The organism is Thermoanaerobaculum aquaticum, from assembly GCF_000687145.1.
GTDB lineage: Bacteria > Acidobacteriota > Thermoanaerobaculia > Thermoanaerobaculales > Thermoanaerobaculaceae > Thermoanaerobaculum > Thermoanaerobaculum aquaticum.
This window is the reverse complement of record NZ_JMFG01000005.1, coordinates 52864-110534: the sequence shown is the minus strand read 5'-3', so window position 1 is coordinate 110534 and position 57671 is coordinate 52864. Positions and strand designations below refer to the sequence as shown.

At 65.5% G+C, this 57671-nt stretch carries 44 protein-coding genes (2 of these 44 only partly in view); 15 read left to right on the top strand and 29 right to left on the bottom strand.

What is annotated here, in order from left to right:
- The 3 genes from EG19_RS12210 to EG19_RS12205 all read right to left on the bottom strand — a co-directional run.
- A protein-coding gene (locus EG19_RS12210; RefSeq protein ID WP_053334776.1) for a GreA/GreB family elongation factor crosses the window boundary here: on the bottom strand, positions 1–1023 show its start. The gene continues 1071 nt to the left of window position 1, outside the view; the window shows 1023 of its 2094 coding nt (coding positions 1–1023); its start codon is at positions 1021–1023; the stop codon falls past the left edge of the window.
- 14 nt (positions 1024–1037) lie between these two features.
- On the bottom strand, positions 1038–2543 hold the full coding sequence (gene hutH / locus EG19_RS02295; protein ID WP_038046982.1) for a histidine ammonia-lyase: 1506 nt from the start codon (positions 2541–2543) through the stop codon (positions 1038–1040).
- 65 nt (positions 2544–2608) lie between these two features.
- Positions 2609–5668 (bottom strand): hybrid sensor histidine kinase/response regulator, encoded by a 3060-nt coding sequence (locus EG19_RS12205; protein ID WP_053334775.1) that lies wholly within the window; start codon positions 5666–5668, stop codon positions 2609–2611.
- A 213-nt stretch (positions 5669–5881) separates the two neighbouring features.
- Between EG19_RS12205 and EG19_RS02285 the strand changes: the two genes are divergently transcribed.
- A complete protein-coding gene (locus EG19_RS02285) occupies positions 5882–7540 on the top strand; it encodes a carbon starvation CstA family protein (RefSeq protein WP_038046980.1) in 1659 nt (552 codons plus the stop codon).
- 8 nt (positions 7541–7548) lie between these two features.
- On the opposite strand, the gene nadA is transcribed toward EG19_RS02285, so the two are convergent.
- The 15 genes from nadA to aroB are packed head-to-tail and all read right to left on the bottom strand — an operon-like array spanning position 7549 to position 24217.
- Positions 7549–8526 carry a quinolinate synthase NadA gene (gene nadA, locus EG19_RS02280; protein WP_053334774.1) on the bottom strand — a complete coding sequence of 326 codons (978 nt, stop codon included), beginning with the start codon at positions 8524–8526 and terminating at the stop codon, positions 7549–7551.
- A 19-nt stretch (positions 8527–8545) separates the two neighbouring features.
- Positions 8546–9865 (bottom strand): M24 family metallopeptidase, encoded by a 1320-nt coding sequence (locus EG19_RS12200; protein WP_053334773.1) that lies wholly within the window; start codon positions 9863–9865, stop codon positions 8546–8548.
- Positions 9858–11189, bottom strand: a complete 1332-nt coding sequence (locus EG19_RS02270; RefSeq protein ID WP_053334772.1) for an AI-2E family transporter — start codon at positions 11187–11189, stop codon at positions 9858–9860. The genes EG19_RS12200 and EG19_RS02270 overlap by 8 nt, the downstream gene beginning before the upstream one ends.
- Positions 11173–11817 (bottom strand): CDP-alcohol phosphatidyltransferase family protein, encoded by a 645-nt coding sequence (locus EG19_RS02265; protein ID WP_053334771.1) that lies wholly within the window; start codon positions 11815–11817, stop codon positions 11173–11175. Before EG19_RS02265 ends, EG19_RS02270 begins: the two co-directional genes overlap by 17 nt.
- On the bottom strand, positions 11814–12494 hold the full coding sequence (locus tag EG19_RS02260; RefSeq protein WP_038046978.1) for a Crp/Fnr family transcriptional regulator: 681 nt from the start codon (positions 12492–12494) through the stop codon (positions 11814–11816). The genes EG19_RS02265 and EG19_RS02260 overlap by 4 nt, the downstream gene beginning before the upstream one ends.
- Positions 12488–13702 carry an S-layer homology domain-containing protein gene (locus EG19_RS02255; protein WP_038046975.1) on the bottom strand — a complete coding sequence of 405 codons (1215 nt, stop codon included), beginning with the start codon at positions 13700–13702 and terminating at the stop codon, positions 12488–12490. The genes EG19_RS02260 and EG19_RS02255 overlap by 7 nt, the downstream gene beginning before the upstream one ends.
- On the bottom strand, positions 13692–13931 hold the full coding sequence (hfq, locus tag EG19_RS02250) for an RNA chaperone Hfq (RefSeq protein WP_152543858.1): 240 nt from the start codon (positions 13929–13931) through the stop codon (positions 13692–13694). Before hfq ends, EG19_RS02255 begins: the two co-directional genes overlap by 11 nt.
- A complete protein-coding gene (miaA, locus tag EG19_RS02245) occupies positions 13921–14847 on the bottom strand; it encodes a tRNA (adenosine(37)-N6)-dimethylallyltransferase MiaA (RefSeq protein WP_038046969.1) in 927 nt (308 codons plus the stop codon). The genes hfq and miaA overlap by 11 nt, the downstream gene beginning before the upstream one ends.
- Entirely contained in the window at positions 14840–17107 is a 2268-nt protein-coding gene (locus EG19_RS02240) for a DNA internalization-related competence protein ComEC/Rec2 (RefSeq protein ID WP_038046966.1), read from the bottom strand. Before EG19_RS02240 ends, miaA begins: the two co-directional genes overlap by 8 nt.
- A complete protein-coding gene (locus EG19_RS14245) occupies positions 17073–18284 on the bottom strand; it encodes a class I SAM-dependent RNA methyltransferase (protein WP_038046963.1) in 1212 nt (403 codons plus the stop codon). Before EG19_RS14245 ends, EG19_RS02240 begins: the two co-directional genes overlap by 35 nt.
- A complete protein-coding gene (locus EG19_RS02230) occupies positions 18274–18915 on the bottom strand; it encodes a hypothetical protein (RefSeq protein ID WP_038046961.1) in 642 nt (213 codons plus the stop codon). The genes EG19_RS14245 and EG19_RS02230 overlap by 11 nt, the downstream gene beginning before the upstream one ends.
- Entirely contained in the window at positions 18912–19688 is a 777-nt protein-coding gene (locus EG19_RS02225) for a type III pantothenate kinase (protein WP_038046958.1), read from the bottom strand. The genes EG19_RS02230 and EG19_RS02225 overlap by 4 nt, the downstream gene beginning before the upstream one ends.
- A 12-nt stretch (positions 19689–19700) precedes the next feature.
- Positions 19701–20441, bottom strand: a complete 741-nt coding sequence (locus EG19_RS02220) for a biotin--[acetyl-CoA-carboxylase] ligase (protein ID WP_053334770.1) — start codon at positions 20439–20441, stop codon at positions 19701–19703.
- Complete coding sequence (locus tag EG19_RS02215) at positions 20438–23068, bottom strand: valine--tRNA ligase (RefSeq protein WP_038046956.1); 2631 nt, start codon at positions 23066–23068, stop codon at positions 20438–20440. The genes EG19_RS02220 and EG19_RS02215 overlap by 4 nt, the downstream gene beginning before the upstream one ends.
- 51 nt (positions 23069–23119) lie before the next feature.
- Positions 23120–24217, bottom strand: a complete 1098-nt coding sequence (gene aroB, locus EG19_RS02210; protein WP_038046953.1) for a 3-dehydroquinate synthase — start codon at positions 24215–24217, stop codon at positions 23120–23122.
- 142 nt (positions 24218–24359) lie between these two features.
- Here aroB and EG19_RS02205 point away from each other — a divergent pair, with 142 nt between their 5' ends.
- Together EG19_RS02205 and EG19_RS12195 are read left to right on the top strand one after the other, a co-directional pair.
- Positions 24360–25469, top strand: a complete 1110-nt coding sequence (locus EG19_RS02205; protein ID WP_081799847.1) for a hypothetical protein — start codon at positions 24360–24362, stop codon at positions 25467–25469.
- Entirely contained in the window at positions 25466–26704 is a 1239-nt protein-coding gene (locus EG19_RS12195) for a thiamine pyrophosphate-dependent enzyme (RefSeq protein WP_053334769.1), read from the top strand. The genes EG19_RS02205 and EG19_RS12195 overlap by 4 nt, the downstream gene beginning before the upstream one ends.
- A gap of 34 nt (positions 26705–26738) precedes the next feature.
- On the opposite strand, the gene EG19_RS02195 is transcribed toward EG19_RS12195, so the two are convergent.
- Positions 26739–27788 (bottom strand): DUF5924 family protein, encoded by a 1050-nt coding sequence (locus EG19_RS02195; protein ID WP_152543857.1) that lies wholly within the window; start codon positions 27786–27788, stop codon positions 26739–26741.
- A gap of 84 nt (positions 27789–27872) precedes the next feature.
- Here EG19_RS02195 and alr point away from each other — a divergent pair, with 84 nt between their 5' ends.
- On the top strand, positions 27873–29048 hold the full coding sequence (alr, locus tag EG19_RS02190; protein ID WP_038046944.1) for an alanine racemase: 1176 nt from the start codon (positions 27873–27875) through the stop codon (positions 29046–29048).
- Here alr and EG19_RS02185 read toward each other — a convergent pair.
- Positions 29045–29443, bottom strand: a complete 399-nt coding sequence (locus tag EG19_RS02185; RefSeq protein WP_038046942.1) for an acyl-CoA thioesterase — start codon at positions 29441–29443, stop codon at positions 29045–29047. The two genes, alr and EG19_RS02185, sit on opposite strands and share 4 nt — an antisense overlap.
- A gap of 48 nt (positions 29444–29491) precedes the next feature.
- Between EG19_RS02185 and EG19_RS02180 the strand changes: the two genes are divergently transcribed.
- The 4 genes from EG19_RS02180 to EG19_RS02165 are packed head-to-tail and all read left to right on the top strand — an operon-like array spanning position 29492 to position 34278.
- Positions 29492–31132, top strand: coding sequence for an aldehyde dehydrogenase family protein (locus tag EG19_RS02180; RefSeq protein WP_053334768.1), 1641 nt, complete (start codon positions 29492–29494; stop codon positions 31130–31132).
- 23 nt (positions 31133–31155) lie between these two features.
- Positions 31156–32124 (top strand): NAD(P)-dependent oxidoreductase, encoded by a 969-nt coding sequence (locus EG19_RS02175; RefSeq protein WP_161685285.1) that lies wholly within the window; start codon positions 31156–31158, stop codon positions 32122–32124.
- Between the two features lie 7 nt (positions 32125–32131).
- On the top strand, positions 32132–33520 hold the full coding sequence (locus tag EG19_RS02170; protein WP_053334767.1) for a nicotinate phosphoribosyltransferase: 1389 nt from the start codon (positions 32132–32134) through the stop codon (positions 33518–33520).
- Between the two features lie 5 nt (positions 33521–33525).
- On the top strand, positions 33526–34278 hold the full coding sequence (locus EG19_RS02165; protein ID WP_038046936.1) for an FHA domain-containing protein: 753 nt from the start codon (positions 33526–33528) through the stop codon (positions 34276–34278).
- On the opposite strand, the gene EG19_RS12190 is transcribed toward EG19_RS02165, so the two are convergent.
- Both EG19_RS12190 and aroA read right to left on the bottom strand, forming a co-directional pair.
- Positions 34275–38045 (bottom strand): sigma-54 interaction domain-containing protein, encoded by a 3771-nt coding sequence (locus tag EG19_RS12190; protein WP_053334766.1) that lies wholly within the window; start codon positions 38043–38045, stop codon positions 34275–34277. The genes EG19_RS02165 and EG19_RS12190 overlap by 4 nt on opposite strands.
- A 1-nt stretch (position 38046) precedes the next feature.
- The gene (gene aroA, locus EG19_RS02155) at positions 38047–39297 is read right to left on the bottom strand and encodes a 3-phosphoshikimate 1-carboxyvinyltransferase (RefSeq protein WP_038046934.1); all 1251 of its coding nucleotides are present in this window, start codon (positions 39295–39297) and stop codon (positions 38047–38049) included.
- Positions 39298–39357: 60 nt separating this feature from the next.
- On the opposite strand from aroA, the gene amrS reads away from it, so the two are divergent.
- Genes amrS through EG19_RS02140 form a run of 3 tightly spaced genes read left to right on the top strand, consistent with a single transcriptional unit; the run spans position 39358 to position 45702 of the window.
- Positions 39358–40419, top strand: coding sequence for an AmmeMemoRadiSam system radical SAM enzyme (gene amrS / locus EG19_RS02150; RefSeq protein WP_038046931.1), 1062 nt, complete (start codon positions 39358–39360; stop codon positions 40417–40419).
- 40 nt (positions 40420–40459) lie between these two features.
- Positions 40460–43921, top strand: a complete 3462-nt coding sequence (smc, locus tag EG19_RS02145; protein ID WP_038046928.1) for a chromosome segregation protein SMC — start codon at positions 40460–40462, stop codon at positions 43919–43921.
- On the top strand, positions 43918–45702 hold the full coding sequence (locus tag EG19_RS02140; protein WP_038046925.1) for an O-antigen ligase family protein: 1785 nt from the start codon (positions 43918–43920) through the stop codon (positions 45700–45702). Before smc ends, EG19_RS02140 begins: the two co-directional genes overlap by 4 nt.
- A 33-nt stretch (positions 45703–45735) precedes the next feature.
- Here the strand turns inward: EG19_RS02140 and EG19_RS02135 are convergent, their stop codons facing one another.
- The 3 genes from EG19_RS02135 to EG19_RS02125 are packed head-to-tail and all read right to left on the bottom strand — an operon-like array spanning position 45736 to position 49519.
- On the bottom strand, positions 45736–48195 hold the full coding sequence (locus EG19_RS02135) for a hypothetical protein (protein WP_038046922.1): 2460 nt from the start codon (positions 48193–48195) through the stop codon (positions 45736–45738).
- A complete protein-coding gene (locus EG19_RS02130; protein ID WP_053334765.1) occupies positions 48195–48782 on the bottom strand; it encodes a DUF1684 domain-containing protein in 588 nt (195 codons plus the stop codon). Before EG19_RS02130 ends, EG19_RS02135 begins: the two co-directional genes overlap by 1 nt.
- A 5-nt stretch (positions 48783–48787) precedes the next feature.
- Positions 48788–49519 carry a hypothetical protein gene (locus tag EG19_RS02125; protein WP_038046920.1) on the bottom strand — a complete coding sequence of 244 codons (732 nt, stop codon included), beginning with the start codon at positions 49517–49519 and terminating at the stop codon, positions 48788–48790.
- A gap of 52 nt (positions 49520–49571) precedes the next feature.
- Between EG19_RS02125 and aroF the strand changes: the two genes are divergently transcribed.
- From aroF to coaD, 4 genes are read left to right on the top strand one after another with little or no spacing between them, the layout of a single operon-like run.
- On the top strand, positions 49572–50615 hold the full coding sequence (gene aroF / locus EG19_RS02120; protein ID WP_038046918.1) for a 3-deoxy-7-phosphoheptulonate synthase: 1044 nt from the start codon (positions 49572–49574) through the stop codon (positions 50613–50615).
- A 7-nt stretch (positions 50616–50622) separates the two neighbouring features.
- Positions 50623–52404 (top strand): SpoIVB peptidase S55 domain-containing protein, encoded by a 1782-nt coding sequence (locus EG19_RS02115; protein ID WP_038046916.1) that lies wholly within the window; start codon positions 50623–50625, stop codon positions 52402–52404.
- The gene (locus EG19_RS02110; RefSeq protein ID WP_038046914.1) at positions 52401–54428 is read left to right on the top strand and encodes a WD40 repeat domain-containing protein; all 2028 of its coding nucleotides are present in this window, start codon (positions 52401–52403) and stop codon (positions 54426–54428) included. The genes EG19_RS02115 and EG19_RS02110 overlap by 4 nt, the downstream gene beginning before the upstream one ends.
- Complete coding sequence (gene coaD / locus EG19_RS02105) at positions 54425–54925, top strand: pantetheine-phosphate adenylyltransferase (RefSeq protein ID WP_038046911.1); 501 nt, start codon at positions 54425–54427, stop codon at positions 54923–54925. Before EG19_RS02110 ends, coaD begins: the two co-directional genes overlap by 4 nt.
- A 46-nt stretch (positions 54926–54971) precedes the next feature.
- Here coaD and EG19_RS02100 read toward each other — a convergent pair whose 3' ends face one another.
- The 4 genes from EG19_RS02100 to EG19_RS02085 all read right to left on the bottom strand — a co-directional run.
- Entirely contained in the window at positions 54972–55292 is a 321-nt protein-coding gene (locus EG19_RS02100) for a DUF883 C-terminal domain-containing protein (protein ID WP_038046908.1), read from the bottom strand.
- A gap of 4 nt (positions 55293–55296) precedes the next feature.
- Positions 55297–55803, bottom strand: coding sequence for a DUF883 family protein (locus EG19_RS02095; protein ID WP_152543854.1), 507 nt, complete (start codon positions 55801–55803; stop codon positions 55297–55299).
- Between the two features lie 136 nt (positions 55804–55939).
- Entirely contained in the window at positions 55940–56911 is a 972-nt protein-coding gene (locus EG19_RS02090) for an electron transfer flavoprotein subunit alpha/FixB family protein (protein ID WP_038046904.1), read from the bottom strand.
- A gap of 10 nt (positions 56912–56921) precedes the next feature.
- A protein-coding gene (locus EG19_RS02085; protein WP_038046903.1) for an electron transfer flavoprotein subunit beta/FixA family protein crosses the window boundary here: on the bottom strand, positions 56922–57671 show its 3' portion. The gene runs 39 nt beyond the window's last position; 750 of the gene's 789 nt are visible here — the last part of the coding sequence; its start codon lies beyond the right edge, outside the window — the gene reads right to left on this strand; its stop codon occupies positions 56922–56924.

Genomic DNA, 57671 nt, shown 5'->3' with positions numbered 1-57671 from the left:
ATCCTCCTCCGCGGCCCCCAGCTTGCGGGCGGCATCCAGGGCGGCGAACGCCTCTTTCGCCGGCTCTCGCTGCGCTGCGGCGAGCAGCGCCTGCGCCATTTCCCGGGCAAGCGGGGTGCCCTTCTTGGCCCGGCGGGCCAGCTCCAGCTTTTCCGCAAAGTCCGCAGCAGCGAACCGCTGCCCCAGCTCTTCCACGGCCTCGGAGGCCGCGAGCGCCCGGTAGCGCACGCTAGCGCCTTTGCCTTCCGCCACCACGAACTCGCTTTTCTTTGCCTTGTTCCACCAGCTGGCCCACTCGCTGTCCGCCAGCAAGCTGCCCAAAGCCTCGCGGATTTCCGCCACGGAAAGCGGCTTGCCGAAGGAGCGCAAAAGCGCCACCAGCGCGTCCGGGGGATCCGCCAGGAGCTCCTGCCGCAGCGCTGCGGGCTCCTCCAACCGCCTCCGCAAGAAGTGCCCCGGGGGCAGAGGGAACAGGTGGCGGGAGGCGGCGCCGATGGGCACCGGCACCTTTTTCTCCTTTTCAAAGTCCAAGCGCAAGACTCCCACCTTGGGGTTGGCCTCCACCACCCGCCCGGGGCCGCGCCCGGCCATGGCAAAGACCTCGCCCACGTCGTGGCGGAGCCAGGTCTCCAGCTCCTCACAGGCGTCCACCGGGTTTTTGTGCTGCCGCAGGTTGAAGTGGGCCAAAAGCGCGGAAAGGGAGGGGCGTCCGTTCCAGAGGTGGCGGATGGCTTCTTCCAGATCGGCCCGCAGCTTGGCCTGGTCCCCCACCCCTAACCGCAGGCACTCTTCGGCAAAGGCCCGCACGGCCCGCCAGGCCTTTTGCTCCCGGGCCTGCTCCCAGGCCAGTTCCAGAAGCAAGAGCGCTTCTTTCTTCTTGCCGGCCCGGCGCAAAGCCAGGTTGGCGGCAAGGAAGGGATCGGGGTCATCCACCCCCAATTCCAGCTTGGAAAGCCAGAACTCCTCGATGCTTTGCCCCTTTCCCTCGGCAATGAGGGCCTCAAACTCCGCAAGCCACGACACCCAGGACCTCCTTTTTAGGACGCGGCCAAAAGCTCTTCAGGAGAAAGCTCCCCCAAGACCGCGGCGGCTTTAAGTATATCCGCGTGGAGAAAGCGATCCCGTTGCAAAAAGGGCACCTGCTCCCGCAGCCTGGCCAGCGCTCTTTCCAAAGCCGGCGAGGACCGCAAGGGCCGGCGCAGCTCAATGCCCTGCGCCGCTTCCAAAAGCTCCACCGCTAACACAAAGCGCAGGTTTTCCACGATCATGGCGAGCTTCCGCGCGGCCCAGGTGCCCATGGACACGTGGTCCTCGCGACCGGCCGAGGTGGGGATGGAATCCACCGCCGCCGGGTGGGCCAGGGTTTTGCACTCGGAAACCAAAGCGGCCGCCGTGACGTGGGCCGTCATGAAGCCGGAGTTCAAGCCCGGTTCCGGCACCAGAAACGCCGGCAAACCGGACTGCTCGGGGGTCACCAGCCGGGCGGAACGGCGCTCGGAAATGGAAGCCAAATCGGTGAGGGCAGTGGCCGCGTAGTCGAAAGCTGCCGCCAGTGCCGCTCCGTGGAAGTTGCCGCCGGAAACCACGCGGCCGTCGGCCAAGACCATGGGGTTGTCGGTGGCGCTGTTGATTTCGATGGCCAGCTTGGCCCGCAGGTGGGCCAGGGCATCGCGGCAGGCCCCGTGCACCTGGGGGGTGCAGCGCAGGGAATAGGCGTCTTGCACCCGGGAGCAGGAGCGGTGGGACTCGCGAATTTGCGAGCCGGAAAGCAAAGCAAAGAGGTTGCGGGCGGAAGCGACCTGTCCGGGGTGCGGGCGCGCCTGGTGGATTTCCTCCAAAAAGGCCACATCGGTGCCCTCCAGGGCATCCACGCTCATGGCCGCCACCACGTCGGCAGCGGCGCACAGCCTTTCCGCCTCCAGGAGCGCCAAACACCCCACCGCCGCCATGGCCTGGGTGCCGTTGATGAGGGCCAGCCCTTCCTTGGGCGCCAGCGCCAAAGGCTCGATCCCTGCCCTGCGCAACGCCTCACTACCGGGCACAACCTCCCCCTGGTACTCGGCAAACCCTTCCCCCACCAGCACCAGCGCCAGATGGGCCAGGGGCGCCAGGTCCCCCGAGGCCCCCACCGAGCCCTGGGAAGGCACCACCGGGTGCACGCCGGCGTTTAAAAGTTCGAGCAGCCTGTCCACCACCTCCGGCCGCACCCCGGCGTAGCCGGAAGCCAGGACGTTCGCCCGCAGCAGCAGCATGGCCCGCACCACCTCCCGGGGGAAGGGAGCCCCCACCCCGCAGGCATGGGAGCGCAAAAGGTTCAGCTGAAGCTCCGCCAGGCTTTCCGGCGGGATCACCACATCGGCCATGCGGCCAAAGCCGGTGTTGACGCCGTAAATCACCTCCCCTGCTGAAAGCCTGGCTTCAATCCCCTGGCGCCGGGAGGCCATGCGTTCCCGGGCCTCCGGGGCCAAGGCCACCGGGGCCTTGCCCGTTGCGACCTGGTAAACCTGTTCGAGAGTGAGGTTCCTGCCGTCAATGACCACCATAGCACCGCCCGGCGGCGAGCATAGCATTTCCTTTGCTGCCGACTTTTAAAGCCCGGCCGCGTAGGCTATGCCTTGCCTTCCAGCACCTGCCGCACGCTGTGGGCGAGAGCCTCCGCGGTGAGGGGCTTTTCCAGCACCGGGCCCCAGGCTTTTTCCGCTTCTGTGCGCAGAGGCGCTTCCTGGGTGTACCCGGTCATCAGCAACACCTTCATTTCCGGCCGCACGGCCACCAGGTGTTGGGCCAGCTCGCTGCCGCTCATGCCCGGAAGACCCACGTCCGAAAGCAAAAGGTGAATGACCCCCTGGTACGAAGCGGCAACGGCCAACGCTTGCTCGGGGCCTTTGGCCGAAAGCACCTGATAGCCGAGCTGCTTGAGCAAGCTGCTGGCCGCTTCCAGAACCTCCGGCTGGTCCTCCACCAGCAGGATAGTTTCCCAGCCCCGGGGGATGGGCGCCGCCGCATCGCGGGCTTCCGCCTTTTCGCCCTCGACCACGGGAAAGTAAATCTCGAAGGTGCTCCCCCTGCCAGGCTCGCTTTCCACCACGATGAAGCCATTGTGTTGCTTTACGATGCCAAAAACGGTGGCCAAGCCCAGGCCCGTTCCTTTGCCTTCCCCTTTGGTGGTGAAGAAAGGCTCAAAGATGCGCTTCAGGACCTCGCTATCCATGCCACAGCCGTCGTCCTTCACAGCAAGCACCACATACCGCCCCGGTTTCGCTTCGGGCAAAAGGCGGCAATCCTCTTCGCTGAGCTGGCGGTTAGCTGTGCTCACCCAGATGTGCCCCTTCTCCCCCACCGCATCCCGGGCGTTGACCACCAGGTTGGCCACCACCTGGTCCACCTGGGAGCGATCCAGAACCACCGGCCAGAGGTCCTCGGCCGGCCGCCAGATGAGCTCCACGTTTTCACCCAAGAGCCGCTTCAAGACCTTCAAGGTGCCGCCCACCTCGTGGTTGAGGTCGAGCCTTTCGGGGTGAACCTGCTGCTTGCGGGCAAAAGCCAAAAGCTTCCTGGTGAGCTCGGCGGCGCGGGTGGAAGCCCCTAAGATGCCGTCCACCGCCGCCAAAAACCTGGGATCCTGGCCAGCCTTGAGCTTCAAGAGCTCGGCGTGAGCCATGATCACCAAAAGCATGTTGTTGAAATCGTGGGCCACACTGCCGGCAAGGCGGCCGATAGCTTCCATTTTTTGGGCGTGGAGCAGCGCTTCTTCCGTGGCCTTCTTGTCGGTGATGTCCACCGCCACCGCCATGCGCGCCGGTTGGCCCCGGTATGGGAACGTCACCACCGAAAAATCCAGCCAGCGGCGTTTCCCGTCCCGGGTGCGGATGGGGAGCTCGTAGCGGTTGGGGGCCGGCTCGCCCCGCTCCCGGGCGTAACCCCAACTGCGCACCTGCTCCCGGAAAGCCGGGTCCACGAGCTTTAGAACATCAAAATTCTCCTCGTTTCGCCTTTCAACGTCGGAGAAGCCCACTAAATTCTTAGCGAATTTGTTCGCGTACAAAAGTCGGTCTCCCTGCAGCACCAGTACCGCCGCCGGCGCTGCGTCGGCCAGCGCGCGAAACAGTTCGTTGCTTGCCTCAAGGGCTTCCTCCAGCTTCCGTTTCTCCGTGATGTCCTGGGAAGCTCCCACAATGCGGGTCACCCGGCCCGCTGCAGGGTCAAAGATGGGGACCGCGTAGTCGCGAAGCCAGCGGACCTCGCCATCGCGGGTTACAAACCGACCTTCGGTGACATCAGGTTGGCCGTGCAGAACCTTGCCGGCGTGCTCTACCCACAGGGGCAGGTCCGGCGGGTACACGGCACCCACCCAGCCGCCCCGGCGGTCCAGTTCCTCGATCGTCCAGCCAAACACCTTGGTGAAGGATTCGGTAAGCCAATCCCCCCGCATGGTGCCGTCGGCTTCCACGCGAAAGGCGTAAGCGTAATCGGAAATCATTTCGGAGATCAGCCGGTAGCGCTCCTCGCTTTCCGTCAGGGCCTTTTCCGCGGTTACCCTCTCGGTAATGTCCTCGGCGGTTCCCTCGTAGTAAAGCACCCGACCGCTTTCGTCTTTGACCGCCCGGGCGCTTTCGCGCACGTAAATGACGCTCCCATCCCGCCGCTTCCAGGCCGACTCGAGACCAACGATTTGCCCCTCGCTTTCCAGCCTTTGGCGAAAAAGGGCCCGCGGATAGCCAGGCTCAAAGCCTTCCTCTTCCAGGTTTCGCTGCGCCAATTCTTCGAAGGTTTCGAACCCCAGCATGTGCACCAGCGCCGGGTTGGCCATGAGGATGCGACCATCGGGGGTGGTGCGGTAAAGACCAATGGCCACGTTTTCGTAAAGCGAGCGGTACCGCTCCTCGCCTTCCTTCAGGGCTTCTTCCATGGCCTTGCGCTCGCTGATGTCCCGCACCACGTTTCGGTACTCCACCACGCGGCCCTGGCGGTCCCGGACAATGGTGGTTCGCTGGTCCACCCAAACTCGCGAGCCGTCCTTTCGCAGCGCCCGGAACTCGCAAGCCACTTCGCTGGCACCTTCTGCGGTTTTGGCGAGGTACAGAGCCACAAGCCAACGCCGGTCCTCCGGGGCTACCAGCTTCAGGTAGGTACGATGGAGGAGTTCGCGCGGCTGGTATCCGGTATAGCTGAAGAGGTTGGGGCTTCCGTAAACCAGGCGTCCGTTGGCATCGGTGACGTAAAAAACGTCGGTGATGCTTTCCACCAGCGTCCGGGAGCGCTCCTCGCTGGATTGCAGCTTGGCCATCGCCTGTGAAAGGCTTTGCTCCAGCTTCACCAGGCGGCGAGTTTGCTCCACCACCCGCAAGCGGGCTTGCAGCCGCAACTTGAACTCCTCGAAGTTCCGGCAGTAGCGGACCACGTCGTCGCAAGACGCGCCCATTGCTTGTGGCAGGGGTTCATCCTCGTGGAGGAGGTGCACCCGGTAAGGGAGCCGCACCGGCCCTGCATCTTCCGGATCTCGCTGCTGCGAGGGGGAACTTTCTGGGGAATCGGAAATGACAACGTCTACCGCTACGCCCGGCTCGTGGACAACCTCACAGCCCAGGGCCTCCAGAGCGGCTTTGACCTGTTGATCAACGGCTGGATCTCCCACATCCACCGCTGCGACCAGCTTTTGCGTCCCCATCAGACCTCCAGGTCGCCAAGGTTTTTCATGTCAACCGGAACGGCCTTGGGTCCAGCGAGCCGCCCGGTGTCATTGTACTGGACTTTTGAAAAAACTATGCTCAAAGCCAGGGATGGCGCCCAACGAAATGACACAAAAATAGACAAGAGTTTTCGAATCTATGGGAACATCTCGCATTGACCGAGAAATGGCCGCCGGAGCTATAATCCACTCATGAACGCGGCTCTGGTGGCGCTGGCTGGTTTGGCTTGGTTCGGGCTTCTCTACCGCTGGTATGGGAAAATCCTCGACCGCAAGCTGTTTTCACCCAACGACCAGAACCCCACACCGGCGGTGGCTTTGCGGGATGATCGGGACTACGTGCCCACCCACCCAGCGGTGCTCTTTGGGCACCACTTTTCCTCCATTGCCGGGGCGGGGCCCATCGTGGGCCCGATTCTGGCTTATTCGCTGTTCGGGTGGCTGCCGGCCCTGCTGTGGGTGCTTTTGGGAGCGGTGTTTTTGGGCGGGGTCCACGACTACGGGGCGCTTATGACCTCCTTGCGCAATAAAGGGGTTTCGGTGACGGAAATTGCCGAGAAGGCCGTTTCGCCCCTGGCCAAAGGGCTTTTTGCGGCGTTCAGTTGGGTGGCGTTGGTGCTGGTGCAAGCGGTATTTGCGGTGCTCACCGCCCGCACCTTAGCGGAAGAGCCCAAGATCGTGATCCCCACCGTAGGATTGCTGGTTCTGGCCATGGGCTTTGGCTTTTTGGTTTACCGCCTGCACATGAACGTTTGGCTGGCCACCGCCCTGGGGCTTGTAGTACTGGCCGGGCTGGTGGTGCTGGGCGACTTGGTTCCAGTGCCGGCTTCCTACGGTTTTTGGCTGGCTGCCGCCTTTGTGTACTCCTTTGTGGCAGCTACCTTGCCGGTGTGGGTGCTGCTGCAGCCCCGGGACTACCTCTCCATGTACATCCTGGTCTTTGGCATGGTTTTCGGGTATTTGGGCTTGTTTTTCCTGCGCCCCACCATCAACGGCCCGGCTTTGACCGCCGCCGTTTCCCCCCAGGGGCCGCTGTGGCCGGTGCTCTTCATTACCGTGGCCTGCGGAGCCTTTTCGGGGTTTCATTCGCTGGTGGCTTCCGGCACCACCGCCAAGCAGCTCCGCAAAGAAAGCGAGGGGCGCCTCATCGCTTACGGCGGCATGCTGGCGGAGGGAGCTCTGGCCTTGCTGGTCATTACCTTGATGGCCGGTGCTTTGTTTTGGGGGGCAGCTCCGGAAGCCGGGCTTTCCGGATTTGTGTTTCAGGATTTGCTGAAAGGCTCGGCCAACATTGCCTTTGGCAAGGGGTTTGGGCGGGCTGTGGCCACCCTGGGCGTGCCGCTTCCCTTTGGCGTGGCCTTCGGCATCCTCATGCTCAACGCCTTTATCCTAACCACGCTGGACACCTCCACCCGCATCGCCCGCTACATCGTCAGCGAAAACCTCGGCCAGCGCTTTCCGCTGGCCAGAAACCGGTTCCTGGCTGCCGGCGCGGGGCTGGTTTTGGGGGCGTGGGTGGCCACCGGCAACGCCTGGCAAAAGATCTGGCCGGCCTTTGGGGCCGCCAACCAGCTGGTGGGAGCGCTGGCCCTTCTCGTCACCACCGCGTTTTTGGTGAGCCTGGGCAAGCCCAAGGGCTACACGCTTTGGGGTGCGGCCTTCATGTGGCTCACCACCGAAGGGGCGTTGGTGTACCAGCTCGTCTTCCAGTACCTCCCCCAGCGCAACTGGGTTTTGGGCGTCACCGCCGTCGTGCTCATCGTGCTGGGGCTGCTTATGGCTTGGGAGGTGGGGCGCAAGCTTTTGCAACCGCAACAGGACCGGCAAACCAGCTGGCAACCTGTACAGTAAGGAAAAACTTAATCCCCGGAGGGTGGGGGCGAAGGGGCAGCGAGCTCCAGCATCCGCTGGAGGGGTTTGCGCGCCGCCACCATCAGCTCGGGATCCAGATCAATGCGGGGCTTCCCGCTTTTCAGGCAAGCGTAAAGGTTTTCCAGGGTGTTGCGCTTCATGTAAGGGCACGTGTTGCAGCCGCATTCCCCGTCTTGACCCGGCAAGGAAATAAAACGCTTTCCCGGCGCGAGCTTGGCCATTTGGTGGATGATGCCGGGTTCGGTGGCAATGATGAACTCTTCGGCATCGGTTTGCTGCACAAAGCGCAAAATTGAAGAGGTGGAGCCCACGTGGTCGGCGAGAGCCAGGATGTTTTCCGGACATTCGGGATGGGCCGCCACCAAGGCCTTTGGGTGCTGCACCTTCAGGCGCACCAGGGCTTCCAGGGAAAACTGCTCGTGCACAACGCAGGTGCCCGGCCACAGAATCAGCTGGCGGCCGGTTTTTTGCATGAGGTAGCGGCCTAAATGGCGATCCGGCGCAAAGAGGATGGGCTTGTCTAGGGGGAGCTTTTTGAGGATGACCTCCGCCGAAGAAGAGGTGACGATGACGTCCGAAAGCGCCTTCACTGCCGCCGAGCAGTTGATGTAGGTAACGGCAATGGCGTCGGGGTACTGGGCCCGCCAGGCGGCAAACTGCTCGGGAGGGCAGGACTCCTCCAGGGAGCAGCCGGCTTCCAGATCCGGGATCAGCACTTCCGCTTCGGGGTTCAAGATCTTGGCGGTTTCCGCCATGAAGCGAACCCCGCAAAAAACGATGGCTTTGGCCTGGGCCTTTTGGGCAAAGCGGGCCAGCTCCAGGGAATCCCCCACGAAGTCCGCCAGGTCCTGGATTTCCGGTTGCTGGTAGTAATGGGCCAAGAGCAGGGCCCCCCGTTCCTTGGCCAGCCTGCGGATTTCCTGGGTAAGCTCCTGGGGCTCGGTGAGCACCGATGTGCTGGTCATGGTCCCCCCGCCGGGGAGTTTACCCCTGCTTTGCCCGGCTGACCAGCGCTTCCACCGCTTCCCGCTCCCGGGGGAGCCAGGAGGGCGTGAGGCATTGGGCACCCTCTTCGGTGATGAGGTAGTCATCCTCGATGCGGATGCCAATGCCCTCTTCCGAGATGTAAATCCCGGGCTCCACGGTGAGCACCATGCCGGGCTCCAGAAGCGGGCCTTCCCCGCCCACGTCGTGGGCCTCCAGACCCAGGAAGTGCCCCAAACCGTGAATGAAGTACTCGGAAATGGGTACACCCGAAGGGCCCGCAAGCCCCGAAGCCTTGAGGCTCTGGTAGGCGGCGTGGCGCAAGTCGGCAATTTTCAGCCCCGGCCGGAGCAAGGCCACCGCCGCGTTGTAGGCATCCAGCACCGCGTCGTAAAGCTCCGCCTGACGGGGCGTGAAGCGGCCAGAAACCGGGAAGGTGCGGGTGAGGTCCCCGCAGTAGTAGCCGTAGCGGGCGCCAATGTCCACCACCACCAGCTCCCCCTCCTGGCAGGTGCCGATGTTTTGGTCGTAGTGCAGCACGCAGCCGGCAAAACCCGAGCCCACAATGGGGGGAAAGGACCAGCCTTCCGCGCCCAGACGCCGCAGGGTGCCGTAGGCTGCCCCTTCCAGCGCTGCTTCGCTGACCCCCGGCCGAAGCAGGTCAGCGGCGGCTTTCACCGCATGGGCGGTGATCTCCACCGCTTTGGCCAGCAGCGCCACCTCTCCCGGTTCCTTGCGCAAGCGCCGTTGCGTCAAAACCGGGGAGAGGTCGTGCACCGCGAAGCTGGGCAGCCGCTCCCGCAGGCGGGAAACCAGCTGCTGCTCGCGGGTCAGCGCCCCCGAAGCGGACGCTGGGGGCAGCGGGATCCAGAGTTCTCCGCCCGAAGCCAAAAGGTCGGCCAAAACGTCCTCAAACCCCGGGACGGGACGCCTCCTGGCTTCCACCACCACTTCCGTGGCTTGCACGTCCTTCACCGCCCCGAAGCCCAAAGCTTCGGCCGCCTCTTCCCCCGGGCCAAACTTGGGGCCCAGCCACGCTTCCAAAGCCGGACGGCGGGCGGGCAGGTAAAGCTCATCGCGGTCCCGGGTGAGGAGAAGGGCGGCGTTGGGGATTTCCACGCCGGTGAGGTAAAAAAAGCTGGGATCCTGGCGGAAGGTGCCCACATCCCCGTAGGAACGGGTATCGCTGGCCCCAAGGAGCACCGCCACCCCCCGCTCCCCCAACGCCTCCACCACCCGCTGCCGCCTGGCCCTGTAAACCTCGGGGGCTTCCAGCACGGCGGCGTAGTGACCCCCTAAAAGCTTTCGCCGTTCAATCACTACTTCCTCCCAAAAGCTCGCGCAGCTTGCCGGCCAGTTCCTCCGGGCTTGTCCTTCCGCACACCAAAACCTGCCCCTTCACCGCCAGCACCGGCACCTTTTCGCCGTACTGGGAGAGCAAACTGGTGTCCTCCTCCACGTTCACCTCCCGCACCGCCAGGCCGTAAAGCTCGGCCAGGGCAGGCAGGAAGGCCTCCAGTTCCTGGCACAAACGGCAGCTGGGCCGCACGTAAAGCACCGCTTCCACCGGCTCGCCGCGGTAAAGCGTGCTGGCCCGGTACGCAGCCAAAGCCCGCACCAGCACCACCCGCAGCGCCGCCGCCACCGGTACCGCCACCACCACGCCGGTAATGCCGAAAAGCTCACCGCCCAAAAGCAGGGCCACCAGCACCCAGACCGGGTGCAAGCCCACGCCCTTGCCCACCAGCTTGGGGGTCAAAACCCACCCTTCCACGTTTTGGGCCACCACGAAAACCAAAAGCGCCAGGAGCGGGTGCAGGAGGTCCTGGTGTTCCAGAAGCGTCAGGAGCACCGCCAAGCCCGCCCCCACCACCAAGCCCAGGTACGGCACCAGAGAAAGCAAACCCGCCAGAGGCCCAACCACCAGCGCCAGGGGCGCCCCCACCAGCGCCAGGCCCCCCGTGTACATGAGGGCCAAAGCCAACGCCACCAGCAGCTGCCCCCGGAAAAAGGCCCCCAGCACCTGGTGCACCTCCAGGGCCACCGCTTCCACCGTGGGCAACACCGGCCGCGGGATGAGCAACCGAAGGGTGGTCAAGAACTTGGGGAAATCGGCGGTGAGGTACGCGCCAATGACCAGGGACACCACCAGCCCCAAAAGCGCTGAAACCAGCGACAGCGAGGAAAGCACCACCTGCCCCAGCCAGGCTGCCAGCCGCGGGGCCAGTTGCGGCAGCTTTTCCTGAAAGTACGCGGTGACCTTTTGCGAAATGACCCCGAAGGCTTCGGGGTAGCGCCGTTGGGCATCGGCAAGCAGCGGCTCCAGGCGCTCGTGGAGCACCTCCTGCCAGGTGGGGAGCTTGGATGCGGCGGCCGAAAGCTCATGCACCACCGCCGGCAGGAAAACCAACAGCACCAGCGCCAGAAGCCCCAAAAGCACCAAAAGCACCACCACAAACCCCAGGATGCGCGGCAAGCGGTGGCGGGCAAACCACGAGGCCAGGGGATGAGCGAGGTACGCCAGGAAAAACCCCACCAGAAGCGGAAACAAAGGCTTGGACCAGGCAAAGACCACACCAAAGAGCAGGGCCGCCCCGCCCACCACCAGGAACACGCGCAGCTTCTGGCTACTGTCCGCGGGCATCGTGCAACCTCTCCACTTGCGCTGCCGCCCGGGCCAAGTAGTGCAAGCCGGAAAGCAGCGTGAGGGCAAAAGCGGTGTAAAAGAGAAGCGAAAGCCAAAACTCATCAATGGGACGGAGGTTGGCCACCACCACCAAGCCCACCGTGGCAATGTGCGCCACCGTGGTGGCCTTTCCCAAAAGCGAAGGCGAAAACTCGCGAATGCCCGCTCCCAGGTAAAGCAACAGCGCCACCAGCACGATGAGCACGTCCCGGGAAAGGGCAATGACCGTCAACCACACGGGGATGCTCACCACCCCGGGGGCCGGCCAGGTGAGCACAATGTAGGCAGTGACCAAGAGGGCCTTGTCGGCAATGGGATCCAAATACGTGCCCAAAAGCGAGCGTGCCGAAAGCCAGCGGGCCAAGGCTCCATCTAAGGCATCGGAAAGCCCAGCCAGGCAAAAGATCACCAACGCCCAGGTGTAGTTACGCTCCACGATGGCCAAGGCAAAGAGCGGTACCAACACCAGGCGCAAAAGCGTTATGCCGTTGGGAATGGTGTACGGACGCAAAGCCACACGCACCTCTTGTGCAGCGCGCTGGGCCACACCCCCCACCGCTTTGCGGGCGCCGCTTCCCTCCTTCACACCCCTTCCCTCCGCAAGGTTTCCTCCCGGATGTACGCCATCTTGCCCTCCACCATCACCAGCCCCCGGGACTCCAGCTCGCTCATGAGCCGGGTGACGGTTTCCCGGGTGGTGCCAATGGCCGCCGCAATGTCGTGGTGGGTGGGTCGGCGCACCGCCACCCAGCCGTTGCCCAGGACCTCTCCGTGCTCACGCGCCAGCTCCATGAGGTAGCGCGCCAATCGCCCCAAAACGTCCATGCTCACCAGGTTTTCCATGTGGGCATTGGCCCGCCGCAAGCGGCGAGAAAGCTCGCGCAGGAGGGCGCGGGCCACGGACGGCGAGCTTTCCAAAAAACGAGCGAAATCTTGGCGGTGCACGCGGTAAACCACCGAAGGTAGCTGCGCCACCACCGAAGCCGAACGCGGTTCATCGTCAATGAGCGACATTTCCCCAAAAAAGGCGCCGGGGCCCAAGGTGGCCAGAATCACCTCCTTGCCTTCCGGCGAAGGCACCACCACCTTCACCCGCCCGGAAGCCAAGAGGTACAGACCATCCCCCAGGGAGTTCATGTGGAAGATGACCTCGTCCGGCTCGTACTCCAGCCTTTGGGCGGTGCGCGCCAAGGCCGCCAGCTCCCCCTGGCCTAACCCCGAGAAAAGGGGTGATGAAGCCAAAAGCTCTTCCACGGTTAACATAGCAGTTTCTCCCGGATGCCCACCAAAAGGCGGACCGCATCCTCACCAGAAAAGCCCCGCTCCCCGGCGGGCAGGGGCACACAGCCGTTGCCGGCGGCGTTAGCCTGGCAGACTGCCAGGTTGGCAAGGCCTAAAGCCTGACCCAGCCGCTGCACCACGGCCTCCAGCTCCCGCCGCGAAACCGCCCGGGAAGGGCCAAACCGGCGGGTCAGCGGGTCGCCGGCCATAATGCCGGCCCGCACCAGGACGAGGGCTTCCTCCTGGGCGGGATGGCCCACCAGATCCTCAAAAAGCGGGGCCGGGCCAGTGGCCTTTTCCGCCACCTGGGGAAAGTAAAACACCACGAGGATGGCCAGCTCCCCCCGGGAAAGACGGGCGGACGCTGAAGCCTTGACCACCCTTCCGGGGGCTCTTTGCCACCGGGCCTGCTCTTCCGCTTGCCGCAGCTTGGCGCAACGGCCCGGAAAGTCCGCCGGCAAGCGGCGGTACAGCTCGGCGGCCAGGTCCCACCGCTTTTCGGCCGCCGCCACTTGCGCCTTCAGCTCCAGCCCCGGCCCGTCCTCGGGGAGCGGCAAGACCAGCAGCTTGGCTTCGTCGGTTTTTCCTGCCGAAAGCGCTGCCCGCACCGCAAGCTCCCGCAGAGGCCGGTGGTCGGGAAAGCGGGAAAGCAGCGACCGCGCGTGCTCCAAGGCTTTGGCGGCCTCGCCGCTGGCCAGAAGGGCTTTGATTTGCTCCTCGCTGGCCGCCAAATACCGCAAACGCAGCTCTTCCGAGCGCTTGCGAAAGCGCGCCTGCCCGGAAAGCTCCGCCACCTTTTTTGCCGCCTCGGATGCGCCAAGAAGCTCACCTTCCCGTTCCCCCACCAGAACCGCCAGCTCCCACGCCGGCCGGTAGGAGGGGGCACCCTCCGCAAAGGCCAAAACTTTCGGCCAAAGGCCCAGTTCACCGGCGGCAAAAGCAATTTCCAGCTGCAAAAACAGGCGAATCGGGTGCTCCCCGGGCAAGCCCGAAAGCTTGCTCTGCGCCGCTTTCAGATCTCCGGCATCGGCCAGCGCCCAAACCTTTTGGGCCATTTTCTTTTGCGCTGCGGTTATGGGCCAGGGTGCTTTGTCCAAATCCAAATCCGGGAGAACTCCACGTCCCTTGGGGGTGGTGGCGCAAGCAGCCACCACCAAACAAAACGCCAGCGCCCAACCCCTACGAACCACCCTCCCCCTCCCCCCGCGCCAAGCACAGGGAAGCCACGGCGTGCTTGAACACCAAATGCTCCTGGCCGTGGCTTTCCACCACCAAACAGTAGCGATCGAAGCGCTTGATGAAACCGGTCAAGCGCTTACCGGTGAGGAGGTACACGAAGACCGGCTTGCCCTCCCGGCGCAAGGTGGCCAAGAAGCTATCCTGCACGTCCATGGACGGTTTCTGCTGGTTATTCTCCACGACACGCCTCCCATAAGGCACTGGCTTGTTCCAGCACTTCTTCGCCAAAACCCGCAAGCCACTGTACCCCAGCCTCGCCGCGCAGCCAGGTAAGCTGCCTCTTGGCCAACTGGCGGGTGGCCACCACCGTGGCTTGCCGGGCCTGGGTTTCCGACCACTCCCCCTGCACCACCCTCACCGCCTCGCGGTAGCCGATGGCCTTCAAAGCGTGGGCCGTAGGGGCCACACCGGACTCCAAGAGCCTACGGGTCTCATCTACCAAACCGCGAGCAAACATTGTCTCCACCCTGGCGGCAATCCTAGCATGGAGGGCCGGTCGCGGCGGGCAGCAGGCCAGCAAGCAAAAGCGGTACCGCGGGCCGGAGGAAGGGCTTTGTGCCCACAGCTCGGACATGGGGCGGCCGGCGAGAATGCTCACCTCCAGGGCCCGCAGGATGCGCTGGCGATCGTTGGGGGAAAGCCTGGCGAAAAGCTCAGGGTCCCTTTGGGCCAGCTCCCGGCGGAGGGCCTCAGGGTCTCGCTCCCACGCCGCCTCCAGCTGGGCCCGCAGCGTGAGGTCCTTAGGGGGTTCGGGGAAAAGCCCGTAAAGCAAGGCGTGCACGTAAAACAGCGTGCCCCCCACCACCACCGGTTGTCGCCCGCGCCGGTCAATTTCGGCAATGACGCTGTCGGCATCCCGCAGAAACTGCCCGGCGGAGTAACGCTCGGTGGGGGAAGCCACGTCCAAGAGGTGATGGGGCACAAGCTTTCGCAGCTCGGGCTCCGGCTTGGCGGTGCCGATGTCCATCCCCCGGTACACGGCAAAGGCATCGGCGGAGACCACCTCGCCGTGGAAGCGCAGGGCCAGCTGCGCGCCCAGCCATGTCTTGCCGGCGGCGGTGGGTCCCACCACGATCAAAAGCGGGCGCTCAATCACCGCTAACCCTCACAAACACCGGTGGGGAGGTGTCCAGCTCCAGCTTCCCTTCCTGCCCCACCCAGAGCCGCTGGAAGCCCTGCTTTTGCGAAAGCACCAGCACCCTGGCTTGCCGCAACCGGCTGACCACCACCGGTTGGGGGAACCGCAGGTGCGGGGAGGTTCCCGTGGGGATGAGCGCCAGGCGCGGTGAAACCACCTTAAGGAAGGCCCAGCTCGTGGAAGTGCGGGACCCGTGGTGGCCCACCTGCAGGATATCCGCGAAAAGCGGCTGTGCAGAAGCCAAGAGCCTTTCTTCGCCGGTGCTTTCCAGGTCCCCCACCAGCAAGAGGCTCACCCCCGCCAGGCCGCACCGCAGCACCAGGGAAGCGTCGTTGTCAGGCAAATCGCCGTGGGCCGGCGGCCACAGCACGTCGCAGACCACATCGCCCACTCTCACGCGCTGGCCAGGGAAAAGCGGCACCACCGCAACGCCGCGCTTTTCCGCCTGCCAACGCAGGGGCAGAAACTCGCTGCGCTGCCAGAACAAGGCTGGAAGCATCAAAAAACGGGGACGGAGCACGGAAACAACCGCTTCCGCGCCCCCCACGTGATCGGCGTCGGGGTGGGTGAGCACGAGAGCATCCAGCTTAGCGCCCCGCCACCAAGCCAAAGCCCCCAGCGCCTCCCGGCTGGCGCGGCCGGCATCCACCAGAAGCCTTCCCTCCCTTCCCGAAACCAACAGCGCCATGCCCTGACGCACCGGCAGCATGGCCACCTGCGGCTTTGAAGGGGGCAGGTAAGCCCGCGCCACCAGGAACGCCGTCATCACCACCACGCCCAGGGCCGCCCCCAGCGCCCCCCGCCAGGGCAAAAGCGCCGCCACGAAGAGCAGCAAGAGAAAAGCCTGCAAGCCCCAGGGGAGCGGAGGAAAAGCCCACAGCACCTTTGCGCCCCAACCCGCCAAAAGCTGGAGGATCAAAGCCCCAAAGCCCACCCCATCCAGGCAAAGCTCGGCCAAAGGAGAAAAAAGCCAGGCCAGGGCCAAAGCCGCTAAGGACAAACCCACCATGACCGTAGCCACAGGCACCGCCAGCAGGTTACAAACCATGCCCAGGGGCGGGAGTATGCCAAAGTGCAGCCCGGAAAGGGGAAGGGAGGCCACCTGCGCCACCGCGGCCACCGAGACAGCTGTCCCAAACCGACCCCCACCAAGAAGATCCTTCAGCTCCGGCAAGAAGCGCACCAGCGCCAGGGCAATGCCCGCCGAAAGCTCAAAGCCCACATCCCACACGAGCCCCGGCTCCACCAGCACCAAAAGCCCCACCACCCCCCAAAAGGTCGGCAAAAGCTCCAAAGGACGCCCCAGCTGCCGGGCAACGAGCAGCAGCACCGCCGCCCCCGCCGCCCGGCGCACCGGCGGCGCCCCTCCCGAAAGCCAGGCAAAACCCACCACCACCGGAATCAAAAGCCAGCGGCGGGTCCTGGGCGAAAGCCCCAAAAGCAAAAAGAGCGTCCAGAAAAGCCCGGCCACCAGACCCACGTGCAAGCCGGAAACCGCCAGCAGGTGACCTAGGCCCGCCTGCCGCAGGGTTTGGGTTTCCTCCTCCAGAAGCTGCTCCCGTCGCCCCAGCACCAAAGCCGCCGCCAGGGTGGCTGCCCGCTGGCGTTGCAGGGAAAAGCCGGCCGTTTCCACAAGACGCCAGCGGGCCTCTTCGCGAAAGGCGTCAACGCCCCCCGGATGGCCCTGCAGCTGCAAAAGCCGCGGGGTTTTGACCCACAGGCTTTGCCTTCTCCCCCGCTGCACCAGCTCCCCGGCCCCCTCCACCCGCGAGCCCGGGGCGGGGAGGTTTTCCGGGGAGGCCGATCCGCCCACGGTGAGGGAAAGCTCCCGTCGCACGTTTTCAGGTCCGGAGGGGCCTTCCACCGTCAAAACCCGAAGGCGGGTGCTCCAGCCGGTTTCCACCGGGCGGAAGCCGTCCCGAACCACCCCGGAAAACCGCACCGGCCGCCTCTCCTCCCTGCCCATGGTTGGCCCGGAAGCAAGGGTTAACGCCCCCGCCAAGCAAACGCCAAGGAAAAACCAGAAAACCAGGCGCCTTGGGGATAAGAGGGCGCAGGAAAAGCTTGCCACTGCACCGAGAGACAAAGCCAGCCAGGCCCAAGGGGGAACCACCTCCAGGGCACCAAAGGCAAAGGCGGAAAGCACCACCCCGGCTCCCCACAGGGAGAGCTCCCAGCCCACCTCAGGTTTTTCGGAAGAGGACCGCCAGCTCCACATGGTGGGTCCCGGCAAAAAGGTCGAAGAGCTTGGCCCAGCGCACCGCAAAACCGGCGTCCACCAGCACCTTGGCGTCGCGGGCAAGGCACGCCGGATCGCAGGAGACGTAAAGCAAGCTGGAAAGCTTAGCGGCAGCCACCGCTTCCCGCACGGCCGGGGAAAGACCCCCGCGGGGTGGGTCCAGGATCACCAGGTCCGCACCCACAAGAGCCCCTTGCCCCACCGCCGCTTCCGCCGGCATCGAAAGCACCCGGGCCTGGGGGAGGTTAGCCCGCGCGGCCCTGGCGGCCCGCGGGGACACTTCCACCACCGTAAGCTCCTGCGCCCCCCCGAACCTCGCAGCTGCGGCCAAAAAGCCTACGCCGGCGTAAAGGTCCACCACCCGGGAAAAGCCTTCCTCCCGCACCAGGGCTTCCACCATGCGCCAAAGCTCGGCCAGCAGGAAGCGGTTGCCCTGCACAAAGGAGCCCACCGGCACGGTGAGCGGCAAAGGAAGCTCTAAGGTGAGCTCCCGCTGCCCCCAACCCCGCCCGCGGATGCCCCAAAAGCCATCCACGCCCGGCAAGCGCGGCAGCTCCCCGGAAAACAAGCCCCGGAAAAGCAAAAGCCGGCGCTCACCCGGCAGATCCTCCAAAAACTCCAGCTCCCCGGCGGGGAGGTTGGCGTTCTTCAGGCTTTCGGCCCATGCCGGAAGGAGCGCCAGCGTGCCCGGGGAAAGCACCCGGCAGCCTTCAAGGCTAGCCACGCGGTGGGAGGAAGGCGCGTAAAACCCCAGCACCTGAGCTTCCGGCGCCCAATGCAAGCGCCCCCGCAGCCGGTAGTGCCAGGGGGAAGGAAAGAAAGTCGCCGCTTCCACCGCCGTCCTCAAAGCTTCCGGTGCCCCCCGCAAGGCCCCCAAAAGCGAGGTCTTGTACGCCTTTTCGCGAAAGCCTGCAGCTACGTGCGCCAAATCGCAGCCACCGCACTCCCCAAAGGCTTTGGGACAGGGGTCAGGCTCCCGCCAGGGGGAAGGGGAAAGAACCTCCAGGGTGCGGGCCTCCACGATGCCCCGGCGCCGTCGCTCCTCGGCCACGGTTACCCTTTCTCCGGGCAGGGCGTTGCTGACGAACCACACCTCGCCGCCCTGCCGGGCCACGCCCCGCCCCCCAAAGGCCAGGGTCTTTATTTCAAGCTCCATGGGGGACCAGCTCCAATCGCGGCAAACCCAGGTGCTCCCGCACCGCCCGCAGGATAGCCACCTGCCACGCCCGGCCGGAGAGCTCGGCACCCGCGGGGAGCTCGGCCTTGAGGCGGGCCTCAAGCTCTTCCCTCTCCTCGGGGGACAACGCCGCCCAGGCTTCTCCCAGCGCTTGCTCCTCCAGCTCGGCCAGCATGTCCGCCAGCACCGCCGCCGGCAGATCCCTTGGCAAAGCCTGGATGGTGGCCAAAAGACCCGAAACCACCTGCACCAGGCGGGGGGAAGCCAACTGCGAGCGTACCTTTTCCAGCTGGTGACAAAGCTCAGCGAGAGCTTCGCCCACATCCCAGGGCTTGGGCCCTTCACCCCCCACCCGGGCTTGGGCCAGGCGCTTGGCGTAGCGCGCCACCGCATGGCGACAGTAGGCCAGGGAGGAAACCGGCCCTTCCCCCCTTTCCCTCTTCTTGGCAAAAACCTCCCCCAGCGCCAGAAGCACCGCGGAAAGGGGGATGCCCTCCTGCCACCACCGCCGCAGGTAAGCGAAGTCCTTGGGGGAAAAAAGAAAGGGAGTGCCGCGCAGGCGGCAGAAGTGATCCTCCACCGCCCGGTAGTAGGCCAGCTCGTCGCTCACTTGCGGTTGGGGCGGTTCTTTTCCCACAGGATTCGCAAGCCCTTGAGGGTGAGGTGGCCATCCACCGCCGCAAAGATGTGGGTGTGCTTGGCCAGCACCGGGGCGAGACCGCCGGTCCCCACCACCCTGGCCCCCGGCACCTCGGCCAGCACCCGCTGGGTGAGCCCCTCCACCAGAGCCACGTAGCCAAACACCAGACCGGCCTGCATGGAGTCCACCGTGGCTTTGCCAATGACGTGGTCCGGGGCTTCCAGCTCCACCCGCGGCAGCTTGGCCGCCCGGGAAAACAGGGCTTCGGCGGAAATCTCCAGACCCGGCGCAATGATTCCACCTAAAAACTCACCCTTTTCGGAAACCACGTCCCAGGTGGTGGCGGTGCCGAAGTCCACCACAATCACGGGCCCGCCGTACTCGGCGTAAGCGGCCACCGCGTTGCACAGCCGGTCTGCCCCCAGCTCCCTAGGGGTTTCCACCCGCAACGGCATGCCCGATTTGATCCCGGGCTCCACAAACAACGGCTTCACGTGCAGGTAGCGGGCAATGGCCTGGGAAAGTGCGGGGTCCAGAGGCGGCACCACCGAGCCCACGATCACCCCTTCCAGATCGTCCAGGCTAATGTGGGCCCAGGCCAGAAGCTGCCGCAGCCACAAACCCAGCTCGTCCACCGTGCGGTTTGCGGCGGTGGTGAGGCGAAAGCTGGAGGTCAGCTCCCCCTCCCGAAAAACCCCAATGGTGGTGTTGGTGTTGCCCACATCCATGGCCAGGAGAACCATCGTGACCCTCCCTTAGGCGATTTCCCCAGAAGCTACCGTAACCACCCGGGAACCGGTTTGCAACAGCAGAAGGCCCTGGGGCGAAAGGTCCAAAAACTCACCCTGCACCACCCCGGCGGGGGTGCGAACCCGCAGGATTTCCCCGCGCCCGTGGATGGTGGCGGAAAGCCACGAGCGCCGCACCTCCTCAGGGTGGGACAGGAGGCTTGGAAACGTGGCGAGGAAAGCATCGAAAAGCGCCAGGCGGGCCTGCTCAACGCTTCCGGCAAACCCCAGCTCGGCCAGGCTCACCGCCTGCCTTGCCTCTCCGGGAAGCAACGGAGCGGCGGTGACGTTGACACCAAAGCCCGTCACCGTCCACGCCCGATCCCCCTGCACCCGGCTGCTGCACAGGATGCCGCCCAGCTTGCGGTGATCCACCTCCAGGTCGTTGGGCCATTTGAGGGCTTTCTCCACCCCCGGGACCAGCTTCTTGACCCCCGCCAAAACCGCCACCCCTGCCGCCAGCGGCAACCAGGGGAGAGCTTCCAGCGGCACCCAGCTGAGAAACGAGGCGTAAACGCCGCCCTGGGGCGACTGCCAGCGCCGCCCTTCTCGGCCCCTTCCCGCCCATTGGCTGTCGGCACAAATGAGGGTGGGCGGCAGAGCCGCTTCGGTATCGGCCAGCCAGGCATCCATGAGGCGCTCGGCCAAAGCGTTGGTGGAGTCCACCTCGGGAAGCCAAACCCAATTGACCCCGGGCCAGCCCCTCACGCCCCTTCCCCGAGGGTTTTGGCCAAAAGCTCCAGCCGGTGGGTGAGCTCACGCTCCCGGGCCCGGGTTTGCTCCACCACTTCCGCCGGCGCCCGGCTTGTAAAACCGGGATCTGCCAGCCGCGCCTTCACCCGGGACAGTTCCTCCTGGGCGGCAGTCAGCTCCTTACCCAACCGCTGCCTCTCCTCAGGACCCAGGGCCCCCTCCGGCAGCACAATGGCAAAGCGCAAAAACCCCACCGCATCCCGCACCGCGCTTGCCGGCACCGGCCCGCCCGCTTCCAGCGCCGAAAGCGAGGCCAGCCGCATGACCTCCTCCCGCAGCTCGGAAAAAGCTTGGGCCACCGCCGGCTCCGGCTCCTCCAGGATCACCGACAGCGGCGAGTTGGGGGGCAGCCCCACCAGATGACGGTAGGAACGCACCGCTTGCACCACCCCTTGCACCGTTCGGAAGAGCTCCCGCTCCCGGGCAAACTGCCAGGCCTCCTGCGGGCGGGGGTAAGCGGCGGTGATGAGCATGCCGGAAAAGCCCAGGTGCGAGGCAATTTCTTCGGTAATGAAGGGCATGATGGGGTGCAGCAGCTTCAACACCGAAAGCAGCACCCCACGAGCCACCGTGCGCACCACCTGCGGGGAGCGCACCTGGGAGGTACCGGTAAGAACGGGCTTGGCCAGCTCCACGTACCAATCGCAAAAGTCGTTCCACACGAACTGGTACAAGCTGCGGCAGGCCTCGTCAAAGCGGAAGCTGTCCAAAGCTTCCCGCACCGCGCCCACGGTTTCGGTGAGCTCCGCCAAAATCCAGCGTTCGGGCAAGGCCAGGGCGGCGGTGTCCAGGCTTTCCAGCTCCCCCTCGTCGCCGGCCAGGTTCATCTGCACAAAGCGCGCCGCGTTCCAGAGCTTGGTGGCAAAGGCCCGGTAACCTTCCATACGCCGCGCGTCCAGCGGCAGGTCCCGACCGGGAGAAGCCAAAGCGGCCAGCGTGAAGCGCACGGCGTCGGCCCCGTAGGTGTGCACCAGGTCCAAGGGGTCCATGACGTTGCCCTTGGTCTTGGACATCTTTTGCCCCTGCGCATCCCGCACCAGCCCCGTGAGGTGCACCTGGTAAAACGGCGGCTGGCCGCGGAAGTGGTACCCCATCATGATCATGCGGGCCACCCAGAAGAAGAGAATGTCGAAACCCGTGATCAAGAGCTGGGTGGGGTAAAAAGCCTTGAGGTCTTCGGTTTCCTCGGGCCATCCCAGGGTGGAAAGCGGCCAAAGTGCTGAAGAAAACCAGGTATCCAGCACGTCCGGGTCCTGCTCCACAGGAGCACCGCACTGGGGGCAAGCTTCTGGGGCCGTTTCCGCCACCGTAGTGTGCCCCTGCAGGCAGTAGTAAGCGGGGATGCGGTGCCCCCAGCAGAGCTGGCGGGAAATGCACCAATCCAGAATGTTGGTGAGCCAGTTTTCGTAGGTGGCCACCCAGAACTCAGGGTGGATGCGCACTTCGCCCTTGCGCACCGCAGAAAGCGCCACCTCGGCCAGCGGTTTGGTCTTTACGAACCACTGCTCGGAAAGGTAGGGCTCCAGGATGGTGTCGCAGCGTTGACAATGCCCTACCGCGTGACGGTGGGCCTTTTCCCCCCGGCGCAACCCCAGCTCCGCCAGCGCTTCCAGCACCGCCTTGCGGGCGGTAAAGCGGTCCAGGCCGGCAAAGCGGCCGCCGTTTTCGTTGATCCTGCCGTCCTCGGTGAGGATGTTGATCTTGGGCAGGTTGTGCCGCTCGCCGGTGGCAAAGTCGTTGGGGTCGTGGGCGGGGGTGACCTTCACCGCACCGGTGCCAAAGCTGGGGTCCACCAGCTCGGCATCGGCAATGATGGGGATCCGCCGGTCCACGAAAGGATGGCGGATGAAGCGGCCAATGAGGTGCTTGTAGCGCTCGTCTTCGGGGTGCACGGCCACCGCCGTGTCGCCCAGCATGGTCTCGGGACGGGTGGTGGAAACCACGATTTCCCCACCCCCCTCCACGGGGTAAGCAAAATCCCACAGGCCGCCGTTGATTTCCTTGTGCACCACCTCCAAATCGGAAAGGGCGGTAAGGCAGCGCGGGCACCAGTTGATGAGCCGGTGGGCCCGGTAAATCAGGCCTTCCTGGTACAGCCGCACAAAGGCGTGGATGACCGCCCGGGAAAGCATGGGATCCAGGGTGAACCGCTCCCGGGTCCAATCGCAGGAAGCGCCCAGGGCTTTGGCTTGGCTGGAGATGTTGGTGGCGTACTGCTGCTTCCACGCCCACATGCGCTCCAGGAACTTTTCCCGCCCCAGGTCGTGGCGGGTGAGACCCTCCTTGGCCAGCTCCCGCTCCACCATCACCTGGGTGGCAATGCCCGCATGGTCGGTGCCGGGAAGCCAGAGGGCGTTGTAGCCGTCCATGCGCTTGTAGCGGATCATGATGTCCTGCAGCGTGAACTGCAGGGCGTGGCCAATGTGCAGCTTCCCCGTGACGTTGGGGGGCGGAATGAGAATTACAAACGGCGGTTTCTGGGAGGGCAGCTCCGGGGTAAACGCCCCGGACGCCTCCCAGCGGGCGTACCATTTCCCTTCGAATTGCGACGGTTCAAAGCGGGTGGGGAGTGTCTCTCGCAACTGGCACCTCCTCGCCAGGTGAAGAGAAAGTCTAACACCAGCAAAGGGAAGCTAAAAGAAAAGCGAGGTAAACGGCCCGTTTTCCGGCAGTTCCCGCAGCTTGTCAAAGCACGCCTGCACCTCCGCCAGGGGCACCTCCACCCCCAAAACCACGCCCCCCAACCGGGGCAAGACCCACCGGAGTGCCCCGGAAGCGCGCTTTTTATCCCGGCCCAGGTACTCGACCACCTGCTCCCAGCTCACCGGGATGGGCGGCAGCGGCGCCATGACCCCCAGCCGGGAAGCCCAGCGGGCCGCTTCCACGGAAGCCAGAAGCCCCCGGCGCTGGGCAAGCAACAACACCAAAAGCAGCCCCCAGGCCACCGCCTCCCCGTGGAGGAAATAGCCGTACCCGGTGGCCGCTTCCAGCGCGTGGGCCAGCGTGTGCCCGAGGTTGAGGGCAGCCCGCGTTCCCTGCTCCCGCTCGTCCAGCGACACCACCTCGCTTTTGACCTTCATGGCGGTGGCCAAAAGCGCGCTCACCGCCAAGAAATCCCCATCCGCCAATCGCCTTCCCTGCTCTTCCCACAGGTGCTCAAGCGACGATGGGGCAATCATGGCTGCCTTGATCACCTCACCCAGCCCTGCCCGCAGCTGCCGCTCGGGCAAGCTTGCCAGCGTCAGGGGATCGGCGATCACCATGCGCGGCTGCCAAAAGGTCCCCACCAGGTTTTTCCCCTCGGGGAGGTCAATGCCGGTCTTACCGCCAATGGCCGCGTCCACCATCCCCACCAGGGTGGTGGGCACCGCCACCCAGCGAATCCCCCGCATGTAAACCGAGGCGGCAAAGCCGGCCACATCGGTGACCACCCCGCCCCCCACCGCCACCAGCAGGTCCCCCCGCTCTGCCCCGTGCCCAAGCAAAAACCGCACCACCGCCTCAACGCTTGCCCAGGTCTTGGCCTGTTCCCCGGGAACCAGCGCCAGAAACGGAGCGGAAAGCTTCCTGGCCACCTCCTCGCCGTAAAGGGGGGCCACGTTTTCATCGCTGACCACAAAAGCCCGGCCCCGCTCCAGCTCCTTGGCCAGCAGGGAAACCACATCCCCAAGGGCCCCCTCCTGCACCACCAGTTCCACCGCACCTTGGCTGGTTTGAAGGCTCCACCGCACCGCTCGTCTCTCCTCCCCGGCATGATACCTGCCTTTTCCTGACTGCGGCTTCTCGCAGCAGCGAATTTGACCCTCACGGCGAAAGCCCTTAAAGTAGCGGCGCCGGTGGCGGGTGGAAGGGCCCGGAAACACCGGAACGCACATGAGCGAATCACGCTGGACATTGGTGGACGGCTCGAGGCTTATCACCGAAAGCTTGGCGCAGGCCGGTGCCGATGCGTTTGTGGGCTACCCCATCACCCCGGCGAGCTGGATTTACCAGTACGCTTCCAAGCGCTTCCCCGTAGCCCTGGCGGCCCCCGATGAGATCACCACTTTGCAGTGGATGAGCGGGCTTTCCGCCGCCGGGCACCTGCCGGTGACCTCCACCTCTTTCCCGGGGCTGGCGCTCATGGTGGAGTCCATCAACATGGCTTACATGATGGAGCTCCCCATGGTCATCGTGCTGGTGCAGCGCCTGGGCCCGGCCACCGGCACGGCCACCGCCGGGGCGCAGGGGGACGTACAGCTGGTGGCGTCGCTGATTTCCGGCGGCTACCCCCTGCCGGTGTTTTGCATTTCCGACTTTGCCGACTGCTGGAGCTTGCCACCCCGAGCCCTGCAAACCGCGGTGGATGCCCGCACGCCGGTGATTCTCCTGACCTCCAAGGAAATGGTCATGACCCAGCGGGATTTGGACCTGGCTACGCTGCCGCCGGTGAAGCCGGTGGAGCGGGCTTTTTACAACGGAAACGAGCCGTACCAGCCCTACGCGCCCTCTCCCGACGTCCCGGTCCCCCCTTTTCTGCCGGTGGGGCAAGGGCAGCATCAGGTCCGCCTCACCGCCTCCACCCACGACTGCCGGGGCATCATCCAGCACACCTCCCCGGAAGCCATGGCCAACACCCGGCGGTTGCAAGGTAAGGTCGAATCTCTTACCCCTGCGCTTTTCGAGCTGGACGAGCAGGAAGGGGCGGAAACGCTGGTGGTGGCTTACGACATCACCGCCGAAGCCGCCCGGGATGCGGTGGAGACCTTGCGCCGGGAGGGCATCCCGGTGTCGCTCTTTGTGCCCAAAACCCTGTGGCCCACTCCACCTGAGTACTACGCCATCTTTGGCCGCTACCGCAAGCTGGTGTTTGCCGAGGAAAACCTCCAGGGTCAATGGGCCCGCTTGCTCTTCGGTCAGCACCTTGCACCCCATGTGCGCACGGTGACCTCGGTGGGCGCCATGATCCCACCCACCGCCATTGCCCAGGAGGTGGCGGCATGAGCACCATGCTCCTTTCCGACAAGCTCCCCTACTGCCCCGGCTGCACCCATCACCACGTCACCAGGCAAACCAGCAAGGCTTTAGAAAAGCTGGGCCTGGCCCCCCAGGATGTGGTGCTGGTGACCGATATCGGTTGCCACGGCATTGCCGATGCGGTGTTTGCCACCCACACCGTGCACGGCTTGCACGGGCGTTCCACCGCCATTGCCGCCGGCATTGCCATGGCTTTGCCTGCGGGCAAGAAGGTGGTGGTGTTCATCGGTGACGGCGGCGCCACCATTGGCCTCCAGCACATCCTGGAGGCCGCCCGCATGAACGTCCCCCTCACCGTGGTGGTGCACAACAACTTCCTTTACGGAATGACCGGCGGCCAACCCTCGGGGCTCACCCCACCGGAGTTCAAAACCGTAGTGGCACCCGAGGGAACGCACCTCCCTCACCACAACCTCTGCGAGCTGGTGCACGATGCAGGTGCCGTCTTTGCCGCCAGGGTGGTGGGGCTAGGGGATTTTTCCGGCACCCTGGCCGAAGCCTTTGCCCAGGACGGTTTTTCCCTGGTGGAGGTGCTGGAGATGTGCACCTCCTACACCCCCAAGTTCAACCCCGATTTCAAGCTGCGGCAAGCTGCCGAAGCGGCGGGGTACGCCCTGGGAAGCTGGACCAACCCACCCCGTCCCCCTTTCCGCCTGCAGTTTGGGGCGCAGAAACCATCGCTTTTGTCCCAGCTCAAGCTGGTGACCCGAAAGCAGCAGGCTAGGCTGCCGCACAGGTTGGGCATCGTGCTGGCCGGTTCTGCCGGGGAGGGCGTGCAGTACGCCGCCGAAAGCTTGGCCCGGGCCGCCGTTGCCGGAGGGCTCCACGCCACCAAAAAGGGCAGCTACCCGGTGACCGTGGGCGTGGGCTTTTCCGCCGCGGAAATCCTGCTTTCCCCCGAGCCCATCCGCTACCACGGCATTGGTGAACCGGACTTCCTGGTGATCACCTCGGAAGACGGTCTCCACTGGGCGAGGCCGAAGCTTCTGGCCATGCGACACGGTCGGGTATTTGTGGACGCTTCCCTGCCCAAGCCAGAAGCTTCAGTGCCGGTGGAGGTGCGGGACTTCCGCACCCCCTTTGGTGCCAAAAACGCCGCGCTTTTGGCTTTAGCCACGGTGGCGCGGGAGGAAGCTCTGCTGCCGGAAGCGCTCATTGCCGCCTTTGACCCGCAAGCCAAGGCTGCCGCCCCCGTCAGCTAGCAGGGAAGCATTTGACTTGGACGATTGAGCCACTTCAGGGAAGCACCTGAAACCGCACCTTCCCCACCAGCTGCCCCTCTGCGGTCCACACCTCCACCCGGTAGTGGCCGGGGCCCAACTTGAGCCGCTGCAGGTTCAGCACGTCCCAAACCCGAAAGCCCCTGGCATGGGCCATAACCTCCACCGCCCGGGAGCTGCGCAGCGTCCGCCCATCCCCCAGCCAGCGCACCACCAAGCTGGTGGGCAAAGGCACCGGCGAAAACACCGTGGCGACCGCGTAAAGCTTGCCAGATGCAAGCTCGGCTGCGGGAATTTCCCGCTCAAACTCCTGCCCTGCCCGCAAGGTGCGAGGGTCCAGTTGGGTGGTGAAGCGCAGCTTGGCCAAACGCAAAGGCACCGGCGGGATCAGGGGCCGCGCCAGGCGCACCAGGCCCAGCATTAACACCAGAATCAACAAAACCGCGCCGAGCTTGCGCCCCTCCCGCAGCTCGGAAAAGCGCAGGGCCAAAGGCAGCGCCGCCAAAAAAGCCAGCAACGCTGCCAAATAAAGGCCGTGGTGGGTTCGCACCCGCGCCAACAGCGGGAAGAAAAAGATCAAAGCAGAAAACGTGACAATCACAAAAAAGCCCAGGGCAAAGGTGCGGGAAGTGCGCAGCGCGCGATCAAACGGAATATCAAAGCAGGAAAAAACTGCCAGCCCCGCCAAAAGCAGCACGTAAAGGGCGTTCCAGGAGGGAAAGCTGGTGGAGTAAAAGTAAAACGGCAAAAGGAAAAACAGCGTCTCCTGGTACATGATGCGGGTGAGATAAGAAACGAAGCCCTGGGCAAAGCGAAAACCGGGAGCTGAACTCGCCTGCGCAAACCGGGAAAAGAAAAGCGTCGAGGCCCACGTGAGCGCCAGAAACAGCACCACCCAGCGGATGTAGCCATAGCGGTTGTGGGCCAGCACCAGCACCACCACCCCCGTAAACAACGCCCAAATCGAGTGGAGCGTCCAGAAAAGCCGGGCGTAGCGCTGGTGGAGCAAGGTCAGCCGCTCGGTGATCCTGGTTTTCAGCGCCAAAAGACGTTCCCTTGCCACCACCGGTTGCCATTGTACTCAATCGTAAAGGCTCTAACGGGGCGTTCAAAAGGGCCTTCCTTCTCCGGTGTGGTTTACACTCCGCCCATGGAGAACGAAGCTGCCACCTGGTGTGAGGTTTCCGGGGCACATTTGGCCCACAACGTGAGGTTGTTCCGTCGGTTGCTGCAACCTGGCACGGGTCTGGCGGCGGTGGTAAAGGCCAACGCCTACGGGCACGGGGTGGCGCAGGTGGTGCCGGTTCTGGAAGAGGTGGGCGTGGAAATGTACGCCGTGCACTCGCTGGCCGAAGCCCGGCAGGTACAGAGCTGCGGGGCCACCAGGCCGATCCTCATCATGGGCTACGTCACCCCCGGGCAGATCGCGCAAATGACCGAACCCACCATGCACGTGCTGCTCTCGTCCCGGCAGGTGCTTCAAAGCCTTGCCGCCCGCAGTGCGGAGCTGGGGGTTTCCTGGCCGGTGCACATCAAGGTGGACACCGGCACCCACCGCCAGGGCGTTCCCCCGGAAGAAGCTGCGGACCTTGCCCGCCAGGCCAAAGAAGCGGGGCTTTCGGTGGTGGGGGTGGCCACGCACTTTGCCAACATCGAGGACACCACTGACCACAGCTACGCCTTTGAGCAGCTGCGCCGCTTCCGGCAAGCCCTGCAACGGGTGGAGCGGGTTACCGGTCAGCTGCCCTACGTCCACGCCGCTTGCTCAGCGGCGGCGCTCTTGTTTCGGGAAACCGACTTTTCCATGGTGCGCTTGGGGATTTCCCTTTACGGCCATTGGCCTTCCCGGGAAACCTACCTGTCGTGGCTATTGGCCCACGGCCGCGACGGGATTGCTTTGAAACCCGCGCTTTCCTGGCGGACCCGCATCGGCCAGATCAAAACCGTGGGGGCCCGGGAACCCATCGGTTACGGGCTTTCCTACCGCACCACCCGCACCACCCAGCTGGCGGTGCTTCCCGTGGGTTACGCCGAAGGCTATCCCCGGGCCCTTTCCAACCGCGCTTCGGTGTTGGTGCGGGGACGCCGGGCTCCGGTTTTGGGCCGGGTGTGCATGAACATCACCATGGTGGACGTCACCGATATTCCGGAAGCCGAGGAGGGCGACATCGCCACGCTCATCGGCAGCGACGGCGAGGAGCGGGTGAGCGCCGAGGAGCTGGCGGAGCTTTCCGGCACCATCAACTACGAAATCCTCGCCCGCCTTTCCCCGGCTTTACCCAGGCTGCTGACCCACTGGCCCGAACAAGGCCAGGCTAGCATCTAAGGCTGGAGCGCCTGGGCGAGATCGGCGGGAAAGGCCGTGGGCCTGCCGTCCTTTTGGCCTACCAGCACGTGGTGGGTCTCCCCTTCCGCCAGCAGCTGGCCACTTTCGTCCTTCACCCGGTAGGAGAAAACCACCCCACGGCTTTTGAGGCTTGCCACCGCCACTTCCACGGTGATCAGCTGGTCGTAGCGGGCGGGTTTAAGGTAACGGCAGCGAACCTCGGTCACCACCAGAAAAAACCCCCGCTGCTCCCAGGAAGCGTAGGGCACCCCCCGGGCGCGGGCCAGCTCCGAGCGGGCCAGCTCAAACCACACCGGGTACACCGCATGGTGGGCCACACCCATTTGGTCGGTTTCAGCGTAGCGAACGCGCAGGGTAACCGCGAAAGATTTCACAAGCTAATTGTACCGGCAATGTGCCGGCCTGTGCTAGCATCGCAAAGCATGGAGCTCGCCTTTCCGCTGGCTTCGCTCATAGCCAACCAAGAGGTTTCAGGGCCTTCGACCGTGACAACGGTGAACCCCACCACCGAGGAGGTGCTGGCGGAGGTCAGCGCCCTCGATGCCCAGGGGGCCCGGCAAGCGGTGGAAGCTGCCAGCCGGGCGTTTTCCAGCTGGTCGCAAACTTCCCTCGCCCAGCGCCAGCGGCTTTTGGCCTCGTGGCTTTCGGTGCTGTTGGAGCAAAGCGAAGAGCTGGCCCGTTTGGTGGCTTTGGAGGCCGGCAAGCCTCTGACCGAAGCGCTTTTGGTAGACATCTTCCCGGCGTGCGAGGCGCTTTCCTATCTTGCCCGCCATTTGCCGGCGCTGTTGCAGCCCCGCCCCACCCCTCCGGAGCAAATCCTCTTTGCCCATTGGCGGGCGGCCTACCGCTTCGAGCCGCTGGGGGTGGTGGCGGTGATCACGCCCTGGAACTACCCCGTGGCCATTCCGGTGGTGGAAATTGCCCAAGCCGTGGCCTGCGGCAACACCGTGGTTTTCAAGCCAGCCACCGCCACCGTGCTGGTGGGCCTGGCGCTGGCCGATACCCTGCGCAAGGCTGGTTTTCCCCCCGGGGTGGTGAACACCGTGGTGCTCCGGGGGGCCGATACGACCGCGCTGTTGGACGACCCCCGGGTGGCCAAGGTGCTATTCACCGGTTCGGTGGAGGTGGGCAAGCAGGTGGCGCAGCGGGCCGCAAGCCGCCTCTGTCCAGTGCAGCTGGAGCTGGGGGGAAAGGACGCGGCGGTGGTAGCGGCGGACGCCGATCTCGAACACACGGCCCAGGGCCTGGTGTGGGGAGCCATGCAGAATTCCGGGCAAACCTGCGCCTCCATCGAGCGCGTGTATGTGGAAAAACCGCTTTTCGAGCCTTTGGTGGCGCGGGTTGTGGAGCTGGTTAACGCCCTCAAGGTGGGGGATCCCCTGTGGCCGGACACCGACATGGGCCCCATGACCACCCTGGAGCAGCGCCAGGTGGTGGCTTCCCACGTCCAACAAGCCGTGGAGCAGGGCGCCAAGGCCCTCACCGGAGGCTTCGTACCCCCCGGCAAGGGCTACTTTTACCCACCCACGGTGTTGGTGGACGTCACCGACGACATGGCGGTGATGCGTGAGGAAACCTTCGGTCCGGTGCTGCCCATCATGCCGGTGGATTCCCTGGACGAGGGCATTGCCCGCGCCAACGCTTCCCGCTTTGGCCTCACCGCTTCCGGCTGGACGCGGTCGCGGAAGAAGGCTGCCCGCCTCATGCGGGAGCTGGCCGCGGGCGTGGTGACCATCAACGAGCACGTGGCCAGCTTTGCCGAGCCCACGGCTTCCTGGGGTGGCATCAGGGATTCCGGCATTGGCCGATCCCACGGCTTTTTCGGGCTTTTGGAGCTGGTGAACATCAAGTACGTGGCCGAAAGCTACCCCAAGGGCGCCTCCCCCTGGTACTACCCTTACGACGAGGACAAGCGTGCGTTCTTAAAAGCTGCGCTTCCCGCCCTTTACGCCCACGGCCGGGTGAAGCTTTCGGCGCTTCGCACCTTGGCGCGCACCCAGACCTTTTGGGCGCGGGTGCGCAAGACCTCCCTTTTGGCCCACTGGCCTAAGCTCTTCCGATGATGGAAAGCCCTTCCCATGCTTCCGTGCGACGCGTGCTGGTTCCTGAAAAGCTCGCCCGTACCCTGGTGAGCGACTTCGGCATTGCTTCCGAAGCTCTGGTGCCCTGGTTCGGCGATCTTCCGAACGGTGAGCTGATCGCCGCTTCCTCCGCCGCCGTGCTCTGGCACCGGGACCCGGCCCGCCTCTGCCACCACCTCCTCCAGCACAAGCCCCGCTGGGAGTGGATGCACTCCCTGTGGACCGGCATCGAGCACCTGCCGGTGAAGGAACTGCATCGAGCGGTAAGGGTCCTCACCACCGGAAAGGGCACCGGCGCCATTCCCCTGGCCGAGTGGGTGCTTTTGGCCCTGCTGTGGCACGCCAAGCGCGTGGCCGAGCATGAAGCTGCCTTCCGCCAGGGGCTCTGGGAAACCCTGGAGCTGGCCGAGCTGCAGCAGGCCACGGTGGTGCTTCTGGGGTTGGGGGCGGTGGGCAGGCAGGTGGCAAAGCTGCTGCGCGCCTGCGGGGCCCGGGTGGTGGGTGTGGCCCGCAGCCCCCGGAAGGTAGCCGGTTGCACCGAGGTTGTCCCCCTTGAGCAGCTGCCGGTGGTGTGCCACCAGGCCCAAGCCCTGGTGCTGGTGCTTCCCGGAACCCCGGCCACCAACAGCATGGTCAACGCTCAAGTCCTCGCTGCTCTTCCGGACGGGGCGCTGGTGGTGAACATCGGGCGGGCCGCGGTGGTGGAGGAGCAGGCTCTCTTTTCGGAGGTGGCCTCCGGTCGGCTTTGGGCGGCGCTGGACGTGTGGTGGCAGGAGCCGCTGCCGGCGGAAAGCCCCTGGCGCACCGTTAAGAACCTGCTGCCTTCCCCTCACGGGGCGTATCGAACGCGGCCCTTCACCCAGCGCCACGCCCAGCGGGTGGCCGAAAACGTAAAGGCCTACCTGGCGGGGCGCCCGCTCCAGGCGCGGGTGACCCCAAGGGAGTGGCAGGAAATCCTGGGCTTTGGAGCATAAGCGAGCTATGGATCGCAACCCCTTGGACCCTTTGCTCATTCACCCCGAAGAACGGGGGCTGGTCACCGACCTTTACCAGCTCACCATGTGGGCCGCCTACCGCCGCCACCGCCAAGGCGTTCGCGGGGTTTTTGAGCTCTGGTTTCGCGAGCTTCCACCCCAGCGCGGGTTTTTAATCTTCGCCGGTTTAGCTCCAGCGCTGGGCTTCCTGCAGGGCTTGCGGTTTACCCCCGAGCAGGTGCGGGCCTTGCGGGAGCTCCCCGCGTTTTCCGGGTTGGACGAGGGCTTCTTCCGCTCCCTGGAGGAGTTCCGGTTTTCCTGCGACGTGTGGGCCATGCCGGAGGGGACGCCGGTTTTTGCTGGAGAGCCGGTGCTGCGGGTGGAGGGCCCCATCGAGCAAGCGCAGCTGGTGGAAACCTACCTTCTGGCCGCGGTTTCCTTTTCCACCCTGGTGGCTTCCAAAGCCGCCCGCGTGCGGCTGGCCGCCGGCGAGGCCCGGGTGGTGGACTTTGGCTCCCGCCGCGCCCACGGCCCACTGGCAGCGTGCTGGGCGGCGCGCTCGGCCTTCTTGGCCGGGCTGGACGGCACCTCCAACGTTTGGGCGGCCCTGCGCCTGGGCATTCCCGAATCCGGCACCATGGCCCACTCCTTCGTGCTTTCCTTTGCCGATGAGCTTTCGGCCTTCCGGGCCTTTGCCGAGACCTTCCCCGAGCGCACCTTCCTTTTGGTGGACACCTTCGACACCCTGGCCGCGGTGGAGCGGGCAGCGGCCGATCGGAAGCTGCGGTTCTTGGGGGTACGCTTGGACTCCGGGGACCTCCTGGCGCTTTCCCGGGCGGTGCGGGCCATCCTCGATCAACACGGGCGCCGGGAGGTGAAGATCGTGGCTTCCGGCGATTTGGATGAGTACCGGATTTGGCAGCTGCGCCAGGCCGGGGCGCCCATTGACGCCTTTGGGGTGGGGACCCGCATGGTGACCTCCGAGGATGCGCCGGCCCTGCAAGCGGTGTACAAGCTAGTGGCGGTGCAGGAGCCCCACGGCCCCCGGCGGGCGGTGGCCAAGTCCTCCGCCGGGAAGGAAACCCTCCCGGGGGCCAAGCAGGTGTACCGGGAAAGCGATGCCAGCGGGCTTTTCCTTCGGGATCTGGTGCTTCCCGTTGAGGCCAAACCGCCCCAGGGGTTTTTTCAGCCGCTGTTGCTGCCGGTCATGCGCGGCGGGCGGGTGGTTTCTCCCCTGCCGGAGCTTGCCGAGATCCGGCGTTACGTTCACGAGCAGCTCTCCCGTCTGCCGGAAGGTGTCAAGAGCCTGGAAAAGCCCGAGGCTTTCCCGGTGGTTTTTGGCTTTGGTGAAAAGCCCCAGGCCACCAACCCCGAGGCGGGTGGCCGAAGGAGGTGAGGGGCATGGCTTGGGAGCTGGTGATCCTGGACTCGGGTGCCCGCGTTCCCCTGGAGGTGGGCAAGGAGTACGTGGTGGGCTCCGCCTCCGCCGCCCACGTGAAGCTCTGCGCCCGGGATGTATCGGGCTCTCACGCCATCATCACGGTTTACCCAACCTTTGTCCGGGTGGTGGACCTGGGCAGCAAGAACGGCACCTTTCACAAGGGAAAACGGGTGCCGGTGGCGGAGGTGGCCAACGGTGACACCGTGGCCTTTTCCTCGGTGAAGGTGCAGTTCTTGCAGACCGGCACCGAAACTGGCCCCCCGCCGCCCCGGGCTTTTGTGGAAAAGGAAGCCTCCCACACCGGCGAGTACCCGGTGGCTGCGGTAGACAGCGACCTGCCTGCGCTTCTGGAAAGCTGGGATACCGCCCCCGAGCAAGCTTGCTCCGCGCTTCTTTCCTGGCTGGTGCGGTCACGCCGGTTGGCGGCGGCCGCGCTTTTGCAAACCCACGGAGAGGACGTGGTGGTCCTGGCGGCCCAGGGCCTGCTGCCCACCGGCCTGGCCGGCTCCAAGCTTTCCCCCGTTCTCCGGCGGCGTAGTCAGGAGCTGCGGGAGGTGCTGGAGGTCCCGGAATCCACCCCCCCGGCCTTCCTCTGCCCCGTGGGGCAGGATCGCAGTTTGCTTTTGGTGGTGGGCACCACCAAACCAAGCTCCCGGGAGCTTTCGCTTTTAGGGCGGCTGGCGCGCCTGGCCTGCCGTCTGGCGGGCCTTTAATCCTCCCCACGGCTTTCCGCAAGCCCCACCTGCCGCAGCCGGTACAGGAGGGCTTGCCGGGAAAGACCGGCGATCTTAGCGGCGCGGGTGCGGTTGCCACCGGTGTGCCGCAGCAAGTGCTGGAAGTACTCGCGGTAAAAGGCCCTTTCGGCCTCCTCGAGCGGGGGAATTGCCTGCTCATCCCGGCCGGCAGGAGCGGCCCACAATTCTCGGGGTAAATGCTCGGCCGCCAAGGCCGCCCCGCGCGGGCAGCGAAGCAGCGCCTGCACCACCACCGCTTCCAGCTCCCGCACGTTCCCGGGCCAAGGGTACGCCTGCAAGCGGGCCATGAAATCCGGAGCCAGGGTGACGGGACCCAGGCCAAACTGCGAGGCGTAGTGGGCCACCAGCTCCCCCACCAACGCGGGAATGTCCTGCGGCCGCTCCCGAAGTGGGGGCACCTTAAGGGTCACCGTGGCCAGGCGGTCAAAGAGGTCACGGCGGAACTGACCCAGCGCCACCGCTTGTTTCAAATCGCGGTTGGTGGCCGCCACAAAACGCACGTCCACCTTCCGCGCCCGCGTGCCTCCCACCCGCCGCACCTCCCTTTCCTGCAGAACCCGCAAAAGCTTGGCCTGCATGGAGGCCGGCAGCTCCCCAATTTCATCCAGAAACAACGTGCCGCCTTCAGCTTGCTCCACCAAACCCGGACGGTCCCGATCGGCACCGGTAAAGGCACCCCGAACCACGCCGAAGAGCTCGGCCTCCAGCAGGCTTTCCGGCAAACCGGCGCAGTTGACCGGCACAAACTCCCCGCTGCGGCCGGAAAGTCGGTGCAGGGCACGGGCCACCCGCTCTTTACCCGTACCCGGCTCACCCAGGATGAGCACGGTGATGGGCAGCGGGGCGTAGCGGGCTATGTCCTCCCGGAGCGAAACGATTTGGGGGCTTGCCCCGGTCAAGCCCAAAGGGTCGGCCGAAGAAGGCGGAAGAGCCGGAAGCGGGGCTCGCTGCAGGGTCAGGCGCAGCACGGCCAAAACCTCATCGTCCACCGCACCTGAAAGCTTCACCTCGAAAGGCCCAAAGTGCTCGCTTTTGCCGTCGCGGGTGGAGCCGATCCGCAAGAGCTCCTGACCCTGGCCGATGACCTTAAGCCCGGAAAGCCCCAGCATCGGCACCAGCGTTTGCCACTCCGGGGCCTTCCAGCTTTCCGCCCCGCGCTCCCCAAGCCGCGCCACCAGCTGCAGGATTTCCGGCCAATCCCTCCCCCACTGCTTTTCCAGTAGAAAAACCCAGCGCTCCAGCCCAAAGGCCCGAAGTTGCGCTTTGAGCCGCGGCAAAAGCTCTTTGAGGAGAGCGGGCAGCTCCACCCCCCAGGCCGGGGAAAGCAGCAAGGCCCGGGCCAGGCCTAAGGCGTTTTCCGGCCTTTCCGCGGCTAACGCTTTTTTGGCCTCCGCCTGTGCCTGGGAAAGTGAACTCTTTGCTAAAGCCAAAAGCCGGGCAGCCAGGGCCAGCCCCCAGCGGTTGGGAAGCTCGTCAGCGGGGAGCAAACCTTGCCGGCTTTCCCACAGCGCCAAAAGCAGGCGGCGTTCCGAGACCTCAGCCCGTTGGCTTGCCTCCCAGGCTTCACTCAGGTCCCCCAGGGCCAGGGCCAAATGGGCCTTGATCACCGCCAGCCCCTGCTGGACGTTGTGGTTTTCCGGCAAGCCTGCCACCAGTGCCTCCAGCTGAGCCGCTATTTCAGAGGCCTTTTCGAAGTGCCCCTGGGCCAGGAAGCTGCGGGCCCACTCCACCAGGAAAAAGGCCCGGTCCACGGGGGTGGCATGGCTCTCGTCAAAGGCCGCCGCCAGGAGCTTTTGGGCCTTTTCCCACTGCAAACGATCGTTGGCCAGCACCGCCCGGTTAAAGCTCACCAGCCTGCTGGCCCGGCGGGAGCCCGCCAGGGAAAGCCAAAACTCGGCAGCGGCATAAAACTTTTCCGCCTGCACCGGCTTGTCCAACAGCATGGCCACCGCTCCGGCATCGGCCAAAAGCTCACCAAACCGCAAGGGGTTTCGCCCGGAAGCCCCTTGCAACGCCTGCCGGAAGTTCCTTTCGGCGGCCGGGGTGTCCCCCCGGTGCATGGCCTGGATCCCCAGCAGGTGGTACAAGCGTTGGCGACCCAGCGCGCCCAGCCTGGGACTATGCGCGAGCCTCTCCAGGGAACCTTCCCCCACAAGGTAGGCGGCTTCCGCCAGAAGCTCGGACTGGAGGTCCGGAAGGGCAAGCACGGTTCGCCCCAGCTCCCGGGCCCGCTGGTGGTCCCCCTGCTGTTCGGCCAGCCAGGCCGCAAGGAGCAGCGCCCGCGCCGAAAGTCTCGGTGGCAACTTCCCTTCCGTCAGGGAAGAAAAGGCCCTTTGTGCTTTGAAAAGCGTGTTCTTGTCTCCGCACGCCAGCGCCCACCACACCTGGAAAAGCGGCCCGTAAGGGGCAGGGCAGGAATCAAGCCAGGGCTCCGCGTAGGAAAGCCAGCCGCTGGTAAGCGCCGCTTCCACCAGTGGGACCCGCAGCTCCGGGACCACCGCAGCTAGCGGCGCAAGCCCAAGGATGAGCTCGCCTTTTGCCTGGTTCAACACCTCTTCGCACCAGGCAACGAGCTGAGCCGCCGAACCCCCGCGCGCAGCCTCCAAAGCCCACCGCAACGGCCCTTCCGGAAAGTGCTGGCGCCACCGCTCCAGCTCCCCGGGGTTGACGCCCTGGCTTTGGCTTGCAAACCACCGGCCAAAGCGATGCACCACCAACTGCAGCCGCCGCAGCTCCTCCAGGGCCTCACGTCCACCGGCCACCACCGCCGCTTCCTCCGCGCTCAAACCCAGCCCGGAGCGCTCCAAAACCGAGGCTAGCTTCTCCGCCGGGTAGGAAAGCCAGCGGCGCCCCTCCCCACGGCGATCCTCCCCCAAGCCCCAAGCGGAAGCTACCGCGTGGGTGAGGGAAAGGCCCACGGTGATGCTGTCCCCGCTGCTGGCTCCGGCCAGAAAGCCAGCCGCCCGCTCCTCTTCCCCCACCGGTAGCAAACACCACCAGGGCTCTTTTTCCGCCAAGGGCAACGCCGCCACCCCAGGCAGCGCGGTGGTGGTGATCACCACGCCCCCGTGGTCGGCCATTAGCGCTTGGGCTTGCCGTGGTGCCAGGTCCTCCTCGGTAAAGCTGCCGGCCGTTACCCCGGCAAAGCGGGAAAGCCTCTCCGCAAGGTAGGGATCATCGAGAAAAAACAGCCCCCCTTCCTCGGGGAGGACGAAGCGGCGGGCCCAGAGGAAGCGCCCCCACCCCAGAGGGTGATCCAGGCTCTTGCCGGCCCTGTCCTTGCCCACCAGCTCCTGCAGAAACACCTTGGGAAAGGCCCAGGGGTCTTCGCTTTCGGCTTGCTCGCCCCAAAAACCGCGAAGCTCCGGCAAAAGCTGGGCAAGGAAAGGGAAAAGCAAAAGCCACGGCAGGCGCTCGCCCCTTCTCCCCAACGCCAGGGCCCGGGACAGGCGGGGATCATCCAGCGTCCAGCGGGGAAAAGCCGAAAGCTGCCACCAGACCCCGCCCTTGCTGCGGACAAAGCGCGAGCTGCGGAGCAGGGCTTTGTCGGGATAAAAGCCCTGCTCCAAAACAAAGGCCACCCCGGCCGCCAGCTGAGCGGCAAGCTTTTTCCGCAAAGGGAAGGGGAGCTTGGTCCCCGCGCTTAAGGGCAGGGCATTTTCGGTGGGTGCCGGAAGAAACGGGGCGTCCCAAAGGGCCAGCGGGTGCAGCGCTTTCCTTACCACCTCAGCGCACTAAGGCCGTCCAGGCCTTAAAAAAGTCGGGCCACGATTTGGCCACGCACTGCGGGTCAGCGAGGCGCAAGCCCGGGGTTACCAGGCCCGCCACCGCCAAAGCCATGGCAACGCGGTGGTCGGCTTCCGGGGAAAGGGCAAAAGGCGGTGCCTGCGGCTTTTGCCCGGGAAAAGCCCGGAAGCTTGCGGCATCGGCTTCCACAGCCAGGCCCAGCTGCCGCAAGCGCTCGGCCATCACCTGCAGGCGGTTGGACTCCTTGTAGGCCAAATGGCCCAGGCCGGTGAGCTCCCCACCCCGCAGGGCCACCAGCACCGCCAAGGGCGGGAAGAGGTCGGGGATCTCTGCCAGACGGGCCCGCAGGCTTTTGGTGGCCCTGCCGCGCACCCGCACCCCTTCGGCTTCCATACGCACGTCGCAGCCGGCCCGTTGCAGGATGTCCACCAGCACCGCGTCCCCCTGCACGCTTTCTGGCCGGACACCGCGCACCACCACATCGCCGCCGGCCACCGCCACACCCACCATGGGAAAAGCCGCCGCCGACCAGTCCCCCTCCACCGCCACCTTTCGGGGTTGGAGGGGACCCTTGACCCACACGGAGTCCGGCTGGAACTGCACCTCGGCGCCAAACTGCCGAAGCACCGCCGCGGTCATGGCCACGTAGGGCCAGGAAGGCACGTCGCCCGCAAGCTCCACCCGCAGCCCGGAAGCGAGCTTGCTACCCAAAAACAGCAGTGCCGAAACGAACTGGGAGGACTCCCGGGCCTCCAACGTCACCGTCTGGCCTGACAGCTCGCCACCCTCGATCACCAGGGGTAAGCGCTCGCCCTCAATTTGCGCCCCCAGGCTCCGCAACGCCGCAAGTAGCTTGCCCAAGGGCCTTTCCCGCAGTCGGGGAACGCCATCCACAACGTAGCGCCCGGGCAGGGAGGCCAGAATTGCCACCAAAATCCGCAGGCCCGTGCCGTTATTGCCCAGGAAAAGCTTGGCCTCCCGGATCGGTGCAAAGCCCTGCACCGCCACCCTTTGCCCCTCCCCGTGGAGCTGAAACCCCACCTCCTGCAAAGCCGAAAGCAAGAGCTGGGGGTCTTCGGCATCGGGGTAGCCGTCCACCTGCGAGGGGGGCCCGGCCAGGCAAGCGGCCAGGAGGTAACGCTGGGCCAGGCTCTTGGAAGGCGGAACCGTCACCGAGCCAAAAAGCCCTTCCCTGGCAAAAGGGAGCTCCAGCACTGCGTGGGCTTCCATGGGTGGGGATTGTCCCCAAGCTAGCTTGCCAGAGTCAAGCGCCGGCCTCACATTGGAAGCATGCGCTACGCCCTGGATGCCCTCACCCAGGTGCGCCGGGAGCTGGCCAGGCCGCTGGCATCCGGCAAGCTGGAGTGCGTGGCCTGTGCCCACCGCTGCAAGCTGGCCGAGGGCGCCCGGGGGGTGTGCTTGGTGCGCTTCCGGGAGGGCGATGGCCTGCGGGTTCCCTGGGGCTACACCGGTGGCGTGGCCGTGGACCCCATTGAAAAAAAGCCGTTCTTTCACCTGCTCCCCGGCGCTCGCGCCCTGTCCTTCGGCATGCTGGGCTGCGACATGAAGTGCTCCTACTGCCAAAACTGGTTCACCTCCCAGGCCCTGCGGGACGACGAGGCCACCACCGAAGCCATCCCCACCAGCCCCGAAGCGCTGGTGGCTGCCGCCCAACGCTACCGCTGCCCGATCATCACCTCCACCTACAACGAGCCCCTCATTACCGCCGAGTGGGCCCACGACGTTTTTGCTTTGGCCAAAGAGCACGGCATCGCCGGTACCTTCGTTTCCAACGGGCACGCCACCCCCGAAGCCCTGGACTACCTGGCCGATGTTCTGGTGGGCTACAAGGTGGACCTTAAAAGCTTCAACGCCGAAAACTACCGAAAGCTCGGGGGCAAGCTGGAGGCGGTGAAGGAAACCATCCAGCTTTTGTGGGAAAAGGGCATCTGGTGCGAGGTGGTGACGCTGGTGGTGCCTACCTTTAACGATTCGGACCAGGAGCTTGCCGCCATTGCCGAGTTTTTGGCTTCGGTTTCTCCGGACATCCCCTGGCACGTGACGGCCTTCCACCCCGACTACAAGATGACCGATCCCCCGGCAACCCCGGTGGCAACGCTCCTGCGCGCCTGCGAGATTGGCCGCCGGGCGGGGCTTCACTTCGTGTACGCCGGCAACCTCCCCGGCCGGGTGGGGGAATGGGAAAACACCCGCTGCCCCGCCTGCAACACCACGCTGGTGGCCCGCTGGGGGTTTGAGGTCCTGGAGAACCGCATCACCCCCGAAGGCACCTGCCCCTCCTGCCACACCCCCATCCCCGGCCGCTGGCAGCTGGTGCCGGTCCCCGCGTAAAACCCAAGCCCCGGGCAAGGTGCTACCATTTTCGGCCCGGATGAGCGTGCGTATTTCCTCGCTGACCCTGGAGGGGTTCAAGTCGTTTGCGGGGAAGGTGGAGCTGGCCTTCCCCGGTAACATCATTGCCATCGTTGGGCCCAACGGCGCCGGCAAGTCCAACATTTGCGATGCCATTGCCTGGGTGCTGGGCGAGCAGTCGGCGCGGCTTTTGCGCTCGCAAACCATGGGGGACGTGATCTTTGCCGGCTCCGCCCAAAGGCCCCCTGCCGCCGCCGCCCAGGTCACGCTGATCCTGGACTCCCACCCCGGCCACCCCGACCACCGGCTGGAGATCTCCCGCCGCATCCTGCGGGACGGCACCTCCGAGTACCGCCTGGGGGGCAGGCGGGTGCGGCTCAAGGACATCCAGGACAAGCTGGCGGAAGCCGGCCTGGGTACCAGAGCCTACGCCATCATTGAACAGGGCCGGGTTTCCCAGGTGCTTTCCGCCAAACCCACCGATCGCCGGGCCCTCTTCGAGGAAGCGGCGGGCATCAGCCACTACCGCCTCCGCCGCCACGAAGCTGAGCTCAAGCTGGCGGAAACCAAGGCCAACCTGGAGCGGGTTTCCGACATCGTGGCCGAGGTGAAGCGGGAGTACGGCAGCATCCGCCGCCAGGCCCGCCAGGCCCAGCGCCACGCCCAACTGCGGGAGGAGCTGCAAAGGGTCACCACGCTGTTGGCGGTTTTGCGGTGGGCCGAAGCCAAAGGCAAGCTCCAAGCCCTGCAGCAGGAAGTGGCGGCAGGTGAGGAGCAGCACGCCCAAAAGGCTGCGGCCTTGGCCCAGGTGGAGGCCGAGCTTTTGCGCATCCAAAGGCAGTGGGAGGAAAAGGCTGGAGAGCTCGCCAACCTCCGGGAAGAGCAGGCCCGCGTCGCCGGACAGTGCCAGCGGCTGGAAGCGGAAGAAGCTGCCTGCCGCCGGGAGCTGGACTCCCTGCGCAGCCGCCAGGAGCAGGTGGCCGCCCTGCTCGCCCAAACCGAAGGGCAAATCCAGGAGGAGCAGCTCCACCAGCAGGAGCTTACCCAAAAGCTTGCCCAGGCCGAGGAAGAAGTGGGCAAGGTGCAAGAGGAAACAGTCCTCCGGGAGGAAGCCGCAAAAGAAGCGGAAAAGCTTGCCAGAGAAGCGGAAGCGCAAGCCGAGGAGGCCCGCCAGAAGCTGTTGCGAGCGGTGGCCGCCGCCTCCGAAGCCCGCAATCGCTTTCACCGCCTGCAGCTGGAAGTGGAGCAAATCCGCTACCAGCAAACGCGCCTTTCGGCGGAAAGGGAAAGGCTCTCCCAGCACCTGCAGCAAGCCGCCGGCGAGGAGCAAGAGGCCAGCCACCGGGAGCGGGAGTGTCAGGCCGAGCTGGAGCAGGTGCAAGTCCAGCAGCAGAAGCTGCAGGCGCTGGTGGATCAAGAGCGCAAGGAGCTCAAGGAGCTGGCCGAAAAGCGGGACGAGCTGGAGCACCGCCTGTGGCAAGTCCGCCACGAGCGGGAAGCGGTGCAGCGGGCCCGCGCCCAACTGCGGGCCCTGCCCCAGAGCCTGGCCAAGGTCTTAAGCGACCAGCAACTGGCCGGCACCGTGGCCGATTACCTCAACCCCCCGCCGGAGCTGGCCAAAACCCTGGACCAAGCCTACGGTGAGCTTTTGACGTTGCCGGTGGTGCAAGGGGAAGAAGCGGTGGAGCGCCTGCTGAAGGCTTCCTTTTCCGGGGAGGCGGTGGACGTGGTCATCCGCGATCCCCAGCGCCTGCCGCCCCAGGGCTCGCTGCTTTCCGAAGCGGGGGCTCTGCCCCAGGAGCTGGGGTGGCTGGCCTCCGCCCTCCCCCCCTTGGCCCTGGCCCAGGACCCCGAGGAGGCCCGCCGCCTGGCCACCGAAAACCCCTCGCTTCTGGTGCTGCTGCCGGGAGGGAGTCGCCGGCAAGGGCAGCGCTTGCGCCTGGGTAACGGCCAGCGCGGCCCGGCCGGGGCTTTGCACTTGAAGACCCGGGAGCAGGAGCTTTCGGCGCAGGAAACCCAGCTTGCCGAGGAAAAACAAAAGCTTCTCGCCCTCGTCCAGGCCAAAACCGCCACCTTCCGCGAGCACGAGCACGAACTGGCGGAGCTTTCCAAGGTGGTACGGCAAAAAACCGAAGCTCTCGCCGAGGCTTCCTCCCGGCGAGAAGCCCGCCACCGGGAACGCACCCGCCTGGAGCGGGAACTGGAAGCGCTGGCGGTGGAGGCCTCCCGGCTGGAAGGCGAACTTGCTAAAGCCCAAGAAAACCTGGCCCACGCCCAAGCCCAAGCCAAGGTTTTGGAGGAACGGGCCGAGGGGGAGTCGGCGCGGGTGGATGAAGCGACGGCCGCCGCTTCGGCCGCCCGGTCCCAGGCAAGCCAGGCCCACACCGAAGCAGAAAAGTGGCGGGGGCAGTTGGCGCTGGCTTTGGAACGCCAGCGTTTTGCCCAGCGGGAGCTTTCCCAGCACCGGCAGCTGGCGGAAAAGCTTGCCCAGGAAGCCGAGCGCTTGCGCCAGGAGCTTTTGGAGCTTTCCCAGCGGCAAAGCCAGCTGCAGGAGCTTCTGGCCCAAACCCGCACGCAGCTGGAAGAAGCGCTCAAGCTTTCGGCTTCGGGCCAACAGAAGGCCGCAGAGGCGGAAGCGCAGGTAGCCCAGCTCAAGGAGCAGGTGGAACAGCAGCAGCACCAGGCCGCCCGGGCCCGGGAGGAGGAGCAGGCGGCGCTGAAAGCGCTGGTGGATGCCCAGCTGCGGGCGGCCGAGCTGGCTGCGGAGCTAGCTCACCTGCAGGAGGCCCTGGGCGGTCAGCCGCCGGAGGAAATCCCCCAGGATGTGGACCGGGACGCCCTGGGGCAACGGCAAAAGGAGCTGGAGCAGCAGCTGGCGCAGCTGGGGCCGGTAAACGAGCTGGCGGTGCAGCAGGAAAAGGAGCTGGAAGAGCGCTTCCGCTTCCTTTCCGCGCAAAAAAAGGACCTGGAAGAGTCCCTGGAAAGCCTCAGAAAGTCCATTACCGAGCTGGACACCACCTGCCAGGAGCGGTTTTTGGCCACGCTTTCCGCGGCCAACGAGCTCTTCGGCGAGGTTTTCCGCGAGCTTTTCGGGGGTGGCGAGGCGCAGGTGTTGCTTTCGGACCCCGAAAGCCCCCTGGATTCCGGCATCGAAGTCAAGGTGCGGCCGCCGGGGAAACACACCCAATCGGTGCTCTTGCTTTCCGGCGGGGAAAAGGCGTTGGCGGCGGTGGCCTTGCTTTTGGCGCTCTTCCGCATTCGCCCGGCCCCCTTTTGCGTGCTGGACGAGGTGGACGCGCCCCTGGACGATTTGAACGTGGAGCGTCTCTGCCAGCACCTGAAGGCCCAGGCCCAGCAAACCCAGTTTTTACTCATCACCCACAACCGCCGCACCATGGCCCACGCCGACGTGCTTTACGGCGTCACCATGGAGGAACCGGGGGTTTCGCGGGTGGTTTCGGTGCGGCTGGAGGAGGCATGAAGGGGCAAAAGCTCTGGCAGCGGGTGGTGTTGGCGGCGGGACTGGGTTTGGTGCTGGTGGTGCCTCTGGTGGTGGACATTGCCACCGCCGGTTCCTTCCGCACCCCCAAGAGCTTGCTGGCCAACGTGCTGTGGGCTGTCCTGGCCGCCGCCTTCCTGGCCCGGCCTTCCTGGGATCCCTGGCTTTTGCTCCCCGCGGCTGTAGCGGTGGCGGCGCTGGTTTCCGCTTTGGCTTCCACCCCGGCGGCCGCGTGGGCGGCCCTCCCGTGGATCGTGGGAGCCCTGGGCTTTGGCGCCTTGCGCCAGCTTGCCCCGGACCTCCGCAGGCCCCTGGCCCGGGCCGTGCTCTGGGCGGGGTTTTTGCAAGCTCTGGTGGCCATTGCCTTTTTTGATCCCCGCTGGCGGCCGGAGTCCTTCCGCCTGCTGGAGCCGGGGGAGGGGCGCTACCTGTGGCTGGGGACCATGGGCAACCCGGCGGATGTGGCCTCGTTTCTGGTGCTGCCCACGGTGCTGGCCTTTGCCTGGTTTTGGACGCACAAGCGGCACTTTTTGTGGCTTTTCGTGGCGCTTTTGCAAACCACCGTCATCGTGGCCACCCAAACCCTCTCCGCCCTGGCGGCGCTCTTGGCCGGTTTGGCCGCTTTAGCCTTTACCACCCTCTCCCCCGCCCGCCGCCTGCGGGTTTTGGGCGCTCTGGCGATAGCAGCCGTTGTGCTCGTGGCCGCCGTAAGCCCCATTCGCCAGCGCCTTGTTTCCAGCTGGCAGGAGGTGAAAAGCGGCCAGTGGCTGTGGCTGGCCAGTGCCCGGGGGGCGGCCTGGAGCTCGGCCTTGCGCATGTTCTTGGCTCACCCCATCGCCGGCGTGGGCTTTGGCCAGTTTGAGGCCCACTCCTTCCGCTACCTCACCGCGGAGGAGCTGGCCCAGCGCAGCCGCTTTTTGGGCCTTGAAACCGGCTTTGGGGAAGCACACAACGAGCTTTTGCAGTATCTGGCGGAAACCGGCTTGCTGGGGCTTGCGCTTTTGCTGGCCGGTGTGGTGTTTGCCCTGAGGGCCACCAGGAGGGCGGCAGGGGCCAACGGCAAAGGCCTCAAAGCCTCCGCCAACCCCAGGGGTGCGACCACCGCCCCCTGGCCCGCAGCGCCGGCTTTGGCTTCCATGGTGGTGCTGGCGTCTTTCCAGTTCCCCCTGCACCTTGCTGCCATTGCTGCGCAGTGGGCGGTGGTGGCGGCTCTGCTGCTGCCCCCCCTGCCTCCTCCCCAAAGCTGGCGGAAGGCGAGAGCTGCCGCAGGCCTGGCCTGCGCGCTGCTGATAGCCTGGGGGAGCTTCCAGCAGTGGCGGGCGTACCGGGCGGTGCAATCGGCCGACGTGCTGGTCAACCTGCTCCGCCAGCGGCCGCGGGACGCTCAAAGACAAACCCTGGCCTTTGCGGCTTACCAGGGCTTGAGCTCCAAGCTGCGCTTTTTGCCTTTCGATTACCGCAGTGAAACCTCGGCCGGCAACCTCGCCCAGGAAGCCGGGGATTGGGGGAAGGCGGTGGAGCACTTCCGTCGGGCTTTGGCCCTGGCGGAGCGGCCGGAAACCCGCTTTAACCTGGGCGTGGCGCTTTTCGCCGTGGGCCAGGAGGGAGAAGCGCTGGCCCACCTGGAGCGGGCGGTGGAGCTCAACCCTGCGGTGCTCAAAGCCATCACCGATACCACCCTGGCCCGCAAGCTTTCGGCTGTCCTGGAAGCCCACGGCTACTTTGCCCGTTTCCCCTGGACCCGGGAGTGGCTCAGCAAATAGCGCTTCGCTGGCCTAAAGGGAGCTTGGCCCTGCTTACCGCCAGGGGCGCAGCAGCACCACCTGCACCACCGGCCGGTTGGGCCCTGGCGCCACCATCGGCAAGCCCAGGGAGGCTTCCAGCACCGTCCCCCAGGGACCCCGGCGGGTGAGGGTCACACCCACGCCGGAAACCGGAGCGGCCCTCTGCCCCTCCTGGCGAACCCGCAGCCAACCGGAGTTGGCGGTGACCTCCAGGCGCTGGCCGGCCGGAAGCGGCAGGGCCAGACTGGCCCTCAGCACCGCCAAACCGTCGGCGTGCACCCGTCCCCCCGGAAGCCCCACGAAGCTTGCCCCGCCTCCCAGCCCACCCAGGGAAAAACGCGAAAAACGATCGGCGTTTTGCGAGGTGGCCACATCGAAACCCAAGGAAAACCGCACCAACGGCCAAGGGGTGCGCTGGTAGCGGGCAAAAACCGTGGTGCGGGAAAAGCTCGGCTCCACCCGCTCCCCAAAACCCCACCGGCGCCAGGTAAGCCTCTCCCCCCGCTCCCACTGGACTCCGGCCAAAAACGTTCCCCTTTGCCACAGCGCCTGCACCTGGGTCACCGTCTCCACCGTGTTTTTCGGTAAGCGAAAAGCAGGATCGGTGTCCTGGGTGCGGGAAAAGTGCAGGACATCCGCCCCCACTTCCGCCCCCAGGCGAAAGCCCCCCAGTTGCCGCGCCAGACCCACCCGCAGCTTTTGCCGCCAAAGGTAAAGCGCCTCTCCCTTCACCTCGTGCTCCCCCCGCCACAGGCTTTCGGTAAAAGGGGCAAGCTGCAGGAAGGCTTGCGCCCTGGGCTCCCAGGTGCCCGGGCGGCTCCAGGCCACGTCGTTCACCGCGCCGGCCAGGAAAAGCCGGAGCTGCTGGTCCCCACGCCAGGAAAAATCCAAAAGCTGGTAGCCCAGAAGCGGCAACGGAAAGGAAAGGCTGGAATCCCAGAAGGCACCACCCAAAAGGAAGGACTGCCGCTTGCGGCCGGAGCTGGCCTCCCGACGGCCACCGGCCCCGTCGGGCTCTAAGAAAACCACCTCACCCCGCCGCTCCCGGAGCATGGGCCGGGGGCCCCGGAAGGCTTCAGCTCGCCCCCTGGCCACTTCGGAGTCGTTGAGCTCGAGGTTTTCCAGGGTGAGCTCGCGGTGCACCGTGGAGATGCTTCCGAAGCTGGCCACCACGTCGTCCCCTTCCACCTTCCAGGGAAGCCACAACGGCGAGCCTTCGCGCTGGAAGAGGGCGTTGCGGGTGACCGTTCGGCTGCGGCGCACCTCCTGCTTGGGGCTTTGCTGCCAGGCCTCCAGCGCCACCAAACCAAAAGTGGCGGCATCCACGTAAGCCCGACCCCACCGCCGCTCCGAGCCTTCCCCGCCCTGGTAGGCCAGCACGTACACCGAACGCCCCTCCCACTGCCCCAGGCCCAAAAGCTCGTAGCGGTAGGAGGGGTTGAGCTCCAGGGCCAAAGGCGGTACCGGCGGGGCCTTGGGCTGGATGAGGGGGAGCTCCGGGAGCTCCTCCACCGGCCAAGCGGCGCCGTTCACCCGGGCCTCCCGAAGCTCCCAGTCCCGGCCCAAATCGGGGGTGAAGAACACCGGACCACCCAGCTCCAGCTCAAAGCTGCGGTCAAGCTCAGCCACCCCCACCAGAAGCCGCAAACGCTGCCAGCCGCGGAAGCTGGAAACGATTCGATTTTGCAGGGCCACCTGGCGGTGATGACGGGCGAGGATTTCCCCCAACGTGAGCTCCCGTGGCGCGGTGACCTCCACCTGCTGCAAGCCTCCCGGGGGCAAAGGCCGGGAAAACCGCAAAAGCCCCCCTTGGGGCAAAGGCGAAAGGTAAACCCTCGCGTGCCCCCCGGCTACCTCCACCGGCAGCTGCGCTTCTTCGCCGTCCTGAAGGAGCGTGGCTGTGCTTGCCACCCAGTCGCTGGCCAGCTCCACCCAGCCGCCGGGGAAAGCCGGAAAAAGCCCCACCAGCACGGAGAGGTCGTGGGGGTCTGCGGCGGTGGGCAAATCCCCACCTTGGAAGCGGGCCGCCTGGGGTTCGGGAAAAGCCCCAGCAACGGCTTCCGCCCAGCGAGGGGTGCCGGGCACCAGCCACACGCTCACCCCCCAGCGCAGCTTGTCCATGGCTTCAGCGGGGTTTGCAGCTTCCCCCACCAGTGCAGTTGCGGGGCAGCAGCGCCTTACGGCTTCCGCCTCGAGAGGTGAGCCCACCACCACCCCGTCCAGGTGCGGGATGACCGTGGCATCCCCGGGAACCTCCAGGCCCACCACCGGCACCCCCCGGGCCGCCAGGGCCACCAGCCGGTCCAGCCACTCCTGATTGACTTTTTCCGGCACGGGGAGCAGGTACCCGGCGGCCTCTGGGGGCTCAGCCGGCTGCTGGAGGTCCACCATCGCCCATGGGGAAGAACCCAGGCGCGGGTCGGGGATCACGGGGGGAAGAACGGCAGCTAGGGCGAGGGCTAGGCCCAGCACTAATGACCGGCCCCTACCGGCATCTTTTCCCCCGCCGGCACCGGAATGGCAAGCCAGTTTTCCTCCGGGGTGATGGGGCAGCGGCCGGTGAGGCCAAAGGCGCAGTCGGGGTTATAGGCGCGGTTAAAGTCCAGCTCCACCACCCCCGACGCCAACCTCACGGGCTCCAGGTACCGCCCCGATCCGTAGGTCTCCTTGCCCGCCAGGGCATCGCGGAAGGGCAAGAAAAGGTGGTCGGGGTAGCGGTCGCGGATGTCGTCCAGCTGGTACACGGTCAAGGTGGCCTTGCCGGTGGGGAGGTCCACCTCCACCCGCCCTACCCGGTGGGCCGGGCGCACCGAGCCGTCGGAGGCGGCAATGGAAACCGCTTCCGGCGGCACGATGGGCTTAAGCAAGGTCCGCACCTTAAAGGCCGGGTCGTAAGGGAAGAACTTAATCCCCGGGAAGGCTTTGGCTTGTTCCGGGGTCATGGCCTCCCGTACCGCCGCCTCCCTCCCCTCCCGCCAGCGGCGCTCGGCTTCCGGCACCGGGGCCGAGCAGGAAAGCAAAGCAATTCCAAGAGCCCAAAAGACCAGCGGCTTTTTCATAAGCGCTAGAAGAGCACGTACTTGAGGAAGAACTCGTCGGGGGTGATCTTGCCCCCCGCCAGCTCGGCGGCCTGTTCAGGACCAATACGGAAAAGACCCGCTTCCCGGCCCGCTTCGTTCAGCAAGCGCAGCTCCACCCTTTCCGGAGCCCGATCCGGGGCTGACTGCACCAAGAGGTGATAGGTCATGCAGATGGCTTCCAGGGCCTTGGGCACTTCCTTCTCGTTGACCTGCACCTCCACGTAAAAGTACTCGGGGCGGGTCCCCTGGCTGGTGCGGTAAAGGTAGAGGTGGTAGCGCTCCAGCCCCTCCTGGAAAGCGCGATCCACACCTTTGTCCTTGAAAGGACGGTCGCTCAAGGTGATCCCCGGGGTGGGGGTGGGTTTGGCTGCCTCCCCAGTGGGCTTGGCCAGCTCTCCCCGGAGCTTCCCTATGGTGGTCATGGCTGGGGTGGGGGTGGGCGTGGGGGGTGGAGGACCCTCTTCGCCCAGGGCCAAAAGCTCAGCGTCCCCCAGGCCCAAGGAGTTAATCTTTTCGGTCTTTTCTACGTTCACCTGGTCCAGAGGCACCGACACCACCGAGCCGTTTTTCAAGGTGATGATCGCCAGCTTGCCCTTCACCTGGTACTTTTCCCGGGCCACCACCCGCTTGCCGTTTTTCAGGTACACCACGTAAACGGCGTGCGCCACACTCACGCTTAGGATGAGCGTTGTCAAAGCCACCAAGAGCCTTTTCACGTTGACAACCTCCTCGTCTTCGCTAGTATAGCCGGCAGTCGGGGGGATCGTCATGCTGATCGTCATGACCGTTAACGCCACCAAGGAAGAGGTGGAGCAGGTTAAAAGGCACATTGAGGCTTTGGGCCTCACACCCCATGCCATTCCCGGCGCCCAGAGGGTCGCCATTGGCATCACCGGGAACCGGGACGTTCTCGATCCGTCCCTGTTTGAGAACCTGCCCGGGGTTTTGGAGGTCATTCCCGTTTCCCACCCGTACAAGCTGGTGAGCCGGGAGGTCAAACCCGAGGACACCGTGGTGTGGGTGGGTGGGGTGCCGGTAGGAGGTGGGCACTTTGCGGTGATGGCCGGCCCTTGCTCGGTGGAGGGCCCGGAGCAAACCCTTACCACCGCGCAAGCGGTGAAAAAGGCCGGCGCCCATATCCTGCGCGGGGGTGCGTTCAAACCCCGCACCTCCCCCTACACCTTCCAGGGGCTGGGGGAGCCCGGCTTGCAGATCCTCCGGGACGTAAGCCGGGAGGTGGGGATGCCCACGGTTTCCGAGGCCCTGGACGAAAGGTCCCTGGAGCTGGTGGTGGAGTACTGCGACATGATCCAAATTGGTGCCCGCAACATGCAGAACTTCTCCCTGCTGCGGCTGGCGGGCAAAGCTCGAAAGCCGGTGCTGCTCAAGCGCGGCATGGCAGCCACGGTGGAGGAGCTGCTCATGGCCGCCGAATACCTGCTGGCGGAGGGCAACTACCAGGTGGTGCTGTGCGAGCGGGGCATCCGCACCTTCACCGACCACACCCGCAACACCCTGGACCTGGCGGCGGTGGTGGCCGTGCAACGGCTCTCGCACCTGCCCATCATCGTGGACCCCTCCCACGGCACGGGCAAGCGGCACAAGGTGGTGCCGCTGGCCCGGGCGGCCGCGGCGGTGGGGGCCGATGGGCTCATGATCGAGGTGCACCACAACCCCATGCAGGCGCTTTCCGACCGCGCTCAGGCCATTGTCCCCGAGGAGCTGGCCCAGCTCATGAACCAGCTGCCCACGATCCTGCCGCTCACCGGCCGCCACCTGGCGCAAGCCCAAAGCGCGGCTGCGGCTTCTTGAGGTTTTGGTGCTGGTGCTTTCCTGGCTTTTGGCAGCCGGACTGGCGGTGATGCCCTTTGCCGAAGTGCAAACCGGCCAGCGCGGGGTTTGCATCACCGAATGGAGCGGCGGAGAGAGGATCGAAATCCCCGTGGTGGTGGTGGGGACCTTGCCCGCCAGCCAACCGGGGCGGCGGGCCGTTCTGGTGAAGCTTTCCGACCCCAGGTTTGCCGATGCCGGGGTGGTGGCGGGGATGAGCGGCTCCCCCGTTTACGTGGACGGCAAGCTCGTGGGGGCGGTGGCCTTTGGCTGGAACTTTGCCCGGGAGCCGCTGGCGGGGGTGACGCCCTTTGAGGACATGCAGGCCATCCCCGTGGATGCGGAAAACCCAGGCTCCTCGCCGCTGTCCCTTTCCGCAGCTTCTGGTGTCGCGGAAAACCCGCTGACGAAAAGCTCCTTCGGGGCTGACGGCTGGGAACGACAAAACGCCCTTGCCACGCTTTTTTCCGCCCTGCGGGGGGAGCTGGAGCTTGCTTCCCTCGCCGCTGCGCCACTCCCCTCGCCCCAACCCTTGCCGCTAGCCACCGCCGGCTTTCCCGAATCACCCTGGGCGGAAAAGCTGTGGCGGCCGCTGGGGCTGGCCCCGGTCCCGGGGGGAGCGGAAACGCTTCCCGATTCAACCCTCCCGCAAGCGGGGGACATGGTGGCTGCGGTCTTGGTTTGGGGAGACGCGGTGCTGGCCGCCGGCGGCACCCTCACCGCCAGGGATGGGGACACCTACTACGCCTTCGGCCACCCGCTTTTTGCCGCGGGCAGTGTGAAGATGCCCGCCGCCCGCGCCAGGGTGCTGGCCATCCAGAGCAACTACGCCTTGCCCTTCAAGATCTTCACCGTGGGTAAACCCTTTGGCACGTTCCTGGCGGACCAGCCCGCTGGCATGGTGGCGGTGGCGGGAAAACCGCCCGCCGGGTTGCCGGTAACGGTGACGGTGGCGAGCAGCCAGGAAAGCAAACAGTTTTCCTTTTACCTGGCCGATGTGCCCCTGCTGCAACCGCTGCTGGCGGCCTTTTTGGCGGCCACCAGCCTCAGCTACAACCAGGGACCTAACGCCGATTTAACTGTGGACATGACGGTCAAAGCCAGCTTTGCCGACGGCAGCGCCGTGAGCCTGCGGCAAAACACCGCCGGCGCCGACGCCGTTGGCCGGGTAGCCACCTTCCTGGGGGCGCTGGTGGCCCTGCTCACCAACCCGCCCTTTCCTGCCCCCCCCTTGGCGGCCCTGGACGTGCAGCTTTCCCGTTCCCCCCACGTCAGCGCCACCATCCTGGAAGCCATCCCGCAACGGCGGAAGGTGCGGCCGGGGGAAGCGCTGTCCGTGGCGGTTCGTCTGCAACCCTACCGCGGGCCGGTGGAAAGGCGGGTGTACTCCCTGGTCATCCCCAGGAACCTGCCCGCCGGCAAGCTGGACTTGATCGTGGCCGACGGCGCCAGCTTTTCCGACTACGCCTTGCGCAGCGAGAAGGCCCAAGCTGAAAACTTCCGCCAGCTTTGCGCTCAGCTTTCCCGCCTGGAGCCCAGCTCCCATCTGGTGGCCGCCTTGGAAACCCGGGAGGCCGGGCTTTCCCTCCCCCAGGGCCCGCTCCCTGGCCTACCCCCGTCGCTTTCCGCTTCCTACGCTTCGGCGCTGACCCAGGGCAACGTGGAGCGCCTCACCACCCACCTGGTGACCAGCCAGCGGTGGCCTTACCCCTGGCCCCTCTCCGGGGGCATTCGCGTGAGCCTGGACGTGGTTACCCAGGAGGCCCCATGAGCGCGCGTGTTTTGCTAGCCTTTCTTGCCGCCGTGCCGGCACTGGCGGCACCCACCCGCTTTTTCACCCTGGACACCCCTGCCACCCTGGCGGGCTCGCGATCCACCGGCGTGGCGGTGCGCCCCGACGGCGGCCTGCAGGCTTTGCCGCCCCTGGTGCCGCTGGCCACCCTGAACGAGCCCCTCGCTCAAGCCATGGCCGAAGACAACCAGGGAAACGTGTACGTGGGCACCGGGCACCCCGCCCGCCTTTACCGCATCGGCGAAAAGGGAGCGGAGCTTCTGGGGGAGCTCGAGGCCGACCAGATTACCTCGCTGGTGGTGGCTCCCGACGGGAGTCTCTTTGCCACCACCGCCCTTCCCGCCACCGTGGTGCGCTTCCGCCAGGGCAAGCTCGAGACGGTGGCCACCTTGGCCCAAGGCAACCTGTGGGACAGCGCGTTTTTTGCCGGCAAGCTGGTGTTGGCCGCCGGCAACCCCGGCCGGCTTTTAACGCTTTCGCCAAAGGGTCTGGAGCTGCTCACCGAAATCCCCGACCGCCACGCCCGGTGTCTGGCAAGCACCGGAGGGAAGCTCATCGTGGGCACCTCGGGGAAGGGGCTTATCCTCAGCTACGACGGCACTAACCTGGGGGTTTTGTACGACTCGGGCTTTACCGAAATTGCCAGCCTGGCCGCCGGTGCCAACGGGACAGTGGTGGCCACCGCCCTCACCGGCGACCCCACCCTGGGCCAAAAGCCCGGTGAAGGCCAACCCTCGGTGAGCGTTTCCACCACCGCCCCCAGCCCCGAAACCGGCCGCTTTACCAGCGAGGTGCTGCTGGTCTCCCCGCAGGGGGCGGTGACCACCTTGGCCCGCTTCGACAAGGAGCTGGCCTTCACCGTGGCCTGGGATGGGCCCACGGTGCTGGTGGGCACGGGTCTCGAGGGCCGGCTCGTGCAGGTGGTGGAAACGGTTACGGTGCAGCTGGACACCGTGGATGCCGGCCAGATCACCCGCCTGGGCAGCGGGGGCCGCCTGGTGTTAACCCAGGAGCCGGTGAAGGTGCTCAGGCGGCGCGGCTTGCCCCAGGGCACCTTTACCTCCGCGCCCCTGGACGCCGGCCAACCGGCGCAGTGGGGGCGCTTTGCAGCCACGGTTTCCGGAGCCTGTCGGGCCAGCTTTCGCTCTGGCAACAGCCAGGAGCCCAACGACACCTGGAGTGCGTGGTCCGCGCCCACCCCCTGCGCCGAAACCCTGGCAAACGTACCCCAGGCCCGTTTTCTCCAGCTCAAGCTGGAGCTGGGCCCGGGCGAGGCCCAGGTTTCCCGCGTGCAAGTTGCCTACCGACAGCTCAACCTCCCCCCGCAAATCAAGGAGCTTAAGGTTTTCCCTCCGGGGGAGGTGTACCTCAAAAGCCCCCCGCCTTCCGAGCGCATCGTGGAGGTTTCCCACCCGGATCTCGTGGGCATCTTCACCGCTCTGGAAGACGAAAAGGACACCCAAGCCCAGCTGGGGAAGAGGTACTATCGGGTGGGCTTTCAAACCGTGGCCTGGAAGGTGGACGACCCCAACGGCGATCCCCTGCGTTTTGACCTGGACATCCAGCGTCAGGGAGGGGAGTGGTGGCCGGTGCGCCAGAAGCTGGAAAGCGTGCAGCTGGCGCTGGATACCCAGGCCCTGGCCGACGGCCTGTACCGCTTCCGCCTCACCGCCACCGATGCCCCCGGCAACCCCGAAACACCAGAGGTGAGCAGCGCGGTTTCCTCCTGGTTTGTGGTGGACAACACCCCGCCCTCCCTCAAGCTCCGCCGGGAAGGGGACTTTTGGGTCATTGAAGCGGCCGACGAGCTTTCCCCCATCACCCTGGCGGAGTACAACCGCGACGCGCAAAGCTGGCTTCCCCTGGCCCCCGAAGATGGGCTGTTGGACTCCCCCCGGGAGCTCTTCTGCTTGCCGGTGGCCAAAGGCAAGCACGTGCTTTCGGTGCGGGTGGTGGACGACCACCACAACCGCCGGGTGGTGGCGGTGGAGGAGGGGCCATGAACGGCGAATCCCAGCTTTTGGCGGTTTACCCGGGGAGCTTCGACCCCCTGCACATGGGCCATGTGGACATCGTGCGGCGGGCGGTGCGGCTTTTCCCCCAGGTTTTGGTGGCGGTGCTGGAAAACACCGAAAAAAAGCCGCTTTTCGCCCCGGACGAGCGGGTGGAGCTGATCCGCCAAACCTTTAGCGAGCTGCCGCAGGTCAAGGTGACCTCGTTTTCCGGCCTTTTGGTGGACTTCATGCGCGCCACCGGCGCCCGGGTGGTGCTGCGGGGGATGCGGGTGGTGTCGGACTTCGAGTACGAGTTCCAAATGGCGCTCATGAACCGCCGCCTGTGCCCGGAAGTGGAAACGGTTTTCCTCACCCCCCAGGAGGAGTTTTCCTACCTTTCCTCCCGCCTCATCAAGGAAATTTGGGCGTTAGGGGGCAACATCCGTGGCCTGGTCCCACCGCCGGTTTTAGCCGCCATGGAAAACTTGCGGGGAGCGTCCCGCTGACGCTCCCCGCTCCAGCCTTTCGGCAAAAGGATTCCGCTTTTTTCCGCTAAAACTCGAAGACGTCGGTGTCCAAAACCCCGGAAAGCTGCCGCATGACCGCTGACGTAACCGCTGCCGAGGCACCGGCCACGATGGCTGCGCCCTTGCTGCGCCCAATGAGGAAACCCACGGCAGCGGCCACACCTACCGACAGCAGGGGGTGACGGCGGACCAAATCCCGCCAGTCAATTTCGCTGGGGATGACCTTGTCCAGCAGGAAATCGGCATCGAGCCTCTGCCGGCGGACGGGTTCCTCTTCCTCGTCCTCCAGGTCTTCCAGCTCGTAAACTTCCGGGCGTTCTTCTTCGTCGCGGATCTCGTCGTCCATCGTTTTAAGGCTCCCGCTTGCGCACTAAGTAACCCACCACAAAACCCACGGCCAAGGCAATGAGCACCGATTTACCCGGGTTGCGGCGGATGTAGTCCACCACATCGTCCCGCATTTCCTTCACGTCAATTTCCTCCACCTTGGCCTTGACCTTGGCGTAGCCCTTCTTCAGCTGGGCCGCTAGCTTTTCGTACTCCTGCTTGGCCTTTTGGTAGGCCTCCTCAGCCAGCTCCCGCGAACGGCCGTAAAGCTGACCGGCCCGCTCCCGGGCCACTTCCAAGGCAGCCCTGGCTTCCGCCAGGTACTCCTTGGCCTTGGCGTACGCTTCGGCGGAAGTGGTCTTGAGCTTGCCGTAGCCTTCCCCCAAAACCTCCTTGGCCTTTTCCATGGCCTCTTCGGCTTGGCCTACTGACTCCTTGGCGGCTTCTAGCACTTCCTGCACAGCTTCCCCAGTTTCGTCCAGCTTTTCCTGGATCTTTTTGGCCACCCTGCCTTTTTCCTCGTCGCTCATAGCCACCTCCTGTTCCGCAAAGCTATTGTACGTCTTTCGCCCTGCCGCGGCAAGCTCGCGGTGCCCACGGCGCAGGGGAAAAAGCACGCGGCTTTCCGGCGATCAACAGTTCTACCGGCGTGAAGCGGTGCGGGCTTTACGCCTTCAGCTTGCGGATTTCCTCCGTTAAAGCCGGGATCACCTGGAACAAATCGCCCACCACCCCGTAGTCCGCCACCTTGAAGATCGGTGCCTCGGGGTCCTTGTTGATGGCCACGATGACCTTGGAGGAGGACATCCCCGCCAGGTGCTGAATGGCCCCGGAAATGCCGCAGGCAATGTACAGCGTAGGTGACACCACCTTGCCGGTTTGCCCCACCTGGTGGGCGTGGTCAATCCAGCCGGCGTCCACCGCCGCCCGGGAGGCACCCACCGCCGCTCCCAGCACTTTGGCCAGCTCGCGGATGAGCGCGAAGTTCTCAGGCCCACGCAAACCCCGGCCGCCGGAAACGATGATGTCGGCTTCCGCCACGTCCAGCTCGCCCCCCTGGGAGGTCACCACTTCCTTCACCCGGTAGCCACCGCTCACCGCCACCGCCGGCAGGGAAACCACCTCAGCAGTCGTTGGCGACTTTTGGGCGGCAAACACGTTGGGCCGCGTGGTCACCACCACCGGCACGGCGTGGCCGCCATCCACGGTGGCCAGAGCCTTTCCGGAGTACACCGGCCGCACCGCCTGCAGGGTATCGCCGTCCCACTTGAGCGCCGTTACATCCGGCAAGCACCCCACCTTGAGCTTGGCCGCCAGCCTCCCCGAAAGGTCGCGCCCCAGGGCCGTAGCCCCTAAAAACACCGCTTGCGGCTGGGCCTGCGCCACGGCCTGCGCCACGGCTTGGGCGTAGGCCTGGGGGGAGTACTGGGCAAGCTCCGGCTGGTCCGCCACAAACACCTTTTCCGCGCCCCATTCCCCCAGGCCGGCCGCCAGCTGGCTCACGCCGGAACCCAAAAGCACCGCCGACACCGGCATTCCCTTGGCTTGCGCTAGCCTCTTAGCCTCGGATAGAGCCTCCAGGGAGGCCTTGCGAATTTGACCGTCGCGCTGCTCCACGAATACGAGGATTCCCGCCATGGCAGCCTCCTCAAATGACCTTGGCTTCTTCCCGCAAAAGCCGCGCCAGCTCCCGGGCCGCCGCTTGCGGGTCCTGTTCGCCGTTGATGATCTTGCCGGAAGACTTGGCCGGTGGCAGCGAAAGCGCCACCCAACGGCAGGTGGCCCCGCCCACGCTTGCCTCATCCACACCCAGGTCCGCCACCTTCACGCTTTCCACCGGCATCTTCTTGGCCGCCATGATGCCCTTGAGCGAGGGGTAACGGGGCTCGTTGAGGCCCTTTTGGGCGGTGATCAAGCACGGCAGCGAAACCTCCACCACCTCCTGGCCGCCTTCAATTTCCCGCCAGGCCGTGAGGCTTTTCTCCCCGTACTCGATCTTGGTAACCGAACCCACGTGGGGGATGTCCAAAAGCTCCGCCACCATGGCCCCCACCAGGCCCTGGTCGCTGCCCACGCCTTTAACCCCGGCGAAGATCAAATCAAAAGGCCCGGCCTTTTTCACCGCCGCCGCGAGAATTTGGGCAATGGCAAAGGCGTCGCCAAAGGCCGCGCCGGTGCCCACCACGTGCACGCCCTTGTCGCCGCCGCGGGCAAAGCATTCCCGCAACACCTGCTGGTCCCTCTCCGGTCCGTAGGTGATGTAGGTGACCTCAGCCCCTTTGGCTTCCTTGAGCTTGATGGCCTCCTCCACCGCAAACTCGTCGTAAGGCGAGATGATCCACTTGATCCCCGTCTCGTCAATGCTCTTTCCCGACGGACCCACCTTGATGGTGGAGGC

Coding starts and splice junctions, on each gene's coding strand:
- nadA (WP_053334774.1), bottom strand. CDS start 8,526: ATGACCAGCACATCGGTGCTCACCGAGCCCCAGGAGCTTACCCAGGAA.
- EG19_RS02140 (WP_038046925.1), top strand. CDS start 43,918: ATGAAGGGGCAAAAGCTCTGGCAGCGGGTGGTGTTGGCGGCGGGACTG.
- EG19_RS02270 (WP_053334772.1), bottom strand. CDS start 11,189: ATGCCCGCGGACAGTAGCCAGAAGCTGCGCGTGTTCCTGGTGGTGGGC.
- EG19_RS02100 (WP_038046908.1), bottom strand. CDS start 55,292: ATGGACGACGAGATCCGCGACGAAGAAGAACGCCCGGAAGTTTACGAG.
- EG19_RS02090 (WP_038046904.1), bottom strand. CDS start 56,911: ATGGCGGGAATCCTCGTATTCGTGGAGCAGCGCGACGGTCAAATTCGC.
- EG19_RS14245 (WP_038046963.1), bottom strand. CDS start 18,284: ATGGAGCTTGAAATAAAGACCCTGGCCTTTGGGGGGCGGGGCGTGGCC.
- aroF (WP_038046918.1), top strand. CDS start 49,572: ATGCTGATCGTCATGACCGTTAACGCCACCAAGGAAGAGGTGGAGCAG.
- amrS (WP_038046931.1), top strand. CDS start 39,358: ATGCGCTACGCCCTGGATGCCCTCACCCAGGTGCGCCGGGAGCTGGCC.
- aroA (WP_038046934.1), bottom strand. CDS start 39,297: ATGGAAGCCCACGCAGTGCTGGAGCTCCCTTTTGCCAGGGAAGGGCTT.
- EG19_RS02110 (WP_038046914.1), top strand. CDS start 52,401: ATGAGCGCGCGTGTTTTGCTAGCCTTTCTTGCCGCCGTGCCGGCACTG.
- EG19_RS02180 (WP_053334768.1), top strand. CDS start 29,492: ATGGAGCTCGCCTTTCCGCTGGCTTCGCTCATAGCCAACCAAGAGGTT.
- EG19_RS12205 (WP_053334775.1), bottom strand. CDS start 5,668: ATGGGGACGCAAAAGCTGGTCGCAGCGGTGGATGTGGGAGATCCAGCC.
- smc (WP_038046928.1), top strand. CDS start 40,460: ATGAGCGTGCGTATTTCCTCGCTGACCCTGGAGGGGTTCAAGTCGTTT.
- EG19_RS02170 (WP_053334767.1), top strand. CDS start 32,132: ATGGATCGCAACCCCTTGGACCCTTTGCTCATTCACCCCGAAGAACGG.
- EG19_RS12195 (WP_053334769.1), top strand. CDS start 25,466: ATGAGCACCATGCTCCTTTCCGACAAGCTCCCCTACTGCCCCGGCTGC.
- EG19_RS02165 (WP_038046936.1), top strand. CDS start 33,526: ATGGCTTGGGAGCTGGTGATCCTGGACTCGGGTGCCCGCGTTCCCCTG.
- EG19_RS02285 (WP_038046980.1), top strand. CDS start 5,882: ATGAACGCGGCTCTGGTGGCGCTGGCTGGTTTGGCTTGGTTCGGGCTT.
- hutH (WP_038046982.1), bottom strand. CDS start 2,543: ATGGTGGTCATTGACGGCAGGAACCTCACTCTCGAACAGGTTTACCAG.
- EG19_RS02225 (WP_038046958.1), bottom strand. CDS start 19,688: ATGGTTCTCCTGGCCATGGATGTGGGCAACACCAACACCACCATTGGG.
- EG19_RS02260 (WP_038046978.1), bottom strand. CDS start 12,494: ATGTTAACCGTGGAAGAGCTTTTGGCTTCATCACCCCTTTTCTCGGGG.
- alr (WP_038046944.1), top strand. CDS start 27,873: ATGGAGAACGAAGCTGCCACCTGGTGTGAGGTTTCCGGGGCACATTTG.
- EG19_RS02240 (WP_038046966.1), bottom strand. CDS start 17,107: ATGTGGAGCTGGCGGTCCTCTTCCGAAAAACCTGAGGTGGGCTGGGAG.
- EG19_RS02130 (WP_053334765.1), bottom strand. CDS start 48,782: ATGAAAAAGCCGCTGGTCTTTTGGGCTCTTGGAATTGCTTTGCTTTCC.
- EG19_RS02095 (WP_152543854.1), bottom strand. CDS start 55,803: ATGAGCGACGAGGAAAAAGGCAGGGTGGCCAAAAAGATCCAGGAAAAG.
- EG19_RS02205 (WP_081799847.1), top strand. CDS start 24,360: ATGAGCGAATCACGCTGGACATTGGTGGACGGCTCGAGGCTTATCACC.
- coaD (WP_038046911.1), top strand. CDS start 54,425: ATGAACGGCGAATCCCAGCTTTTGGCGGTTTACCCGGGGAGCTTCGAC.